At 69.0% G+C, this 56,469-nt stretch carries 50 protein-coding genes (2 of these 50 only partly in view); 28 read left to right on the top strand and 22 right to left on the bottom strand.

The genetic code is table 11. From position 1 onward, the window contains the following. Together EV647_RS20965 and EV647_RS20960 are read left to right on the top strand one after the other, a co-directional pair. Positions 1-2,920, top strand: partial view of an error-prone DNA polymerase gene (locus EV647_RS20965; RefSeq protein WP_134005372.1) — the 3' portion only. Its footprint begins 512 nt before the window's first position; only the last 2,920 of its 3,432 coding nucleotides appear in the window; its start codon lies beyond the left edge, outside the window; its stop codon occupies positions 2,918-2,920. A 93-nt stretch (positions 2,921-3,013) separates the two neighbouring features. Continuing rightward, on the top strand, positions 3,014-3,592 hold the full coding sequence (locus EV647_RS20960; RefSeq protein ID WP_134005370.1) for a dihydrofolate reductase family protein: 579 nt from the start codon (positions 3,014-3,016) through the stop codon (positions 3,590-3,592). A 121-nt stretch (positions 3,593-3,713) separates the two neighbouring features. On the opposite strand, the gene EV647_RS20955 is transcribed toward EV647_RS20960, so the two are convergent. The 3 genes from EV647_RS20955 to EV647_RS20945 are packed head-to-tail and all read right to left on the bottom strand — an operon-like array spanning position 3,714 to position 8,690. Next, positions 3,714-4,862 carry an NAD(P)/FAD-dependent oxidoreductase gene (locus EV647_RS20955; RefSeq protein WP_134005368.1) on the bottom strand — a complete coding sequence of 383 codons (1,149 nt, stop codon included), beginning with the start codon at positions 4,860-4,862 and terminating at the stop codon, positions 3,714-3,716. After that, positions 4,838-8,128, bottom strand: a complete 3,291-nt coding sequence (locus EV647_RS20950) for a LodA/GoxA family CTQ-dependent oxidase (RefSeq protein ID WP_134005366.1) — start codon at positions 8,126-8,128, stop codon at positions 4,838-4,840. The genes EV647_RS20955 and EV647_RS20950 overlap by 25 nt, the downstream gene beginning before the upstream one ends. Positions 8,129-8,153: 25 nt before the next feature. Then, positions 8,154-8,690 (bottom strand): hypothetical protein, encoded by a 537-nt coding sequence (locus EV647_RS20945; RefSeq protein ID WP_134005364.1) that lies wholly within the window; start codon positions 8,688-8,690, stop codon positions 8,154-8,156. 70 nt (positions 8,691-8,760) lie between these two features. Between EV647_RS20945 and EV647_RS20940 the strand changes: the two genes are divergently transcribed. Next, positions 8,761-9,201 carry an SRPBCC family protein gene (locus EV647_RS20940; protein WP_134005362.1) on the top strand — a complete coding sequence of 147 codons (441 nt, stop codon included), beginning with the start codon at positions 8,761-8,763 and terminating at the stop codon, positions 9,199-9,201. 42 nt (positions 9,202-9,243) lie between these two features. Here EV647_RS20940 and EV647_RS20935 read toward each other — a convergent pair whose 3' ends face one another. Continuing rightward, on the bottom strand, positions 9,244-9,726 hold the full coding sequence (locus EV647_RS20935; RefSeq protein WP_202876252.1) for a MarR family winged helix-turn-helix transcriptional regulator: 483 nt from the start codon (positions 9,724-9,726) through the stop codon (positions 9,244-9,246). 84 nt (positions 9,727-9,810) lie between these two features. Here EV647_RS20935 and EV647_RS20930 point away from each other — a divergent pair, with 84 nt between their 5' ends. Continuing rightward, positions 9,811-10,383, top strand: a complete 573-nt coding sequence (locus EV647_RS20930) for an NADPH-dependent F420 reductase (RefSeq protein WP_134005360.1) — start codon at positions 9,811-9,813, stop codon at positions 10,381-10,383. On the opposite strand, the gene EV647_RS20925 is transcribed toward EV647_RS20930, so the two are convergent. Then, positions 10,380-11,012: a LysE family translocator gene (locus tag EV647_RS20925; RefSeq protein ID WP_134005358.1), complete on the bottom strand. Its 633-nt coding sequence runs from the start codon at positions 11,010-11,012 to the stop codon at positions 10,380-10,382. The genes EV647_RS20930 and EV647_RS20925 overlap by 4 nt on opposite strands. Before the next feature lie 106 nt (positions 11,013-11,118). Between EV647_RS20925 and EV647_RS20920 the strand changes: the two genes are divergently transcribed. Next, on the top strand, positions 11,119-12,414 hold the full coding sequence (locus EV647_RS20920; protein WP_134005356.1) for a BNR-4 repeat-containing protein: 1,296 nt from the start codon (positions 11,119-11,121) through the stop codon (positions 12,412-12,414). Between the two features lie 130 nt (positions 12,415-12,544). Here EV647_RS20920 and EV647_RS20915 read toward each other — a convergent pair whose 3' ends face one another. Next, positions 12,545-13,984 carry an alkaline phosphatase PhoX gene (locus tag EV647_RS20915; RefSeq protein WP_134005354.1) on the bottom strand — a complete coding sequence of 480 codons (1,440 nt, stop codon included), beginning with the start codon at positions 13,982-13,984 and terminating at the stop codon, positions 12,545-12,547. Between the two features lie 276 nt (positions 13,985-14,260). On the opposite strand from EV647_RS20915, the gene EV647_RS20910 reads away from it, so the two are divergent. Then, complete coding sequence (locus EV647_RS20910; protein ID WP_134005352.1) at positions 14,261-14,515, top strand: hypothetical protein; 255 nt, start codon at positions 14,261-14,263, stop codon at positions 14,513-14,515. 175 nt (positions 14,516-14,690) lie between these two features. On the opposite strand, the gene EV647_RS20905 is transcribed toward EV647_RS20910, so the two are convergent. Next, positions 14,691-15,965 (bottom strand): S8 family serine peptidase, encoded by a 1,275-nt coding sequence (locus EV647_RS20905; RefSeq protein WP_134005350.1) that lies wholly within the window; start codon positions 15,963-15,965, stop codon positions 14,691-14,693. Positions 15,966-16,013: 48 nt separating this feature from the next. Here EV647_RS20905 and EV647_RS20900 point away from each other — a divergent pair, with 48 nt between their 5' ends. From EV647_RS20900 to EV647_RS20890, 3 genes are all read left to right on the top strand, one after another. Next, on the top strand, positions 16,014-18,710 hold the full coding sequence (locus EV647_RS20900; RefSeq protein ID WP_134005348.1) for a CHAT domain-containing protein: 2,697 nt from the start codon (positions 16,014-16,016) through the stop codon (positions 18,708-18,710). A gap of 78 nt (positions 18,711-18,788) precedes the next feature. Next, positions 18,789-19,373: an RNA polymerase sigma factor gene (locus EV647_RS20895; RefSeq protein ID WP_134005346.1), complete on the top strand. Its 585-nt coding sequence runs from the start codon at positions 18,789-18,791 to the stop codon at positions 19,371-19,373. Further along, positions 19,354-19,842, top strand: a complete 489-nt coding sequence (locus tag EV647_RS20890) for a hypothetical protein (RefSeq protein ID WP_134005344.1) — start codon at positions 19,354-19,356, stop codon at positions 19,840-19,842. The genes EV647_RS20895 and EV647_RS20890 overlap by 20 nt, the downstream gene beginning before the upstream one ends. A gap of 9 nt (positions 19,843-19,851) precedes the next feature. On the opposite strand, the gene EV647_RS20885 is transcribed toward EV647_RS20890, so the two are convergent. From EV647_RS20885 to EV647_RS20875, 3 genes are read right to left on the bottom strand one after another with little or no spacing between them, the layout of a single operon-like run. After that, entirely contained in the window at positions 19,852-20,283 is a 432-nt protein-coding gene (locus EV647_RS20885) for a VOC family protein (protein WP_134005342.1), read from the bottom strand. 8 nt (positions 20,284-20,291) lie between these two features. Further along, the gene (locus tag EV647_RS20880; protein ID WP_134005340.1) at positions 20,292-21,113 is read right to left on the bottom strand and encodes an IclR family transcriptional regulator C-terminal domain-containing protein; all 822 of its coding nucleotides are present in this window, start codon (positions 21,111-21,113) and stop codon (positions 20,292-20,294) included. Between the two features lie 23 nt (positions 21,114-21,136). After that, a complete protein-coding gene (locus EV647_RS20875) occupies positions 21,137-22,585 on the bottom strand; it encodes an amidohydrolase family protein (RefSeq protein WP_134005338.1) in 1,449 nt (482 codons plus the stop codon). A gap of 138 nt (positions 22,586-22,723) precedes the next feature. Between EV647_RS20875 and EV647_RS20870 the strand changes: the two genes are divergently transcribed. The 5 genes from EV647_RS20870 to EV647_RS20850 are packed head-to-tail and all read left to right on the top strand — an operon-like array spanning position 22,724 to position 26,864. After that, the gene (locus tag EV647_RS20870) at positions 22,724-23,875 is read left to right on the top strand and encodes a CaiB/BaiF CoA-transferase family protein (RefSeq protein WP_134005336.1); all 1,152 of its coding nucleotides are present in this window, start codon (positions 22,724-22,726) and stop codon (positions 23,873-23,875) included. Further along, positions 23,872-24,645, top strand: coding sequence for a citryl-CoA lyase (locus EV647_RS20865; protein ID WP_134005335.1), 774 nt, complete (start codon positions 23,872-23,874; stop codon positions 24,643-24,645). Before EV647_RS20870 ends, EV647_RS20865 begins: the two co-directional genes overlap by 4 nt. A gap of 21 nt (positions 24,646-24,666) precedes the next feature. Then, on the top strand, positions 24,667-25,530 hold the full coding sequence (locus tag EV647_RS20860) for an extradiol ring-cleavage dioxygenase (protein WP_134005333.1): 864 nt from the start codon (positions 24,667-24,669) through the stop codon (positions 25,528-25,530). After that, positions 25,527-25,889: a hypothetical protein gene (locus EV647_RS20855; RefSeq protein WP_134005331.1), complete on the top strand. Its 363-nt coding sequence runs from the start codon at positions 25,527-25,529 to the stop codon at positions 25,887-25,889. Before EV647_RS20860 ends, EV647_RS20855 begins: the two co-directional genes overlap by 4 nt. Before the next feature lie 9 nt (positions 25,890-25,898). Next, positions 25,899-26,864: a zinc-binding alcohol dehydrogenase family protein gene (locus EV647_RS20850; protein ID WP_134005329.1), complete on the top strand. Its 966-nt coding sequence runs from the start codon at positions 25,899-25,901 to the stop codon at positions 26,862-26,864. A gap of 70 nt (positions 26,865-26,934) precedes the next feature. On the opposite strand, the gene EV647_RS20845 is transcribed toward EV647_RS20850, so the two are convergent. After that, complete coding sequence (locus EV647_RS20845; protein WP_134005327.1) at positions 26,935-27,621, bottom strand: ClpP family protease; 687 nt, start codon at positions 27,619-27,621, stop codon at positions 26,935-26,937. A gap of 65 nt (positions 27,622-27,686) precedes the next feature. Beyond that, a complete protein-coding gene (locus EV647_RS20840; protein ID WP_134005325.1) occupies positions 27,687-28,622 on the bottom strand; it encodes a nucleoside hydrolase in 936 nt (311 codons plus the stop codon). A 66-nt stretch (positions 28,623-28,688) separates the two neighbouring features. Here EV647_RS20840 and ftsH point away from each other — a divergent pair, with 66 nt between their 5' ends. Continuing rightward, entirely contained in the window at positions 28,689-30,734 is a 2,046-nt protein-coding gene (gene ftsH / locus EV647_RS20835; RefSeq protein ID WP_134005323.1) for an ATP-dependent zinc metalloprotease FtsH, read from the top strand. A 67-nt stretch (positions 30,735-30,801) separates the two neighbouring features. Here ftsH and EV647_RS20830 read toward each other — a convergent pair whose 3' ends face one another. The 3 genes from EV647_RS20830 to EV647_RS20820 form a co-directional block, all read right to left on the bottom strand. After that, the gene (locus EV647_RS20830) at positions 30,802-32,211 is read right to left on the bottom strand and encodes a DUF4832 domain-containing protein (protein WP_134005321.1); all 1,410 of its coding nucleotides are present in this window, start codon (positions 32,209-32,211) and stop codon (positions 30,802-30,804) included. A gap of 9 nt (positions 32,212-32,220) precedes the next feature. After that, positions 32,221-33,963, bottom strand: coding sequence for a DUF4832 domain-containing protein (locus tag EV647_RS20825; RefSeq protein ID WP_134005319.1), 1,743 nt, complete (start codon positions 33,961-33,963; stop codon positions 32,221-32,223). A gap of 62 nt (positions 33,964-34,025) precedes the next feature. Further along, entirely contained in the window at positions 34,026-35,159 is a 1,134-nt protein-coding gene (locus EV647_RS20820) for an ROK family transcriptional regulator (protein ID WP_134005317.1), read from the bottom strand. Between the two features lie 180 nt (positions 35,160-35,339). Here EV647_RS20820 and EV647_RS20815 point away from each other — a divergent pair, with 180 nt between their 5' ends. Together EV647_RS20815 and EV647_RS20810 are read left to right on the top strand one after the other, a co-directional pair. Next, positions 35,340-36,320 (top strand): Gfo/Idh/MocA family protein, encoded by a 981-nt coding sequence (locus EV647_RS20815; protein WP_134005315.1) that lies wholly within the window; start codon positions 35,340-35,342, stop codon positions 36,318-36,320. A 12-nt stretch (positions 36,321-36,332) separates the two neighbouring features. After that, positions 36,333-37,334, top strand: a complete 1,002-nt coding sequence (locus EV647_RS20810) for a Gfo/Idh/MocA family protein (protein ID WP_134005313.1) — start codon at positions 36,333-36,335, stop codon at positions 37,332-37,334. 14 nt (positions 37,335-37,348) lie between these two features. Here EV647_RS20810 and EV647_RS20805 read toward each other — a convergent pair whose 3' ends face one another. After that, entirely contained in the window at positions 37,349-38,251 is a 903-nt protein-coding gene (locus tag EV647_RS20805) for an SDR family oxidoreductase (protein WP_134005311.1), read from the bottom strand. Between the two features lie 99 nt (positions 38,252-38,350). Between EV647_RS20805 and EV647_RS20800 the strand changes: the two genes are divergently transcribed. Further along, on the top strand, positions 38,351-38,914 hold the full coding sequence (locus tag EV647_RS20800; RefSeq protein ID WP_134005309.1) for a TetR/AcrR family transcriptional regulator: 564 nt from the start codon (positions 38,351-38,353) through the stop codon (positions 38,912-38,914). Here the strand turns inward: EV647_RS20800 and EV647_RS20795 are convergent. After that, a complete protein-coding gene (locus EV647_RS20795; protein ID WP_202876251.1) occupies positions 38,904-40,085 on the bottom strand; it encodes a low temperature requirement protein A in 1,182 nt (393 codons plus the stop codon). The two genes, EV647_RS20800 and EV647_RS20795, sit on opposite strands and share 11 nt — an antisense overlap. A 127-nt stretch (positions 40,086-40,212) precedes the next feature. On the opposite strand from EV647_RS20795, the gene EV647_RS20790 reads away from it, so the two are divergent. The 6 genes from EV647_RS20790 to EV647_RS20765 are packed head-to-tail and all read left to right on the top strand — an operon-like array spanning position 40,213 to position 44,194. Then, positions 40,213-40,968 (top strand): SDR family oxidoreductase, encoded by a 756-nt coding sequence (locus EV647_RS20790; RefSeq protein ID WP_134005307.1) that lies wholly within the window; start codon positions 40,213-40,215, stop codon positions 40,966-40,968. 2 nt (positions 40,969-40,970) lie between these two features. Further along, positions 40,971-41,180, top strand: coding sequence for a hypothetical protein (locus tag EV647_RS20785; RefSeq protein ID WP_134005305.1), 210 nt, complete (start codon positions 40,971-40,973; stop codon positions 41,178-41,180). After that, positions 41,173-42,042 (top strand): RNA polymerase sigma-70 factor, encoded by an 870-nt coding sequence (locus tag EV647_RS20780; RefSeq protein ID WP_134005303.1) that lies wholly within the window; start codon positions 41,173-41,175, stop codon positions 42,040-42,042. The genes EV647_RS20785 and EV647_RS20780 overlap by 8 nt, the downstream gene beginning before the upstream one ends. A 12-nt stretch (positions 42,043-42,054) precedes the next feature. Continuing rightward, on the top strand, positions 42,055-42,420 hold the full coding sequence (locus EV647_RS20775) for a siderophore-interacting protein (RefSeq protein ID WP_134005301.1): 366 nt from the start codon (positions 42,055-42,057) through the stop codon (positions 42,418-42,420). Between the two features lie 44 nt (positions 42,421-42,464). Then, entirely contained in the window at positions 42,465-43,526 is a 1,062-nt protein-coding gene (locus EV647_RS20770; protein ID WP_238177312.1) for an LLM class flavin-dependent oxidoreductase, read from the top strand. Continuing rightward, positions 43,523-44,194: an NADPH-dependent F420 reductase gene (locus EV647_RS20765; protein ID WP_134005299.1), complete on the top strand. Its 672-nt coding sequence runs from the start codon at positions 43,523-43,525 to the stop codon at positions 44,192-44,194. The genes EV647_RS20770 and EV647_RS20765 overlap by 4 nt, the downstream gene beginning before the upstream one ends. A gap of 381 nt (positions 44,195-44,575) precedes the next feature. On the opposite strand, the gene EV647_RS20755 is transcribed toward EV647_RS20765, so the two are convergent. Continuing rightward, the gene (locus tag EV647_RS20755) at positions 44,576-45,466 is read right to left on the bottom strand and encodes a DMT family transporter (protein WP_202876248.1); all 891 of its coding nucleotides are present in this window, start codon (positions 45,464-45,466) and stop codon (positions 44,576-44,578) included. Between the two features lie 72 nt (positions 45,467-45,538). Here EV647_RS20755 and EV647_RS20750 point away from each other — a divergent pair, with 72 nt between their 5' ends. Further along, the gene (locus EV647_RS20750) at positions 45,539-46,426 is read left to right on the top strand and encodes a LysR family transcriptional regulator (protein ID WP_134005297.1); all 888 of its coding nucleotides are present in this window, start codon (positions 45,539-45,541) and stop codon (positions 46,424-46,426) included. A 4-nt stretch (positions 46,427-46,430) separates the two neighbouring features. Here EV647_RS20750 and EV647_RS20745 read toward each other — a convergent pair whose 3' ends face one another. Continuing rightward, positions 46,431-48,161, bottom strand: coding sequence for an L-aspartate oxidase (locus tag EV647_RS20745; protein WP_134005295.1), 1,731 nt, complete (start codon positions 48,159-48,161; stop codon positions 46,431-46,433). A gap of 132 nt (positions 48,162-48,293) precedes the next feature. Here EV647_RS20745 and EV647_RS20740 point away from each other — a divergent pair, with 132 nt between their 5' ends. Next, entirely contained in the window at positions 48,294-49,007 is a 714-nt protein-coding gene (locus EV647_RS20740) for an alpha/beta fold hydrolase (RefSeq protein WP_134005293.1), read from the top strand. Positions 49,008-49,070: 63 nt separating this feature from the next. Next, positions 49,071-50,411, top strand: a complete 1,341-nt coding sequence (locus EV647_RS20735; RefSeq protein WP_134005291.1) for an NAD(P)/FAD-dependent oxidoreductase — start codon at positions 49,071-49,073, stop codon at positions 50,409-50,411. Here EV647_RS20735 and EV647_RS20730 read toward each other — a convergent pair. The 3 genes from EV647_RS20730 to EV647_RS20720 form a co-directional block, all read right to left on the bottom strand. Then, on the bottom strand, positions 50,389-51,738 hold the full coding sequence (locus tag EV647_RS20730) for a peroxidase family protein (protein ID WP_134005289.1): 1,350 nt from the start codon (positions 51,736-51,738) through the stop codon (positions 50,389-50,391). The two genes, EV647_RS20735 and EV647_RS20730, sit on opposite strands and share 23 nt — an antisense overlap. Before the next feature lie 84 nt (positions 51,739-51,822). Continuing rightward, a complete protein-coding gene (locus EV647_RS20725) occupies positions 51,823-53,829 on the bottom strand; it encodes a heparinase II/III family protein (RefSeq protein ID WP_238177311.1) in 2,007 nt (668 codons plus the stop codon). Positions 53,830-53,916: 87 nt separating this feature from the next. Beyond that, the gene (locus EV647_RS20720; protein WP_134005287.1) at positions 53,917-55,290 is read right to left on the bottom strand and encodes an MFS transporter; all 1,374 of its coding nucleotides are present in this window, start codon (positions 55,288-55,290) and stop codon (positions 53,917-53,919) included. A 160-nt stretch (positions 55,291-55,450) separates the two neighbouring features. On the opposite strand from EV647_RS20720, the gene EV647_RS20715 reads away from it, so the two are divergent. Beyond that, on the top strand, positions 55,451-56,469 hold the beginning of the coding sequence (locus EV647_RS20715) for a GH116 family glycosyl hydrolase (protein WP_134005285.1). 2,602 nt of this gene lie beyond the right edge of the window; only the first 1,019 of its 3,621 coding nucleotides appear in the window; its start codon is at positions 55,451-55,453; the stop codon falls past the right edge of the window.

Raw genomic sequence — 56,469 nt, 5'->3', positions numbered from 1 at the left:
TGGGGAGAAGGGGAAGCCGGTCTACTCGTTGGAGCGGTTGGCTGCCAAGGGTCGTGACCACTGGGTCATCCTGACCGGATGCCGTAAGGGACTGGTCCGGCAGGCGCTGGAGCTCGGCGGGCATGCCGACGGCCCGGCGGCGGCCGGACGCGAGCTGGACCGGCTGACCGCACTGTTCGGCAAGGACCGGGTGGTTGTCGAGCTGATCGACCATCACGTCCCCGCCGACACCACGCGGAACCGGGTCCTGGCCGACCTGGCCGCCGACCGCGGCCTCCCGGTAGTTGCCACGAACAACGTTCATTACGCGACCCCGGCCCAGCACAAGCTGGCTGCCGCGCTGGCCGCCGTACGGGCCCGTCGCGACCTGGACGCGATGGACGGCTGGCTGCCGTCGAGCGGGATGGCGTTCGTGCGCTCCGGCGCGGAGATGACCGCCCGCTTCCAGCGGTACGACGGGGCGGTGGCGCGCTCGGTGACGCTGGCGGACCAGCTCGCGTTCGACCTCGCCCGGGCGAAACCGAAGCTGCCGCTGCGCGACGTGCCCGACGGTCACACCCCGATGTCGTGGTTGCGGCACCTGACCTTCGATGGCGCCGCCCGGCGGTACGGGACGCGCGCGGCGCGCCCGGATGCGTACGAGCGGCTGGAGCGGGAGCTCGACGTCATCGAGGAGAAGGGCTTCCCGGGGTACTTCCTGATCGTGCACGACATCGTGAAGTTCGCGCACGACAACGGGATCCTCTGTCAGGGCAGGGGATCGGCGGCGAACTCCGCGGTCTGCTACGCGCTCGGGATCACCGCGGTGGACAGCATCCTCTACAACCTTCCGTTCGAGCGGTTCCTGGCCACCACGCGCGCCGAGGAGCCGGACATCGACGTCGACTTCGACTCCGGACGCCGCGAGGAGGTGATCCAGCACGTCTACGAGAAATACGGCCGGCACAACGCGGCCCAGGTGGCGAACGTGATCTCCTACCGCCCGAAGTCCGCCGTCCGGGACATGGCCAAGGCCCTCGGGTACTCCGTCGGTCAGCAGGATGCGTGGTCGAAACAGGTGGACGGCTGGAGCCCGGAGATCACCTCGACCGAGCACGACATCCCGCCGCAGGTGGTGGGGATGGCGACCGAGCTGCTGAAGTTCCCGCGGCACCTGGGGATCCACTCCGGCGGGATGGTGCTGACCGAGCGTCCGGTCGGCGAGGTGGTGCCGATCGAGCACGCCCGGATGGACAAGCGCACGGTCCTGCAGTGGGACAAGGACGACTGCGCGTGGATGGGGCTGGTGAAGTTCGACCTGCTCGGGCTCGGCATGCTGGCCGCGCTGCAGTACTGCCTGGACATGGTCCGCGAGCAGCTCGGGGAGTCGTGGGAGCTGCACACGATCCCGCGGGAGGAGGCCGGGGTCTACGACCAGCTCTGCCACGCGGACTCGGTGGGCGTGTTCCAGGTGGAGTCCCGGGCGCAGATGGCGACTCTGCCGCGGCTGAAACCGCGGCGGTTCTACGACCTGGTCACCGAGATCGCGCTGATCCGGCCCGGCCCGATCCAGGGCGGCGCCGTGCATCCGTACATCCGCCGCCGGACCGGCGAGGAGCCGATCACCTACCTGCATCCCAAGCTGGAACCGGTGCTGGAGCGGACCATGGGCGTGCCGTTGTTCCAGGAGCAGCTGATGCAGATGGCGATGGCGGTCGGCGAGATCGACGGCGACGAGGCCGATCTGCTGCGCCGCGCGATGGGCTCCAAACGCGGGATCGAGAAGATCTCGTCGCTGAAGGACAAGCTGTACGCCGGGATGGCGGGCAACGGGATCACCGGGGAACTGGCCGACGAGATCTACGCCAAGATCGAGGCGTTCGCGAACTTCGGATTCGCCGAGTCGCACTCGATCAGCTTCGCGCTGCTCGTCTACTCCAGCACGTGGCTGCGGCTGCACTACCCGGCCGCGTTCCTGGCCGCCCTGCTCCGGGCGCAGCCGATGGGGTTCTACTCACCGCAGTCCCTGGTCGCCGACGCCCGCCGGCACGGCGTCGAGGTACGGCGTCCGCACCTGCATCTCTCCGGGGTGGACGCGGGGCTCGAACTGCTGGTCGAAGGGCAGGAGCGGACCGGGCCGACCGGGATGGACGAGTGTTTGGCGGACCCGCAGCCGTTGGTGGGTCCGTTCGATCCGAAGGCGCCGTTCGACACCACGGTGCATCGGCGGGACGGTGCGTTCGCGGTCCGGCTCGGGTTGTCCGAAGTACGCACCGTGGGGGAGAAGGGCGCGAAGCTGATCGTCGAGGAGCGGGAGCGGGGCGGGCCGTTCACCGAGATGGCCGACCTGGTCCGGCGTACCGGGATCACCGCAGCACAGGTCGAGGCGCTGGCGACCGCCGGGGCGTTCGACTGCTTCGGGCTCGACCGGCGGCAGGCCTTGTGGGAAGCGGGCCGGGCGGCCGAGGAGCGTCCGGGGCAGCTGGCCGGGATCACCGCGGCGGGTCCGCCGCCGACGTTGCCCGGGATGAGCGACATCGAGGCCGATATGGCGGACCTGTGGTCCACCTCGATCACCACCGAGAGCCATCCGATGCAACGGGTCCGCGACCGGCTCCGCGCCGACGGCATCCTGTCGGCGGCCGAGTTGAAGGCGGCCCCGAACGGCGCCCGCGTCCGGGTCGCCGGCGTGGTCACCCACCGCCAACGCCCCGCGACCGCCTCCGGCGTCACGTTCATGAACCTCGAGGACGAGACCGGCATGGCGAACATCGTCATCACCGTCGGCTGCTGGCACCGCCACGCCGCCGTGGCCCGCAACGCCGCCGCCATGATCATCCGCGGCCGCGTAGAACGCGCCGGCGAAGTAACCAACCTCTCCGCCGACCACCTCCAACGCCTCCCCCTGGCCGCCCGCACCAAATCCCGCGACTTCCGCTGACCGAGCGCATCGGTGTCGGATCGGGTGTGGGGAGTTCGTGGTAGGGGTGAGCGGCTGCTGCCGAGAGCGGCCGGCGTACCTGAGGAGAGCGTGATGACTGCTACCTATACGTTCGATGTCTTTTCCAGTCTTGACGGGTTCGGGGCGCACAACGGGGACTGGGGTGGGTATTGGGGGAAGCAGGGGCCGGAGTTTCTCGAGCGGCGGCTGGCTTTGTACGGCGGAGATGCGCGGATGGTGTTCGGCGCCACCACGTATCGGGCGCATGCGGAGATGCTGGCGGCGAGCGCCGAGGGTGACGAGGTTCGGGATGCGTGGGTCATGCGGATGCGAGAGTTGCCGGCGACGGTGGTGTCGAGCACGTTGCGGGAGCCGCTCGACTGGCCGGACGCGACGGTGGTGAGCGGTGACGTGGTCGAGATCGTTGCCCGGCTGAAGGAAGAGTCCGACGTACCGTTGCGGTCGCACGGCAGCTTGTCGTTGAACCGGGCGCTGCTGGCCGCCGGCCTGGTCGATCGCGTGCAGGTGACGGTGTTCCCGGTGATCACCGGACAGACCGGGGCGGATCCGATCTTCGGAGGAGCGGCCGACTTCGACCTCGACCTGCTCGAGACCCGCACCCTCGACGGCAACACCCAGGAACTCATCTACCACCCCACGCTGCACGTTTGACGCCCATGTGCGTCGAGTCGTGGCGTTTGGTTCATGTCCGAAACCGCGAGTCGTGGATCCTGGTCCGCGCGGGCGGCGTGTTCACAACCGTATTCCACGACTCGGTGAACAGGGCCGGGGCTCAGGCTGGGGTGGGGAGTTGTCGGCGGGTCCAGAAGGGGGTTGGGTGGGGGAGGGCTATGGCGTAGTAGTCGGCTCGGGTGGAGAGGTAGGTGGTGCACTCGGTGTTTCGGGTGGACTCGTAGGTGGTGAGGGGGATCGCGTCGGCGGGGTGGGTCAGTAGGCGGGCGGCTGTTGTTGCGGCGGCTTCGGCGGTGCGGAGGGCTCGGGGTACGCCGCTGCCTGAGATGGGGTCGACGGCGAGGGCGGCGTCACCGACTGCGAGCCAGGGGCGGATGTCACCGGGCCGGACGAGCCGATGACTGGCAGCCGAGTACACCCGCGGCGTGGTCGGCAAGCATGTTGCGGTGTCGACGCGGAGTGCGGTTGCTGTGGTGGATTCGAGGTGGTTGCGCCAGGGCGCTGAAGCGGCGAGGTTGTGGTGGCGGCAGATGTCGGCGTCGGTCATGAGCATGCCGACCATCACGTGCCCGGGAAGCGGCGCCGTGTACCACCAGCCGTCGGGGACCGACTCGATCAGCAGGTACTGCTCGGCTGAGACATCCACGCCGCTCCATTGAGCGGTGATCCCGACCAGGCGGTCGAAGGCGATCCGCCGCGCGCCGAGCGACCGCCCGATGGTGGCCGAGCGGCCGGTCGCGTCGATCAGGACTCGCGCAGTCAGGCGGTGGCCGTTGGAGCAGGTGAGTTGCCACCTGCCGTCGTACCGGGAGTCGATGAGGGACGTGCCGAGGGACACAGATGTTCCGGCTGCGGCTGCCGCGTCGCACAGCATCCGGTCGAACAACCGGCGATCAACATGCCAGCCGCTGCCGTAACCAGTTTCGAGATGCGAATGCGCAGCAGGTGCCGTGCTGCTCCAGATGCTCCGCGTGCCCCACGACGGCAAGGGGCCCAAGGCAACAAACCGCTCCCAGACCCCGAGGCCCTGCAACAGCGGCTGGATGCTCGGGGCAAGCGTTTCGCCGACGCGCGGCCGGTCGAAGCGACTGCGTTCCAGCAACGCGACGGAGAACCCAGAACCAGCCAGCCGCAGGGCGGTCGCTGCGCCGGCGGGACCTCCGCCGGCGACAACGACGTCGTACGCCGTGACCATGTCGACCATGTCGACCACGTCGAGCATGGTCAGCAGCCGCAACCGCGCAGGCACTTGCGGAGTGCGTCGAGGTCGAACCCGAGCCGCCGCAGCCGCTCGATCAGCTTCTCGTCGATGACCCCGTCCTTGAACAGGCACGACAACCACTCGCAGAACGCATCACCGCCAGGAGTAGTCGGTGGGGTGTCGCCGCCCCGCCACACCGCCGTCGTGAGCGTACGTTCCCGGGTGAACGGCCGTCCCACGCGAGTACGTCCGCGAGCGCGCACGCGGATCCGGTAGACACCAGGCAATGCCGTACCGAAGCTTGCCGCGAACTCACCGGCCGCAACCTGATCCAGAACGAGCGTTGCCGGCGATCCGTCAGGGCGCGTCACGTCGGCCCACACAGAAGGCTCGCCGTCGACCGGTACGCCGGACTGTGTGAGCGTCGCGTTGATCGTCACCAAGGCGCCGGGCTCGAAGGATCGCTGGTCGGCCGTGGCGCGCAGCGACACGTTCGAGTAGGAGTGCACCACCAGGCTGTACGGAAGACCACGCCGCCCGGGCTGCTCACCCTCGATCGGCTCGTTCGCGACGGCGAAGGCGCGCTCGAACTCGAACGGGCGCCGCGCGGGTGGGGCCGATCGCACCGGCTGGTTGGCGCGGCCGCGGAGGATCGACAGGTCGACGCCATCGGAGTCATCAGGGGTCCTCCCGGTATGCGGTCGCCCGATCGTCAGTAACGCGTGCCAGGTCCCGGCCTGGTCGAAACGGCCCGGCCGGAGCTGGACGGGCAGCGTGATCCGGTAGTACGCGACGCCGTCGCCGGTCACGTACCGCATCGCCGGCTCCGCCTGCGCCCGCCACGGTTCGATCAGCAGACCGTTCGGCGTCTGGAGCCGGAAGTCGACGGCCTCCGGACGTGGTGTCAGCAGTACGACGTCCACACCCGAGTCCCCGTCGGAGAGCTGGAACGGGATGCGGTGCACCGCACCGGCACTCAGCTCGCCGTCCGGGTCGAGCACCACCTCGGCGTTGCTGATCCCCGCCAGCACCTGCAGGAAGTACTTCTGCAACAGGAACCTGTTGTCGGTGGTGATCGCGCCGGTCACCAGCAGGTACCCGCCGTTGTTGCCGGAGATCGTCTGCAAGGCGGGCACGCTGATGTTCTGCGGCTGCCCGAGCCCGACGGCGTACGTGCGCTCGTTGATCTGCGCGGCGACGTCGGAGATCAGGCGTGGACTGTTCTCGATGCCGTCGGTGAGCACGACCAGCGATTTCACGTCGTACGGCGGTGCCGCGTCGAGCAGCGCGCGGCCCTCGAAGATGCCGTCGCCGATGGAGGTCGCGCCCTGCGGATCGAGGCCGGTGCCGTTGATCGTGTCGTGGGTCGCGTTGCGGTTCAGATCGGACAGCCCGCCCGCGCCGAGCTCGAGAACGGACTGCAACGGCTGCGCGTCCTCGTTGTAGCGGACGATGCCGACGCCGTCGCCTTCGAGCATCAGGTCGACGAAGATGTTCGCGGCCTGCTTTAGTGCCACGTGTTTGCTCTGGCCGTCGCCGCGGTCCTCACTCATGCTGCCCGAGCGGTCGAGTACCAGTGCGGTGGCCGCCGTCTTGCGCGCAACGGTGTTGCCGGTGACAGTCACGTCCCAGGTCTGACCGGACGCGGCTTCGCGGACCGTGAGTACCTGCGGCGGGATGGAGGACGGCGCCACGCCGGTCCTGTACACGACCCACAGCCGAGCGGTCGCCACACCGTTGGGCGCGGTCGGTCCGACCGCGACCGAAGTAGTGGCGGCGACCAACTGGGGATGCGCCGGCGTACCTCCGGGCGCGTAGTCGAGGGTGACGGCGGATCCGGGCGACAGCACCTCGAAGCTGATCGCCAGCGCGGCCTCGCGCACCATGCCCATCGGCCCCTGCGGTACGTCGATGAAACGTAACTCCGGCGTGAGCAGCGTGATGGACGACTCGTCGCAGTGCTCGACCTCGACGTGCTCGGCCCCTTGCTCGACGACGAACCCGAGGGTGTGCCACAGCGTCACCATGTCGTCCATGCTCGTGACGTCACGATCCCAGCGGGCCTGGCTGCCGGTGTCCTGCGCGATCACGTCGTTCGGTCGCGGCACCGGCCACCAGTTGTCACCGCACGCCTTGAAGTCGGCGTGCCACGGCAGCGCCATCGCCTGGCTGATCGTGCCGGCGGTGGACGAGATCCGGAACGCCGCGGCGTACGACGTCTCGATGATCGGCCGGTCGCCCGCGGACAGCCCGCCGGCCTCGATACCGGGGAAGAACGCGCCGCCGACACAGGCCTCGAGGGCCGCGCGATCCATACCGTCCGGGGTCAGGTCGGTCTGCGGCGCCGGTACGCCGGTCCAGTCCGCGGCGTAATTGCCGGCCTGCCACCGCTGCATGTGTGCGTACTGGGTCGGCGTCAGCGCGGAGTCGCCGCCGTTGAGCCTGGGCATGTCGCCGGGCGGTCGCAGCCGCGCGAAGATCGCGTCGACGAGCGGCTGCGACGTCACCGGATCCGGCCAGCTGTGCGCGCCGAAGATCCCTTCCACCCAGCGCATGTCGCGGGCGCGCTGCAGGATCGGATAGACGTCGTTCGTGTACGACGTCGTGGTCGGCGCCGGCACGAGTCCGAGGTCGATCATGTGCTGCAGGACCCGGTCGTAGAGCGTGGTCACACTGTCCTGGTGCGGGGCGAACTTCGGCGGCGCGACGATTGCCCAGGCGCTCTCGACCGGTGGCGTCGAGTTGTCCGAGCGCAAGGTGATCGTCGCGGTCACCGGTCCGTCCGACACGTCGTCGTACCAGCCGGCGTTTCCCCAGAAGCTGCCGATCACGTTGCCGGCCGGTGACGCGGCGGCGCCGTGCCCGCCGAGGACGAGCAGGTGGTTGTCGTCGTCGCTGCGGATCTCGCCGAGCGGTACGGTCACCGACGGCTGTCCGGAGAAGTCGATCGTGCCGGTGTCGAAGAGCTCCCGCTGGTCGGGCCCGGTCAGGGTTCGTGGGCCCGGGTCGATCGCTAGCTGACCGATCGGCTCGCTGTTGCCGCGGTTCGGGTGCGCGGCCTTGGCGTTCACCAGGTGAACGGTCCACGAGATCTCGGCGGAGGCGTCGTCGATCTCGTCCACGCTGCCGTCGTCGTGGTGCGCGAAGATCCGGAAGCGTGCCGCCTGCCGTTTGACGCGGCACTGGGCGTCCTTGAATCCGCCCGGTGGTTCCGGTCGCTCGCCGAGGTGCTCCGGTCCGACGAAGAACTCGTCCGGACTGTTGCCGACCCGGGCGATGCCGATCGCCGGATGGATCTTGTACGTCGTGGCCATTCGTTTCTCCCCCTGAGTCAGTGCGCTAGCTGGTTCTGGTCCGGGCGCCGCGGTCGAGCATGCCGCGGAGGCGGCGCAGGACCTGATCGGTGAACAGGCCGGCCAGGCAGCCGGTCAGCACGAGTACGGCGATCGCGGCGCTGGATGTGCTGTCGTCGCCGATGCTGAGCAGACCGGTGTTGACGGCGATGACCGACACCGAGCCGAGCAGGGCCGACCAGAGCGGCCGCATGACGTACCACGCGGCCGGATGATCCGGCGCGGCGTTGCGAGCGAACGCCATACTCTGCTGGATCACGCTGCCGACCGCCCCGGCGGCGGCGCCGACGATCAGCAGACTCATGTTCAGCGTGATCGCGAGGTGCGCGACCGACTGGCTCGCGACGTGGTGCGGTCCGGCGGTCTCCTGGACCGCGACGAGTCGCTCGGCAAGGCCGTATGCCGCGACAAGACACGGCAGGGCGACGACGGCCTCGGTGATGTTGATGGTGACGATCGCGCGCCGTGTGTTCCGCCGTACGGCGGTGGTCCGCTTCCGCTGTGGCCCGAGTGTGTTGCTCATGACAGTTCCTCCCCTTACTCGGACGGAGTCGTCCGCGGCCGCGGCGATACATTCGAATCCAGGAGGAGCCATGACAGTCGACGTACTGACCGAGATCGTGATCGAGCGGCCGGTGGAGGCGGTGGCGGAGTACGTCGGGGATCCGTCCAACGCGCCGCAGTGGTACGCGAACATCGAGTCGGTGGTGTGGCAGACGGACCCACCCGTCGAGGTGGGATCGCGGATGGACTTCGTCGCGCATTTCCTGGGGCGGCGGTTGGCCTACACCTATGACGTGGTCGAACTGGTCCCGGGCCGGCGGCTGGTGATGCGGACGGCGCAGGGACCGTTCCCGATGGAGACCAGCTACGAGTGGTCGCCGGTGGGGGAGGCGGCGACCCGGATGACGCTGCGGAACCGCGGTGAGCCGAGCGGGTTCGCCGGAGTCGCGGGGCCGTTGATGGCGGCGGCGATGCGGCGGGCGAACAACAAGGACCTCGCCCGCTTGAAGGACCTTCTCGAGGCGACGTGATTGTGACCGACCGCGCGGTCGCGTCGAAGGTGCTGCTCGGCCTCAGCGGCGATACACAGCGCTGAGGTTGCCCTCGGGGTCGACCGACTCGAGGATCGCGCCGGTGATGTCGGCGAGCTGGGCGATCTGCTCGGGCGTCAGTACGTCGACCACATGCTGCCGGACCGTCTCGACATGGCCGGGTGCGGTCGCGCGGATCTTCTTCCAGCCGGCCGCGGTCAGTCGCGCGTTGGTGGCGCGGGCGTCCTCCGGGCAGGGGAACCGCTCGACGATGCCGCGGTCCTCGAGGCGCTTCACAACATGCGACAGCCGGGGGAGCGTGGCATTCGTCCGCTGCGCCAGCGCGGTCATCCGCAGCGTCCGCTTCGGCGCCTCGGACAGCATCGCCATCACGTAGTACTCGTAGTGCGTCAGCTCGGCGTCCCGTCGCAGCTGCGAGTCGAGGACACCGGGCAGGAGCTCGAGTACGGCGGCCAGCCGCACCCAGGCCGTCATCTCCGCGTCGTCCAGCCACCGTGTGCTCACGGAAAACATTCTGCCACACATGGTTGTAGCTACAACTATTCTGCGCTATCGTGATGGTTGAAGGTACAACCAAAAGGAGCGAGTATGGCGCACGTCAGCATCATCGGCAGCGGGAACATGGGACAGGCGATCGCGGCCGTCGTCGCCAAGGGCGGCAACACCGTCGAGCTGTTCAACTCCACCGACAAGGACAAGCCGGTCACCGGCGACGTCGTGATCCTCGCGACGCCGTACCCGGCGTACGACCAGGTGCTCGCCGACCGCGCCGACCAGCTGGCCGGCAAGGTTGTCGTCGACATCAGCAACCCGCTGAACTTCGAGACCTTCGACTCGCTGGTGGTCCCCGCGGACGGCTCCGCGGCCGCCGAGCTCGCCACGCGGCTCCCGTACTCCACGGTGCTGAAGGCGTTCAACACCAACTTCGCAGCGACCGTCGCGACCGGGAAGGCCGGCGAGGCGCCGACGACCGTTCTGATCGCGGGTGACGACGCGGACGCCAAGGCGCAGCTGGCCGGGATCGTCTCCGCCGGTGGCCTGAAGGCGGTCGACGCCGGTGCCCTGAAGCGCGCCCGTGAGCTCGAAGCGGCCGGCTTCCTTCAGCTCACCCTCGCCGTCGGCGAGAAGGCATCCTGGACCGGCGGTTTCAACCTCGTTTAGCGCAGGAGGGCGAGGCGGACGCCGAGTCCGATGAAGATGCCGCCGGTGGCGGTGTCGATCCGGCGCCGGGCGGTACGGCGGGTGCGCAGCCAGTTCCCGATCCGCCCGGACAGCAGGCCGACCGTCCCGTCGACCAGGAACTCCAGCACGATCAGGATCGCGCCGAGCACCGCGAACTGCAGCCACACCTGCCCGTGGGACGGCACCACGAACTGCGGCAGGAACGCGATCGTGAACGTGACCATCTTCGGGTTCAGCAGGTTTGTGGTCAGCCCGGTCAGATACGCCTTCCGTCCGGACATCGCGGCGTCGCCGGCCGGCCCGTCGTCGACGGCGTCGTTGCGGTGCCGGATCATCTGTACGCCGAGATAGACCAGGTACGCCGCACCGACGATCCGCACCGCGGTGAACGCGACCGGCACCGCCGCGAACAACGCGGCCAACCCGGCCGCGGCCACCGCGACGTGCACGGCCTCACTCGTCGCCACCCCGGCGGTCGCGAGCAGACCGGCCCGCGGACCACTGCGCATCCCGCAGCCGAGGATGAACAGCATGTCCGGTCCGGGCGTGATCATCGCGATGGTCGTGGTCAGCAGAAACGCGAGCAGAAGGTGCTGGTCGATCGGCATACCCCGATCCTCGCACCGCTGGCGATGCGAGGAGCCGTCGTCTCATCTGACCACATGCTGGCAAGCGCTTACCCATAGCGTCGGTTCCCTGCCACACTGGGTGGCCATGGATGCGGCTCGGGTGATCAACGACAACGGTGCGTGGTGCTGGTTCCAGGACGAGCGGGCGGTGGTGGATCCGGACGGCGGAGTGCTCGTCGTCGGGTCGATCGCGGCTCCGGAGGGGCCTGGGGGAGACGCGCGGGCAGGCAATGTCGAGCTGACCGTCGTGGAGTTGGACACCGGTTCGGCGGACGTCGTCGTACTGCATGAGCGGTTCGAGGCCGACGATCATGATGTGCCGGCGTTGTGGCGACGCAGGGACGGGCGCTGGCTGGCCGTGTACACGAAGCACAAGACCGACGACCTGACGCGGTGGCGGGTCAGCGAGCCGGGCGATCCGCGGAAGTGGGGTCCGGAGCAGACGTTCGACTGGAGCGAGTTCACCGGCGGCCGCGGCGTCACGTACTCGAACCTGCACGAACTCGACGGCCGGTTGTACTGCTTCGCGAGAGCGGTCAACGACGACCCGTGCGCACTGGTGTCCGACGACGACGGCGATACCTGGACGTACGCCGGGAAGCTCTTCACCCGCCCGAAGGTCGGCTACGTCAACGGCTACACCCGCTACGTGTCGACGCCGACGCGCGTGGATCTCATCACGACGGATCACCATCCGCGCGACTACAACAACTCGATCTACCACGGGTACCTGGAGGCCGGCGCGCTGCACCGGACCGACGGGACCGTGGTGGACGAGGTCGCGCTGGACGCCGACGCACCGTCGCAGGTGGAACTCACCACGGTCCTCGCGGCGGACTCGGTCTGGGACGGCGAGCCGATGACGCATTGCTGGACCGTCGACATCCGCCGCGCCGACGACGGCACCCTCGCGGCGATCCTGCTGGCCCGGCACGACACTCCCGCGCAGCCGGAGGACGCCTTCGCGCGGCAGCATCCGGTGCCGGATCACCGCTTCTTCTATGCGCGCCTCGCTCCGGGCGGGACCTGGCAGGTACATCAACTGGCCAAGGCCGGGCACGGTCTCCTGCCGCACGAGAACGACTACACCGGCCTGGTCGCGATCGACCCGTACGACCTCGACTCGCTCTTCGTCTCCACCCCGATCGACCCACGCGACGGCGCCGCACTGAAGCACCACGAGATCTTCCACGCCCGTACGGCGGACGCCGGGACGACGTGGACGTGGACACCGGTAACGGAGAACTCGACCGCCGACAACCTCCGCCCGATCGTGGCTCCCGGCGACCCGAACCGCGTACCGCTCCTCTGGTTCCGCGGCCACATGACCGCCTCCCAGCACTACGACTGCGAGATCGTCCTCCTCAACCAACCCCGGTAACGCCCGCGGAGTGGCGCGACCTTGGGCTCCGGCCAACCACGGAGCGGCGACCTTGAGCACCGATCAACCAAATGATGGTGATGAAAATGGTTGGTGGGTGCTCAAGGTCGCGTTCGAAGAGGGGCAGGGCTCAGCCGAGGTAGTCGCGCCACGGGCCGGTGATGGCCAGCGTGATGCCCGGCGTCTGGATGTTGACGAAGAGCACCTTGCCGTCCGCGGAGAACGTCGGGCCGGTGAACTCGGAGTCGTTCAGCATGTTCCGGGCGACGGCGTACGTCGGGCCGCCCGGCGTCGCGCTCAGCACGTGGCTGCTGGCCTGGCCGTCCTCGGCGAGGATCAGCGAACCCCAAGGCGTCACGGTGACGTTGTCCGGGCCGTCGAAGTTGAGGTCCTGGAACTTCGACTCGAGGGAGTTCGCGGCGGCGTTCTCCGGGAAGTAGGTGACCAGCTGGATGGTCTTCGCGTCGTAGTTGTAGAACCAGACCATGCCGTCGTGCGGGACCGCGTCGGTGGGCAGGTCGGCGGTGCCGGACTCGGCGTACGAGTTCACGACGTACACGCCCTGCTTGGTGCCGTAGACGCCCTCGAACTTCTTGCCGCGGGTGATCTGGCCGTCGGTGAACTGCTTGCGCACCGACGTCGTGGTGCCGTCGCGGTCCGGTACCGGAACCCAGGCGACCCGGAACGGGCGGAGCAGCTGGGCCGACGTCAGGTACGCGACGTCGGGGATCGGCTTGCCGTCGTCACCGAGGATGGCCAGCGCCTCGAGGGTGCCGAAGTCCTTGTTCTGCAGGTCCTGCCAGCTGCGCGGGCCGAGCTTGTAGCCGCGCGGCGCCGACCAGCGGTAGAAGGTGCCGTTCGGGCCGGAGGCGTCCTCGGACAGGTAGATGTGGGTCCGGTCCTCGTCGATCGCCAGCGCCTCGTGGGCGTAGCGGCCGAGCGCCTTCAGCGGCACCGGGTGCGCGGTCTTACCGTCGCCCCAGACCTCGAAGACGTACCCGTGGTCCTTCAGCCGGGTGGTGCCGTTGGCCTTGTTCTCGGTCTCCTCGCAGGTCATCCACGTGCCCCACGGCGTCGGGCCGCCGGCACAGTTCGTCAGCGTGCCGGAGATACCGACCCACTCGCCGAGGTTGGTGCCGTCCTTGTCGACGTCGATGACGGTGCAGCCGCCGGCCGCGCCGACGCCGGTGTCGTACACGGTGCCTTCGATCTGCGGTACGCCGAGCTCGCCGGCGCTGCTGATCTCGTGGTTCTGGATCAGCCGGTAGTGGTTCCCGGTGCTGAACACGGCGGTTCCGTCGTGGGCGTTCGGCGTCGCCTGGCCGCTCTTCAGCTTGGTCTCACCGGCCTTGGTGACGACCTTGTACTTGAAGCCGGCGGGCAGTGCCAGGAGACCCTTCGGGTCGTCCAGCAGCGGCGGGAAGGGCTTGTGCTGCGGGAACGGCGAACGGTCGCCGTGCGAGGCCGGCGCGGCCTCGGCGAGCGTCGGCACGGCGCCGACGGTGGTGAAGCCGACCCCGGCGGCGCCGACGGCGGCACCTCGGAGGACGGAACGACGATCGACAGACATGGCTTGACTCCTGCTGACTACGTGGACGGGACGTTGCCCGCGATCCTCCACGCCGACGGCTGCCGGACGGCAAACAGAACTTGAACAAAAGGTCTGCAACGAATCGGCTGGGGGAGACGTCTACTGTGGGAGGTGATCATGATGCGCAGTGTGACGATCGTGCTGGCGGCAGCCGTACTTTTGGTTGCGTGTGGCAATGAATCCGTGACTGGAGGACAACCGTCGATGACGCCGAGCAGCAGTAGCAGTAGCAATAGTTCCGAGCCGGGTGGAAGTGTGGTCGATCAAGCCAAGGCTGATCTCACCAAGCGGCTGGGCGTGGATGCGGCAGAGGTGTCAGTCGTCAGCTCCGAGGACGTCACCTGGCCGGACGGCAGCCTCGGCTGCCCGGAGCCGGGGATGCGCTACACCCAGGCGCTGGTGCCGGGGAACCGGACAGTCCTCGAGGCCGGTGGCAAGCAGTACAGCTACCACTCCGGCGGTCACCGGGCACCGTTCCTTTGTGAGCACCCGCAGCCGCCCAGCCGTTGAAAACTTTCCGGACAACCGGATGTATCAACCCGCACCGAGGGTGACTCCGCAGAAGTGGGGGGAGGCCTTCGGGCCGCTGCAGGGGGGAGGGCGGCGCGGGGGCACGCAAGAGGGGGAGCTGACGCGGTGCGAGAGTCCGGGCGGCCAGGCCGGAAATCCGCACCGCGTCGGCGCGTTAGTTCTGGCCGAGTGACCCGAGCGCGTCGCCGGCCCGCAGGACCGGCCCGGTGCCCGGCTCGGGTTGCGTGAGCGCGAAGGCCAGCAGGGCGTCGGCCGCCTGCTTGGCGCTCTCACCGGTGACCGACATGCGGCCGGCGATCAGACCGGCCACGAGCGGCGTCGCGAACGACGTACCGCTCCACCGGGCCATGCTCTGGAACGAGCGAAGCTGGCCGGTGTTCGGCGGTTCGGTGCACTCGTAGTCGCCGGTCAGGAACGCGTTCACCAGGTGCTCGCCCGGTGCATAGACGTCGACCCAGCCACCGAAGTTGCTGAACGACGCCCGGTCCCGCCCGTTGTCCGCCAGCGCCCCGACGCCGATGGCCTCCGGGAACGCGGCCGGCCAGAAGTAGTCCCTCGACGACTCGTTACCCGCTGCCGCGACCAGCGTGAGGCCGTTGACCCGGTTCAGCCGGGTCTGGATAAACACGTCCAGACCGAGCGGCGCCAGGTCGAATCGCGTCCTGGTGCCCGCCGACAGGCTGATGATGTCGGGCGCCAGGTCGAGAATCTCGTCCAGTGCCTGCGCGAGATCGAACTCCCACATCGCGCCGGCCGTGGTGAAGTAACTCTTCACCACGATCTCCACGTTGCGCGCGATCGCCCGCATCACACCGGCGATGAAGGTCCCGTGACCGGCGTACGGCTTGATGTGCCCGGACCCGTCGAACGCGTTCTCCGGATCGCCGGTCACCCCGTTCAGCCAGTACGCCGCGGGCGCGTCGGACCAGCCCACATCGAGTACGACGACCTTCACCCCGCGACCGTCCGCGGCGCCCGCGGACAGGAACGGCGTGGGCAGCACCGGGTCCGGCGGAGTACCTGGCATGACCTCCTCGGGCTCGGTCGCGGGGCACGGGCTGACGCTCGGCGTCACGTAGAACAGGTGCTCCGGCGTGACGACACCGCGCCCGAGCCGCAGGTCGGCGTACTTGAGGAATCGTTGGGTGAGCGAGCGATCTTCCGGCGCTTCGGGTGGCACGCGGTCCGGCAGCAGCAACCGGGTGACGCCGCCGATCCCGCCGTCGTCCGGACGGCCGCCCTGGAAAAGCTCGATCACTCGCGGGACGTCCTTGTCGCGGACCAGGACCGCTCCGGTGCGGTACAGGTAGTCGGCCCCCTCCGGCCGCTTCTCCCAGTCCTCCGGGAAAACCTCGACCTGACGCTCGAATGCTCTGAGAATCAGCTCGATCTGCGCAATGTACTTTCGTTCGGTCGTTTGATTTTCCATTTCCCTACATCCCCCCTGGACAGTCGAAATGCCCGATACTATTCCAGAATGCCGACGGCAGGGGGGAGTGCCGAGGCGGCAGAAAATCTGCTGCCTCTCGCGTTGTCACGTCCGCACGACGCGATCGCGTCGGCGCGGTCGCTGCTGGCCGGTGCGCCGGCGGCGGTCGAGGCGTCGATCGCGCACCAGGCCTGGGGTATCAGTCTGCGGCAGCTCGGCGACGTGACCACGGCGGTCCGCGAGTTGCGCACCGCGCTGCGGCTGGCGGAGCATTCCGGGCGGTCGGAGCGGCAGGCGGATGTCCTTGCCACGTTGGGCGCAACGCTGGGGCGCGCGGGCCGGAGCCGGGAGGGTCTGGCGCGGCTCGATCGTGCGGTCGACCTCAGCCGCGGTGCGCTGACCGGGCGGGTGCTGCTACGGCGCGCCGACGTACTGCTGGTGCTCGGGCGGCATCGCGAGGCGCTCGACGATCTGCGGGCCGCGATCACGCGGTTGCGGCGTTCGGGCGATCAGGTCTGGGAGGCGCGGTCGCGGAACTATCGCGGATTCATCCAACTCGCTTTGGGCGCCACGTTGCGCGCGGATGCGGATTTCGCGGTTGCGGAGAAGTTGTATGCCGCGACCGGTCAGGAGTTCGAGTACGCCGAGGCCCGGCAGAATCGGGGATTGGTCGCGTACTCGCGAGGCGATCTGCCCGCAGCGCTGCGGTACCTGGACGAAGCGGGCCGGCGGTTCGCGGCAGTCGGTGTGGTGTGGCCGGATCTGGCGATCGATCGGTGCGGCGTACTGCTCGCGGCCGGGCTCAGTACAGAGGCGCTGGCGGAGATGGATCAGGCCGTCGCGGCCGAGGGCGGTACGGCGACCAAACGCGGGGAACTGTTGTTCGCGGCCGCGACCGCCGCGTTGGCGGCGGGGGATCCGGCGGCGGCACAGGAGCGGGCGGATCGGGCGCGGCGGTTGTTCTCGGCGCAGCGCCGGGGATGGTGGTCGGTGCGTTCGTCGATGGTGCTGCTGGAGGCGCGGTATCAGTCGGGAGAACGCGGAGAGCGGCTCCTTCGACGCGTCAGCGCGGTGGCTGGTCGGCTGGATACGTTGGGTGCGTCGGAGGCGTCGGCCGCGCATCTGCTGGCGGGGCGGTTGGCGTTGGCCGAGGGGCGGGCTCGGGCCGCGGATCGTCAGCTGGAGTTGGCGGGGCGGCACAGCAAGGACGCGCCGCCGATCGCCCGGAGTGCGGCGTGGTTGGGGAAGGCGTTGCGGGCCGAGGCGCGGAGTGACGTGCGAGGGATGTTGTCGGCGTGCGGTCGTGGGCTGGATGCGTTGGACGAGCATCGGCTGGCGATGGGCGCGACCGAGTTGCGGGCGTTGGCGACGGGGCATGGTGCCGAGTTGGCGGAGCTGGCGCTGCGGGACGCGTTGCGGCGCGACGATCCGCGGCGGTTGCTGAGTTGGGGTGAGCGGTGGCGGGCGACGGCGCTCGGGGTGCCGCCGGTGCGTCCACCGGACGACGAGCAACTCGTCGGCGAGCTCGCGGCCTTGCGGGACGTCGTACGACGGCTGGACGGGTCACCCGATCCGTCCCTGGAGAAGGAACGCCGCCGCCTGGAGAAAGCAGTCCGAGACCGAGTCCTACGAGCCCAGGGCAGCGGACTGCGCGGGGCAGCGGATGGGATGAAGGGTGGGGCGGCGAGCAGGCTCGGAGGCGCAGGCGCGCTCGGGGCGAAGGGCACGGCTGCGGGCGGGATGATGGCGACGGGCGGGTTGCTTCGGTTCGACGTTGATGAGTTGGTGGGGGCGCTCGGCGAGACCCTGCTTGTCGAGCTGGTTGAGGTTGGTGGTGTGCTGCACGCGGTGGTGGTGCGGGACGGGCGGATCACCCGGCACGAGGTCGGCCCGCTGTCCGCCGCAGCACTCGAGGTGGAACGCTCCCGGTTCCGCCTGCGCCGGCTGGCCCACACCCGAGCACACGGTCGACCGCAAGGTGGACCGTCACTCGAGGTGCTGGGTGCGCGGTTGGGGGACGCGATTCTTGGGTCTGCTCAGGAGCTGTTCGGGGATCGGCCCGTGGTGATGGTGCCGCCGGGCAGGTTGCACGCGTTGCCGTGGGGGCTCGTGCCGGCGCTGGCTGATCGAGCCGTGAACGTGGTGCCGTCGGCGGCGACCTGGTTGCGCGCGCGGCAGGTGCGGCCGCCGTCGGATCGTCGTGTCGTGCTGGTGCTCGGGCCGGGTCTGTCCGCGGGCCGCGCCGAGGTCATGCAGCTGGCGAAGCAGTACCCGGACGCCACAGTGCTGGCGGACGGCGACGCGACCGCGGAGAAGGTACTGCGAGAGCTCGACGGCGCCTGGATCGCGCACATCGCGGCGCACGGCACGTTCCGCGCGGACAGTCCGCTGTTCTCGTCGTTGCGGCTCGACGACGGGCCGCTGACCGTGTACGACTTCGAGCGGCTGCGCAGAGCGCCGTACCGAATGGTCTTGTCCAGTTGCGATTCCGGGCTGGCGAAGCCGGTCGGCGCGGACGAGTTGCTCGGCTTGAGCAGCAGCCTGATCCCGTTGGGCGCGGCCGGCATTCTGGCGAGCGTCGTACCGGTGAACGACCCCGCAACCGCTCCCTTGATGCTCGCCGTGCACGAGAACCTGCAGGCCGGTCAGTCGCTGGCGGCAGCATTCGCCGCGGCTCGTCTGGAGACGCGAGGTGATCCGGTGGCCGATGCCGCTGGTCGTTCGTTCGTTGCACTCGGGGCTTGATGTATCAGCGGTCATCCGAATCGCTCTGTACCAGTAAGAGAGGTATAGCTGAGCGGTCCGGTGAAGAGAGGGGGCGGCATGCGGGATGACCCGACAGTCGTCGACCTGGTCACCAGGGCCAGGGACGGCGATAAGAATGCGTGGGACGAACTGGTGGAGCGGTATGCGCCGCTCGTCTATTCGGTGTGCCGGCGATGCCGCCTGGCGCAGCCGGATATCGACGACGTCGGACAGAGCGTGTGGCTGCGGCTGGTCGAGCACCTGCCGGGTCTGCGCGAGCCGGCTGCGTTGCCGGGCTGGATCGCGACCACGACCCAACGCGAGTGCTTCCGGCTGATCCGCGCGACCAGCCGGGTCGAGCCGGTGGACTTCGAGCAGGCGCCCGACGTCCCCGAGCAGGCGATCGCCGAGGAAGAAGTACTGCGGCACGAACGCAAGATGATCCTGCGGACCGCGTTCGCGGAACTCTCACGGCGCTGCCAGATGCTGCTCGGGCTGCTGATGCAGGACCCACCGGCGCCGTACGACGAGATCAGCCGGCGGCTCCAGGTGCCGATCGGCAGCATCGGCCCGAACCGGTCGCGCTGCCTGACCCGGCTACGGCAGACTCCCGCGCTGGCACGGCTGGCGGCGGACGGACCCGATGACAGGACAAGGGGGTGAGAGCACCGTGATGGATCCGGAATGGCACGACGACGAGAAGCTGATCGAAGCCCTGCGGGACGCGCTGGCGTCCACGGACGACGTTCCGCCCGCCTTCGTCGAAGCCGGCAAGGCAGCCTTCGCATGGCGGACCATCGACGCCGAACTGGCGGCGCTCACCTACGACTCCGCACAGGATCCGCTGGACGCGCTCGCGATCCGCTCGGAGAGCGCGATCTTGCGGTCGCTCACGTTCGCCTCGGACGGCTGGACGGTCGAGCTCGAGCTGACGCCGAACGCCGTCCTGGGCCAGCTCGACCCGCCCGAGGTCGGCACGGTCACGGCCCGCGGTGACGGTGGCAAGCTGGCCGAAGCGGAGATCGACGAACTCGGGTTCTTCGTGCTCGGCCCGCCGCCGAACATTCCCTACCGCCTGGTCTGCACGACGCAGTCCGGTACGACGATCCTGACCGGCTGGATCACTCCCTAGTCTCTCTGCTCAGGCAGCGAACACCTGGGAGTCGTCCGCGAACGCCTTGAACTCCAGGGCGTTCCCGGCCGGGTCGAGGAAGAACATCGTCCACTGCTCACCGGTCTGGCCCTGGAACCGCACGTACGGCTCGATGACGAACTCGGTGCCGGCTGCCTTCAGCCGTTCGGCGAAGGTCCGGAACTCGCCGACGGTCAGGATCAGCCCGAAGTGCGGCACCGGTACGTCGTGGCCGTCGACCGGGTTGTGGATGCGCTTCGTCTTCTCAGGCGCGACGTGGGTGACGAACTGGTGGCCGCGCAGGTTCCAGTCGATCCAGGTGTCGGAGCTGCGGCCCTGTTCGAGGCCGAGCACCTCGCCGTAGAAGCGCCGCGCCGCGTCCAGGTCGTCGACCGGCATCGCGAGATGGAACCGGGGAATGGGCGAGTCGAGAACAGTCATACCACCATTCAAGCAGTCGTTTCGTCCCGTTGCTCGACCTCGACGTGCGGGCGCGACTGCCACAGGGCCCACTCCGCGCTGACGTCACCCGCCGTACGCAGCAACAACGGCAGATGGTCGTGCAGCAGCGTGTCGACCGACGTCTCGGCAGCGTGCACGGTGACGTTCATCGCGGCCCGCACGGTGCCCGTGCCGTCGCGCACCGGTGCCGCGACGGAGCGGACGCCCGGCGCGAGCTCCTCGTCGGCCAGCGCCCAGCCGCGCGCCCGGATCTCGGTCAACTCGTCACGCAGTTGTTCCGCGGTCCGGCCGATGTACGGCGGCAGTCCGGCGCGGCTCGGCTGCGCGAGAACGTCGGCGAGCGCATCGGGGGAGAGCGCTGCGAGCAGCACCTTGCCCTGCGACGTCTGCGCAGCCGGGAACCTGGTCCCGATGTCGACCCGCAACGCGATCAGTTTCGGCACCGACACGCGGGCGACGTACACGATGTCCGAGCCGTCGAGCTGTGCCATCGACGAGGACTCGCCGGTGCGTGCGACCAGCGTCTCGAGATGCGGCCTCGCGATGTCCCACAGGCCGAGCGAACCGACGTACGCCATGCCGAGCGTCAGCACCTTGGGCGTGAGCTGGAACGAGCCGTCGGTGGTGCGGACGAAGCCGAGTTCCTCCAGCGTCAGCAGCAGCCGGCGCGCGGTCGGCCGGGCCAGACCGGCCGCGGCCGCTACCTCGGTGAGCGACATGGTGCGGTGGTCGACGTCGAAGCAGGCGAGCACGTCCAGCCCACGAGCCAGCGACTCGACGAAGTCCGGACCTGCGCCACGGCCTGCCATTTTGTCGTCCTCCTGTTGCTCGACTAGTGCTCACCGAAGATGGTGCCACGCGCCTCGCGGGTCGAGTCGGACTTGTACGCCGTGTACTGGTACGGATTGTCGAGCACCTCGCCCTCCGGCAGCTCCGGGTTCATCCCCTTCTGCCAGGCCTCCTCACCGAGCGCCGACCGCAAGTGGGCGACGGTCGCCTCGACCTCCCGTCGTACGGCGGTCAGGTCGCAACCCACCAACTTGTGGTTGTGCTTGACCACCTGGCCGTCGACGATCACCGTGTGCACGTCGCCGCGCTGGGCCTGGAACGCCACCTGGCCGTAGGGATTGATGAGCGGGAACGACACCGGTGACGCGTCGTTCTTGATCAGGATCACATCGGCCTTCATGCCCGGTTCGAGGCTGCCGAGGTCTTCGCGGCCGAGCGCCCGGGCACCGCCGCGGGTCGCCCAGTCGACGACGTGTTCGGCCCGCAGATGGCTGTGGGTCACCGTGTCGCCCTTCATGTGCGCCTCCAGGTGCTCGCGGGCCCGGTCCGCGCCGAGCGTGGTCCGCATTGCGCTGAACAAGTCGCCGCTCCACCACACGCTGGTATCCATCGACAGCGATACCGGAATGTTGTGGCGGCGTACCTGCCAGGTCGGAGGGTAGCCCTGGCCGGCGCTCTGCTCGGACTCGGTGGAGACCGAGATCGAGCCGCCGGTCGCGGCGATCCGCTGGTACGAGTCCGTGGTGAGGGTGGCCGCGTGGACGTAGATGTTCTGCGGCGTCATGAAGCCGTTCTCGTGCATCAGCCTGATGCCGTTGTCGTTGGTCGCACCCCAGACGCCCGCATGGGTGGTGACGCCGAGCCCGAGCTCGCGCGCGACCTCGAACGCGGCCCGCTCCGGGAAGGCCGGGTCACCGGTCACATCGAAGGCCAGCTGCAGACCGAGCTGCGCGTCGTCGCGCAGCCGTTCCAGGAAAGCGCGCACAGACGGATCCGCGGTCCACTCCCACGGGCCGGCCTGGATGTTGCCGTAGGCAAGGACGAATCGGCCGGGTACGTCGCGCAACGCGTCCACGGCAGCCTCGGCGTGCTCGACGCTCTGCAGCCCGTGCGACCAGTCGACCGTGGTCGTGACGCCGGCCTCGAGCGACTCCCACGCCGACGTCAGGTTGCCCGCGTGGATGTCCTCCGGGCGGAAGATCTTGCCGTGCTCGAGGTAGTACCAGACGAAGTACTGCGTGAGCGTCCAGTCGGCGCCGTACGCGCGCATCGCGGTCTGCCACATGTGCCGGTGCGTGTCGATCATGCCCGGCATCACGATGCCGCCGGACGCGTCGACGACCTGGGTTCCCTCGGGTACGTCGAGCCGTTGGCCGGGCTGTCCGACGGCCGCGATCCGGTCGCCGTCGATCAGTACGTCGCCGTCCCCGACGACCGTGTGCTGGTCGTCCATGGTCAGCACGGTCCCGCCCCGCAACAGCACTGTGGTCATCGATGCCTCCAAGGAGTTGCCCGGACACACGTCCGTATGACGGTCAACGGGGCGGTCAGCCTCACTATCTGAGCGCTGCCCGATGGTGTCAAGGGCCTGTTGACAGGTCGTGCGAGGAGATCGAGACTGTGCGGACAGATGTCCGTAGATCCGGGAGGTCAGGTGAAAGGTCCGCTGTCCGGGCTGCTGGTGGCCGACTTCTCGCGGATCCTTGCCGGTCCGTACGCGACCATGCTGCTCGCCGACCTCGGGGCCGACGTGGTGAAGGTCGAGTCGCCCGGCGGTGACGACACCCGGTCCTGGCAGCCGCCGGTCCGCGACGGCATCTCGACGTACTACCTCGCCGTGAACCGGAACAAGCGGTCGCTCGCGCTCGATCTGAAGGATCCGTCGGACCTCGCCGCGGCGCAGGAACTGGCGCGGCGCGCGGACGTGCTGGTGGAGAACTTCCGGCCGGGCGGGCTGGCGCGCTTCGGACTCGACTACGAGACCGTTGCCGCGGGCAACCCCGAGCTGATCTACGCCTCGATCAGCGGCTTCGGGTCGGGGCCGGGCGGCGCCGAGCTGCCTGGATACGACCTGATCGTGCAGGCGATCTCCGGGTTGATGAGCCTGACCGGCGCTCCGGACGGCGAGCCCTTCCGCGCCGGCATCTCGGTCTTCGACGTGATGGCCGGACTCCACGCCACAATCGGGGTGCTGTCCGCCCTCAACCTGCGGCACGAGACCGGTCGCGGTCAGCACGTCGAGGTCAATCTGTTGTCGTCGGCGCTGTCCGGGTTGGTGAACCAGTCGAGCGCGTACGTCGCGGGCGGCGTCGTACCCCTGCGGATGGGGAACAGCCATCCGAGCCTGTTTCCGTACGAGCCCCTGCCGTGCGCCGACGGGGACCTGATCATCACGGCCGGGAACAACGGGCAGTTCCGCAAGCTGGTGGAGGTTCTCGGCGTACCGGAGTTGGCCGACGATCCGCGGTTCGACCGGAACGAGAAGCGGACCGAGCATCGTGACGAGTTGCGGCCGTTGCTCGTGGCACGGCTGATGACTCGGACGAAGCTGGAGTGGTTCCGGGACATCATCGCGGCCGGGGTGCCGTGCGGGCCGATCAACACCGTCGACGGCGGGGTGGCGTTCGCCGAGGACATCGGGCTGGACCCGGTGGTGACAGTCGGCGAGATCCCGACGGTCCGCAACCCGATCACGTTCTCCGACAGCGCAGCGTCGTACCGGCTCCCACCGCCGTCGCTGGACGAGCACGGCGCCGAACTACGGAAGTGGCTGATGGAATGACGACTTTCCCGACGTCCCTGGGTACGTCCACCGCCGACGAGATCCGCCTGCTGGGACAGGACCTCACCGCCGACCTGATGGGCAAGGTGGGCTTCGGCGAGCTCGCGTTCTGGCTGGTCGCGTTGCGCAGGCCGACGCCGTCGGAGACCCGGGTGTTCGAGGCGGTGCTGGTCGCGCTGGCCGATCACGGCTTCACGCCGACGGCGATCGCCGCCCGGCTGACCTATCTTTCCGCGCCGGACTCGCTCCAGGGTGCGCTCGCCGCCGGTCTGCTGGGCGGGGGATCGCGCTTTCTCGGTGTGACCGAGGACTGCGGCCAGTTCCTGCACGAGGCTCTCGAAGGACGCGACCTGCCGACTGACGAGGCCGGATGGGACTCGTTCGCGCTCGAGGTGGTGCGCGGGGCTCAGGGGAAGTACCTCCCGGGGCTCGGGCATCCGGTCCACAAGGTGCAGGATCCTCGGACGCCGGTCCTCATCGGCATCGCCCGGGAGGAAGGTCTGGAAGGCTCGCATCTCGAGCTCTTCCAGGCGATCGGCCGGGTGCACGAGCAGGTGCTGGGTCGCAAACTCCCGTTGAACGGCGCTGGCGTGTGCGGAGCGGCGCTTGCCGATCTCGGGTTGCCGGTCGAGCTGCTGCGTGGATTCGCCTTGCTGGCAAGGGCTGCCGGGCTGCTCGGCCAGCTCGCTGAGGAACGCCGCCGGCCGATCGGCATGGACGCCTACCTGACCGTCGACCGCAACGCCGTGTACGTCGATCCGGACCGCTGAGTTACACCGAAGGAGCACCACATGGCCACAGTCGCCGCGGTGATCGCCTCCACGCATCATCCCTTCTACTACCGGGCCAGCACCGCGACAGGCGCCGATCGCCCGCCGTTCGCCGACGAGTGGGTGGCGAAGATCGAGGCCTTCCGGGAGACCCTGACGAAGGCACGGCCGGACATCCTGGTGATGGTCGGCAGCGACCACTTCCACCAGTTGTGGCTGGACAACATGCCGCAGTTCCTGGTCGGCAAGGCGCCGTACTTCGACGCGAACTGGTACAACGAGGAACGTGAGTTCGGGTTGCCGCGGATGCGACTGGCCGGGGACGAGCAACTCGCCGGGCACATCCTGCGCAACGGGCTGGACGCCGGATTCGACCTTGCCTTCAGCAACGAGCTGCGGATCGACCACAGCATCACCTGCCCGATCATCACACTCCGCCCGGACGCGGACCTGCCGATCGTGCCGATCTACACCAACATCTTCGCGCCTCCGTTGCCGCGACCGGGACGGTTCGTCGAGCTCGGCCGGACGATCCGGCAACTGGTCGAGTCGTGGCCGATCGACAAGCGGGTCGCGATCATCGGCACCGGGCACCTGTCGCTCGAGCTCGGCGGGCCGCGGCAGTTCGGTGCGCACGGGCCGGACCCGGAGTTCGACCGCAAGGCGGTGGACTGGATCGCGAGCGGCGACCTCGACGGGTGCCTGGCGGAGGTGACGCTCGACAGCCTGCATCTCCCGGGCAATGCAACACACGGGTTCATGGACTTCATGTTGATGATGGGCGTCGCGGGGGCCGGCGCGAAGGCGGATCACGTGGACTCGCTCGACCTGTTCCACACGATGGAGGCGTACTTCACCTGGTACCCGAACGGAGTGCCGGCATGAGCAAGTACCTGCTGAACAAGTTCCTCTACACGATCGACCGGGATCCGGAGCTCGTCGAGCGGTACCGCGAAGATCCCGCCGGCACGGTGGCGTGGTGGGAGCAGGAGATGGCGAACGAGATCCTGAACTGTGCGGTCGCGGAGAAGTCGACGTGGCTCGCCTTCACCGACGACGAGCGGAAGGCGTTGCGCGAACAGGACCACGTCGCCCTGTTCGGATTGGGGGCGCACCCGTTTCTCACCCTGACCCTGTTCATCGCGATGTTCGAGCGCGACCACGATCCGCTCGAGTACCAGAAGGCGTACGGCCGGGTCCTGCAGCAGCACTACACGTTGCCCTACCCCGATATCGCTACCTGAGGAGTCCGCGTGCGAGCCGCAGTCCTGCACACCCACGGCCAACCACCGTCACATGCCGAGCATCCCGACCCGGTGGCAGGCGAAGGGTTTTCGGTCGTCCGCGTCACCGCGGCCCCGATCGTGCCACTCGACCTGCTGTGCGCTTCCGGTACGTCGTACTTCGGCCCGCCGGCGCTCCCGTACGTACCGGGTGTGCAAGGCGTCGGCGTGGTGGAGGAATCCGCGACAGTCGCCCCCGGCACACGAGTGTTCTTCGCAACCTCGGCCGGGATGGCCGCGGGGGATGGGAGTCTCGCGGAGCGGGCCGCCGTACCGGATGGCGACCTGATCGTCCTGGACGCACCAGTGCGGGATGCGGCGGTGGCCGCGATCGGGCTGTCCGGGGTTGCCGGATGGATGATGTTGACTTGGCGAGCGCGCCTACAAGTGGGCGAGCGTGTGCTGGTGCTGGGCGGTGGTGGCGCGGTCGGGCAGGTCGCGATCGGGGCTGCCCGGGTGCTCGGGGCTTCGCGCGTGGTGGCCGTCGTACGGTCGGATGCGTCGCGGGAGCGGGCACTGGCGGCGGGTGCTGACGAGGCGGTTGCTCTGAGCACCGACGTCGACGAGTTGACGGCCCGGCTGGGCGAGCCGACGTACGACGTGGTGATCGACTCGGTGTTCGGCGTCGCGGCAACTGCTGCCTCGCGGGCGCTCGCTCCCGGAGGTCGGCTGGTGAACCTCGGCGGGTCGTCGAGTGATGAGGCGGTCTTCTCGTCGGCCGTCCTGCGGAGCAAATCGGCCAGCATCCTCGGCTACACGAACAACGCGCTCACCGAGGACCAACGCCGCGACGCGCTCACCGCCGTACTCCAACACGCCGCCACCGGCGAGATCACCGTCGCCTACGAAACGGCCACCCTCGCCGACGTGGAGAGCGCCTGGAAGCGCCAGACGACCGGCAACACCCCGGGCCGCCTGGTCCTCACCATTCCCTGATGTGGGAATAGCCCCTGGCGACTGGAGACAGGCTATTGCCTATCTCCAGTCACCGGTGGGTATGCCGTGTTCAGCGGAGCCGGGTGATCAGACCGTAGGCCTGCGCGTCTTCCGCGGTGAGGACTCGGCCGGTTTCGAGGTCGGCGGCTACTTCGTCGGCGGGGCGGTCTGTGGCGTGGGCGATGAGGTCTCGGAGGCGGGCCGCCTGGTGATCGTGTTCTTCGGAGAAGGTGGCGAGTTCGTCGGCGGTGCCCTCGGCGGTGAAGCGGGGCGCGGAGAGGACGAATGTCGTGTGGCGGTGGGCCTCGCGTTCCTCGGCGGCGGCGAGTACGGCGATCGCGGGGCCGCGGACCGTGCCGCGGGCGACGACGTTCACGGGGGCGGTGATCAGGTCGATCGCAGCGGCGACGGAGAGCGCCGCCTCCAGGTCGGACTCCGTCGACGACAGGTGGAGCGTGACCGGGTCGTTGCCCTGGGCATTCAGTAGCAGCAGCTGCGACGCGATGTGGTTCGCCAGCAGGTCGTCGAGGCGGCCGCCGATCAGGATCACCCGCTCCGCCAGCAGCCGATCGGCCAGCTCCCGCTCGAGCGTGATCGACGTCGGCTCGTACCACGACGGCAGAATTGGCTGCGGCGCCGGCCGCTCGGGCGTTCCCGGAACCCCCGGCCGCGGCACCCCGGGAATCTCCGGCCAGGGCCGCCCCGGAATCCCTGGCTGACCCGGGACGGTCGCGTCCGACTGCTGTTCGACGTACATGTGTGTCCTCCTTCGACACCTCCACCCTGAGGCAGCAGGCGGCCGGGGAGAAGGCTGTTCCGCTGTCAGCAGACGGAAAGCTCAGCGATCGCGGCAATGACCTTGTCCCAGAAGGCGTCCCGGTCGAGGTCGACGGCGATCCGGGCGTTAGCGGGGCGGCCGGTGTAGCCGTCCAGGTCCACGACCGTGGCGCCGGCGGTCCACTCACCGGCTGTTTCGATCACCAGATTCGCCTCGACGCAGCGCACGATCGCAGGATCGATCACCCGTGCGACCGCGACCGGATCGTGGAGCGGCGGCGCCTCGAACCCGAACAGCTCCCGGTACGTCGACGCGAAGAACGTCATCCACTCGCTGCAGACCCGCGCCAATGGCGTCCCGATCCGCTCGAGCCGCGCGAGTACGTCGTCCGTCACGAGCGCCTGATGCGTCACGTTCAGCCCACACATCGTGAACGGGACACCCGACCGGACCACCACGTCGGCCGCCTCCGGATCGACGTACGCGTTGGCCTCGGCGAGCGGTGCGATGTTGCCGCGCTCGGTGGATCCGCCCATCCAGACGATCTCGGTGATGTTCGCGGCCAGACCAGGCTCTTCGACGAGCAGCCGCGCGACGTTCGTCAACGCCCCGGTCGCGACGATCGTCGCCGGTTTCGAGCGCAGTACGTCGACCAGCAGCTCATGCGCGGAGTACGGGGACTCCGGGGCAGACGGCTCGTCCGTGAAGTGCGGACCGTCGAGCCCGGTGCTGCCGTGGACGTCGTCGGCGATGCGCAACCGGCGTACCAACGGCCGGTCGGCGCCCCGCGCGACGGGGATGTCGGAGGCACCCGCGAGGGACAGCACGCGGCGGGCGTTCGCGGTGCATTTGTCGACGGTCTGGTTACCCGCCACGGTCGTCACGGCGAGCAGCTCGACGGCCGGATCGGCGACCGCGAGCAGGATCGCCAGCGCGTCGTCGTGGCCGGGATCGCAGTCGAGGATCAGGGGCGTGGCCATGCGTCAGGGTATGACGGACGAGTTTCTGCTGTGTCCGAAGTGGGTTCAGGTCCTATGTTTGGCTTCATGAGCGAGAAGGAGCCGCCGGCGAAGGACGAATCCAGCGCCGACCGGGGCCAGGGTGCCGACCAGGGTGACCGGAAGAACGACGGACCGCAGCGGCCGCACAAACCGTGGCGGACCGAGGGACTGCCGGCCGGCCACGACGGGAACGGTGACAAGCCGCGCCGGCCGGGGTGGTGGAAGTGGGCCGCGTGGATCGTCGGCGGGTACCTCGTGCTCTTCCTGCTCACCACGATGCAGGACCAGATGTCCGGCGGCGAGCAGACCATCGCCTACACCGACTTCACCGCGCAGGTGCAGAAGCAGAATGTCGCCGAGATCTTCTCCCGCGGCGACACCATCGAGGGGCGGCTGAAGCAGGCCGCGGAGGTGCCGGGCAAGAGCGGGTCGACGTACACGAAGTTCACCACCGAGCGGCCGACGTTCGCCAACGACAACCTGTACGGCGACCTGCAGAAGGGCGGCGCCACAGTCCGGGCGACGCCGGTGGTCGCACAGCGCGGCGTGCTGCTGAACCTGCTGATCTCGCTCGGCCCGTTCATCCTGATCGCCGCGTTCTACTTCTGGCTGTTCCGGCGCAGCCGCGCCGGTGGCGGCCTGGGTGGTGGTCTGGGCGGTCTGCTCGGGGGCGGCGGCCAGCAGAAGAAGCCGGTCGACCCGAACACCGTGCGGGTGACGTTCGCGGACGTCGCGGGGATCGACGAGGTCGAGTCCGAGATCGAGGAGGTCGTCGACTACCTGAAGGACCCGGAGAAGTACCGGCGGCTCGGGGCGCGGGCACCGAAGGGCGTGCTGCTGGCCGGCGCGCCTGGCACCGGGAAGACGCTGCTCGCGCGGGCGACCGCGGGGGAGGCCGGCGTCCCGTTCTTCTCCGCGAGTGCCTCGGAGTTCATCGAGATGATCGTGGGCGTCGGTGCGAGCCGGGTGCGGGAGCTGTTCGGCGAGGCGCGGAAGGTGGCGCCGGCGATCATCTTCATCGACGAGATCGACACCATCGGACGCGCCCGCGGCGGCGCCCGGTCGGTCGGCGGGCACGACGAGGGTGAGCAGACCCTGAACCAGATCCTCACCGAGATGGACGGATTCTCCGGTACCGAGGGCGTCGTGGTACTCGCCGCCACGAACCGTGCCGACGTACTCGACCCGGCGCTGCTCCGGCCCGGGCGCTTCGACCGGACGATCACGGTGCACGCGCCGGACCAGCCGGGCCGCGAGGCGATCCTCAAGGTGCACGCGCGCGGGAAGCCACTCGCGCCGGATGCCGACCTGGCTGCATTGTCCCGGTCCACGCCCGGCATGACGGGTGCCGACCTCGCCAACCTTTTGAACGAGGCCGCGCTCGCGGCGGCGCGGCAGGGCGAGTCGCAGATCACCCATCGCGACCTGACCGACGCGCTCGAGAAGGTCCAGCTCGGGACCGCGCGGAACGTGGTGATGCCGGAGGAGGAGCGCCGGCGGACGGCGTACCACGAAGGCGGGCACGCGTTGCTCGGCATGATCCAGAAGGGTGCGGACCCGGTCCGGAAGGTGTCGATCATTCCGCGCGGGCGGGCGCTCGGGGTGACCCTGTCGACGCCGGAGTCCGACCGGTACGGGTACGACGTGGACTACCTGCGCGGCCGGATCATCGGGGCGCTCGGCGGCATGGCGGCCGAGCAGGAGGTCCTCGGTGTCGTCACCACGGGCGCCGAGAGCGACCTGGAGACGGCGACGCGGATCGCCCGCTCGATGGTGGGCCGATGGGGTATGTCGGACGCGATCGGCCCCGTGTCCATCCTGCCGTCCGAGGGCGACGCCCGTACGGCGGGAGTCTCCGACGAACTGCTCAACACGGTCGACGAGGAGGTACGCCGCCTGATCGAGCAGTGCTACGCCGATGCCCGCCGCCTGCTGCGCGAGAACCGCTCGAAGCTCGACTCGATCGCCGCCGAGCTCCTCGAACACGAAACCCTCGACGAGGCCGACGCCTACGCCGCGGCCGGCATCACCCACGGCCCCCGCGCCACCGCAGCACCCGAGCCGCAACCCGCACCCCGCGACAGCGCCTAGCGCGCAAGCCTGGAGCGGGGAACCCTGCCCACCTGTACCGGCCAGCAGAGTTCCCCGCGGATGGCGCTTATCCGACAGTCACGGTCTGGGCTAGGTCGTTGTAGCCGGTGGTTGGTTGCCAGGTGTTGTTGTTGGCGAGCTGGATCGAGTACTCGGGGCGAGTCGACAGGAGCGGGTCCGGCAGGTTGATCAGCAGGCGGTACTTGCCGGGGACGGGCGGTGCGGCGACCTTCCAGTCGAGGTTGGTCGTCGTACCGCTTCCCCAGCGACGGGGATCGGCCGGAACGTTGACCTTGAACGTGTGCTCGTCGTTCTGGAAGATCAGCTGCACCTGGTGCGGGTTGTACGGCGCGGCCCACCCGTCGTTCCGGATCTGTACGCCGACGTTGACCTGGCCGCGCGGCTTCGCCTTGGTCGTGACCGTGCTCTGGGTGAGCGCGAACCGGTAGCCGAGTTTCTGCTTTGCGGTCTCGATGTTGTCGCCCCACGTGTTCAGCACGTCGTGGTTGTAGTCGGTGTTGAGGAACGAGAAGTGCAGCCGGGCCATCTCGGCGGAGGCAGACTCCCAGTCCGACCGCGGGGAGTTGACTGCGCAGGTCTCGCCGCCCTCAGGGACGTAGTTGGTGTCCTGGGCAACGAAGTCCTTGTCCAGCTCGATCGGGTCGCTGAGGTACGTCCCGAAGTCGTCCGGGCTGGCCAGGAAGCAGTCGTTGTGATGCCCGATCCTGGCCAGCGGCGAACCGTCGTACGCCTGCTCGGGGGTCAGCGCGCCTTCGGTGCCGGTCGGTACGCCGTACATCCGCTGCTTCATGTACGGCGTGCGCACCTGGATCATCCGGTCCTTCGGGAGAGCCGTCAGGAGGGCGTCGGTCACGGCCTTGCGGTCGGCCCAGTTCTGGTCCGAGACCTGGCTCGGGTCCTGCGGGTTGCTGAAGTAGTCGGTGTAGTAGCCCTCGCCCCACAGACCGACGAAGCCGGACTGGACAAGTTCGATCACGTCGGCGTTCTGACGCAGTACCGGCGTGAGTTGCTGGATGTGCTTGAGCACACGGGCGACCGGAGCGTCGCCGTACGGCGTCGGCGGCGGCCAGCCGGCACCTGGCAGCGCGTACGCGAACCGGACGATCACCTTGACGCCGGCCGCGCGGGCGGTGCGGAAGTCGGCGCGGACCAGGTCGAGGTACGGCTTGTCGATCACGTCCCGGCCGGCGAACTTCTCCAGGTAGAACACGCGGAGGATCTGCGTGATGTGTTCCTCGGTGCGGAACTTCCGCAGCGTGGTGACGTCGAGCGGGACGTAGCCGGTGTTGTCGGCCTTGTAGTGCGTTTCCGTGTGGTGGTAGAACCCGCGCTCCGGGTTCGCGATCACCTCGTTGCTGGTCGTGTAGGTACGGGTCGTCGTCGGCGGCGCGGCGATCGCCTGCTGCGCAGGGAGCAGCAGTCCGATCGAACAGACCGCTGCAGCAAGCCTTCTCATTGTCGTCTCCTAGCTGATGTTGACGGTGTGCAGGAGCGAGTTCATCCCGGTCGCCGCGTCCCAGGTGTTTTGGTTCGCGAGGCGGATCGAGTACTCGGGGCGAGTGGACAGGAGCGGATCCGGCAGGTTGAGCAGCAGGGCGTACGAACCCGCCGGAAGAGTGGTGGGCACGGTGAGGGTCTGCGACACCGTGGTCGACGTACCCGCGGTCCAGCGGCGTGCGTCGGAGGCGATCGCAAGCTTGTAGGTGGCGCCGGTCGAGGTGTTCCGCAGTACCAGTTCGAGGCCGCGCGGGTTGAACGGCGTCGCGTAGCCGTCGTTGTGGACGGTGAAGGAGATCGGCAGGCTGCCGCCGGGGGAGGCGGTCGCCGGGTAGGTGCCGGATTCCAGGCGGAAGCGGTAGCCGAGGTTCGTGCTGACGGTGCCCAGGCAGCCGCCGTTGTTCCACGAGTTGAGGACGTTGGGCTCGTAGTCGGTGTTGATGAACGACCAGTGGAACTGCGCGAGTTCAGCGGTCGCGGTCGGGCACGCCGAGCGCGGTGCGTTCACACCGCAGGTCTCGCCGCCCATCGCGACGTACGTCGTGTCGGCCTGCAGGTACGGATACTCGACGGACGGGTTCTCGTACGTGCCGAAGTCGTCGGCGCCGGCGAGGAAGCAGTCGTTGTGGTGGCCGATCCGGGACAGGCTCGATCCGTTGTAGGCGTTACCGGGCTGGACCGGGGTGGTCGAGTACATGGTCCGCTTGAACTTCGGCGTACGGAGCTGGATCATCCGCGTCGACGGCATGACACTGAGCAGCTTGTCGGTGACTGCCTTGCGGTTCGCCCAGTCGGTGGCGGAGACGACGCCGGCGTTCCCGAAGTTCTGCGTGTAATACCACTCACCCCAGGCGCCGATCAGACCGGTCTGAACGACGGCGATCACGTCTTTGCCGGCGTTGAGGTACGGCGCCAACTGGTCGAGATGCGCCAGTACGCGGTCCTTCGTGGCGTCGTCGCCGGTGGTGGATGTGGTGTAGGCGAGGCGGAGCACCATTTTGAGACCGGCTGCGCGGACCGTGGCGAGCTGCTGCTGCAACTGGTCGAGAGCGGCCTGGGCGATCGGGCCGTTCTTGTACTCGGCCAGGTAGAAGACGCACATCACCAGGGAGATGCCCTGACTGGTGCGGTAACTCTGCAGGGTGGACTGGGAGAAGTCGGCTTTGTCGCAGTCGCCGGTGTGGTGGTAGAAGCCGCGCTCGGGGTTCGCGAAGTTCTCGGTCGAGGGCGTGTAGGTCACGCCTCCGCTGCTGCCGCCGGTGTAGGTCTGCGTGTACTTCGCGGACGTCTCGAGCGGCGCCTCCGCCTGGAAGATCAGGTCGGCGTCGTTCGGGGTGGCGGTTTCGCCGAGATCCGCTCGGTCGACCGTCCACTGGGCTACGCCGCCGGTGTTGGTGAACGTGACCGAGCGGACGAGCGTCCAGCTCCAGCCGGTGCCGGTGTGCCGGTAGAGGCTGCCGTTCTCGAGCAGGTAGTCGGCGCCGGTGCCGGCTTGCGCGAATCCGGTGGACGGGTTGCGGTCGGTGTCGACGTACACGCGGAGGAACTGCGGGGTGCCGGTGTAGGAGAAGCGGTAGGTGACGGTCGTGGCGGTGTTGGTCGCGGTCGCGCCGCTGATCGTCGCGATGGCGGGGGAGACCAGCAGCGTGGCGAGCAGGGCGGTACTGGCAACTGCGGTGGCAAGTGTGGTCAACAGTCGGTACGGACGCATCACGATGCTTCCTCTCGCTGGGCGGGGCGATGGGGATAATCATGGAGTCCAGGAAAATTATGTCAAGGTCTGAGGCCGGTCGTGATGGTCGACTCGACCTCGTCGAGCGCCAGCCGGACGGCGCCGAGCGCGACTCCTTCGTCGGCGAACGCCGACACCCGGATCTCCGGCGTCCGCAGGCACCACCGGTCCAGCTCCCGCCGCAGCGGCTCCACCATCACGTCCGCCGACCGCGAGAACCCGCCCCCGATCACCACCAACTGCGGATCCAACGTCAACACCAACGCCGAAGCCCCCACCGCGAGGTCCTGCACGTACGCCCGAACCGCAGCCAGCGCCTCCCGATCACCCGCCCGAGCCGCCACAAACACCCGCTCGAAACCGTCCGCTCCAGGCGGAGCGGTCTCGAGCCAGGTGTGCAAGTGGTGCGGGGCCTGTTGCCAGCCGGCCGCTGGTAGCGCGCCGATCTCGCCGGACCAGTTGGCGAAGCCGCGGTGGAGTTTGCCGTCGATGATGAGGCCGGCGCCGGTGCGCAGGCCGGCGAGCAGGAACACGACGTCCTTCGCGTAGCGCGCGACCCCGCGCCAGGTTTCCGCCAGCGCCGCCAGCTTGCAGTCGTTCTCGACGCGGACAGGGCCCGGCACGAGCCGCCGTACGTGAGCACCCAGATCGACGCCGGTCCACTCCGGCAGCGAGTCGGACAGCATCACCTTCCCCGTGCCGTCGACGAGCCCGGTCGTCGCCACCCCCGTCGACCAGATCTGACCCGCCTCGACGCCCGCACCCGCCAGCGCCTTGCGCACGCACCGATCCAGCACCGCTAGCCGCTCGCGCCGGCCGAGCTCCGGGTCGACCTCGATCCGGCTCTGGTTCAGCACGTCGCCGTCCAGGTCGGTGACCAGCGCGAGCGCCTTGTGCCCGCCGATATCGATCCCGAGCAGCCGCCCAGCGCCGGCGTTGAACCGGTACCTCCGTGCCGGCCGCCCGACCGACCCGGACGCCGGCGCCACCTCGGTCAGCCAACCGCGCCCGAGCAGGTCCCGCGCCACGTCCTCGGTCGAAGCGCGCGACAGCCGTGTCCGCTTCGACAGCTCGGTGAGCGTCAGCGGCTGATCGCCGCGCAACTCCCGCAGTACGGCGGCCGCGTTGAGCTGGCGCAACCGGGACAGATCCCCGCCGGCCGGCTGTTCACTCATCGCGACACCTCACCTATTTCCTGGACTCCTGCATAACTATAAGCATCCCGATTGCGCGCGGGTCTCACCGTGTGAACGGGCGCGCCGGAAGTCTGTTGCGCACTCCTGACAACGTTGTACCGTGATCTGCCGACGGTCGAACAGAAACGTTTCCGAAGGTTTCCACTGAGGAGGACCCGCGTGTCCAACCCGTTGAAGATCGCGACGCTCAGCTTCTGGCACGTCCATGCCGGCGACTACTCCAGGCAGGCCCAGGCGCATCCCGGGACGGACCTGGTGGCCGTCTGGGACGACGATGCCGAGCGCGGCCGGGCCGGTGCCGAACAGTTCGGTGTGGAGTTCACCGGCGACCTTGACGCACTGCTCGCGCGGGACGACCTGGACGGCGTCGTGATCACGACTCCGACCGACGTCCATCGCGACATCATGGTCAAGGCCGCAGAGGCCGGAAAGCACATCTACACAGAGAAAGTGCTCGCTCCGACGGTCGCCGAGGCCGAGGAGATCGTGTCCGCGACGGACGCGGCCGGCGTGAAGCTGACGGTCTCGCTGCCGCGGCTCGCACACGGCTACACGACCGCGATCCGGGAGGTGCTGGACAAGGGTTCGCTCGGGCAGTTGACGTACGGCCGGGTCCGGCTCTCGCACGACGGCGCGATCCCGCGGGACGGCAAGGAAGGCTGGTTGCCGCAGCGGTTCTTCGAGCCGAAAGCCGCGATCGGCGGGGCGCTCACCGACCTCGGCTGCCACCCGGTGTACCTGATCCAGCTCTTCCTCGGCGCGACGCCGGAGACCGTGAGTGCGACGTACCGCTCGGTGGCGAACCGGGGGCTGGAAGACAACGCTGTCGTGGTGGCCGGGTACGGCGACCAGAAGATCGGGGTGATCGAGGCGGGGTTCGCGAGCAGCAACCCGTTCACGATCGAGCTGTTCGGGACCGAGGGCACGCTCACGTACACCGACGCGGGCAACGTGCTGACCGTGAACGGCGAGCAGGTACCGGTGCCCGAGCACTCGCCGGATCCGTTCGCGCAGTGGGTCGATCACATCGTCAACGGCACGCGCGCGGACGAGAACATCGAGCGCGCGATCGAGCTGACCCGCCTCGTGGTCGCGGCGAACGCGGCGGCCGAGTCCAACCGAGTGATCTCCTACAGCTGAGAGGACGTCCCGATGATCAAGGTCGGTCTGATCGGCGCCGGAGGAATCGCTTCGGCGCACATCAAGGGTTATCAGCAGCACGCGGACCGGATCGGTGTCACGGCGGTCGCGGACGCGGTGGCGGAGACGGCGAAGAAGCGCGGCGAGGAGCTGCGTGCCACGGCGTACACAGGCAGCATGGCGTTTCGCGAGATGCTCGCGAACGAGGAGCTCGATGCGGTCGACATCTGCCTGCCGCATCATCTGCACCGGGACGCGATCGTCGCGGCCGCCGAGGCGGGTAAGCACATCCTGTGCGAGAAGCCGCTGTGCCTGTCCGCCGAGGAGGCGGCGGATGTTCGCAAGGCGGTGACCGAGAACGGCGTGACGCTGATGTGCGCGCACAACCAGTTGTTCATGCCGGCCGTCGCGAAGGCCCGGGAGCTGCTGCAGGCCGGGACGATCGGCACGGTGTACGAGGTGCGGACGACGGACAGCTTCTACAACGACTTCGACCCGAGCTCGATGGGCTGGCGGGCGAGTAGCAAGACAAGTGGGGGTGGCGAGCTCATCGACACCGGGTACCACCCCACTTATCTGATGCTGCACCTCGCAGGCGGGCTGCCGGTCGAGGCGACCGCGATGCTCTCCACGCACCGGTTGAAGTTCATGGAGGGCGAGGACTCCGCACAGGTCCTGATCAGGTTCGACAACGGAGTCGTCGGCCAGCTGGTGACCAGCTGGGCGTACCAGCCGGCCGCCGGCACCGAGCGGTTCTCGGCCGTCGGCGAGCTCGGCTCACTGACCAGCGACGGTACGACGCTGTCCTACCGCCTCCGGTCGGGCGAGACCGAGACCTTCGAGTTCGAACCCGTCGACACGTTCGTCGCCGAGATCGGCCACTTCGCCGACTCGCTGCTCGGCAAGCAGCGTCCGCTGCACACCGAAGAGGAAGGCATCGCCGTCCTCGGCATCCTGCTCGCCGCGTACGAAGGCTCGAAGTCCAAGGTCATCGCGCCGGTCCTGAAGGTCTAGAAGGTCTTGAAGGTCTAGAAGTAGAACCCCTCGGCGAGGTCGGCCAGGAGGTCCGGGTGGGTGGGCTGCCAGTTGAGCAGCTCACTCGTCCGGGCCGCGGAGGTCGGGATGTCCATGGCCGCGAACCGCGCGAGGAAGCCCAGGTACTGCGGCGCCTCGTCGGCCGTGACGGAGCGCGTCGGGAGGTCGAGACCGCGACCGATCGCCTCGGCGATCGTGCGGAACTCGATGCCCTCGTCCTGGATCGCGTGCAGACGAGTGCCCGCCGGGGAAGACTCGAGGGCCAGGCGATAGAGCCGGGCAGCGTCGAGAGTGTGCACCGACGACCAGCGGTTCGTCCCGTCGCCGATGTACGCCGCGAAGCCGTTCCGCCGCGCGAAGGCGATCAGCGACGGCGCGAAACCCTGGTGGTCGAGCCGGCTGTGAGTGATCGGCGGGAGCCGGAGGACTGACGAGCGGACGCCCTTGGCGGCCAGGTCGACGACGTAGTTCTCGGCATCGATGCGGTAGCCGCCGTTCGGGTCGTAGTCGTCCTCGGTCGCCACCCGCCCTTGGACCACGCCGGCGAGCATGCCGGTCCCCGACGTACTCACGAGCGGCTTGTCCGTGCCGGCCAGAGCGTCGCCGATCGCCTGCAGCGCGGCGAGATCGGACTCCGCCGCACCGGCCAGATCGCCCGCCTGCATGGCGTCGTGCCGGAAGGCGAGGTGTACGACGCCGTCCGCGGCGGCCGCTGCCGCCCGGAGCCGGTCGAGATCGTGCAGGTCGCCGCGGACGGCCTCGGCACCCCAGTCCGTCAGTCGCTTCGCCGACTCGTCGGAGCGGGCCAGGCCGAGGACCTGGTGTCCGTTGTGCAGGAGCTCCGGGACGAGGGCCGAGCCGACGTGTCCGGACGCTCCGGTGATGAAGACGCGCATGAAAAGTCCCTTTCAAGTGATGTCCCAGTGATGTCACTGACTGACATCGCCGATGCTACACCCTGATGTCACTCGATGACATCGGCTAGGATCGACCGCATGGGACGGTGGGAGCCGGACGCGGCCGGGCGGCTGCGGGAGGCGGCGATGGCGCTGTACGCCGAGCGCGGGTACGACGGCACGACCGTCGCCGAGATCGCCGACCGGGCCGGGGTCACCGCGCGGACCTTCTTCCGGCACTTCGCGGACAAGCGTGAGGTGCTGTTCGCCGGGTCCGAGCAGCTCGAGCAGCACATGGTCGAGGCGCTCGCCGCGGCGCCGGCGGACGCGACCCCGATGGAGGCCGTCACCGCGGCTGTCCTTGCCACGGCCCAGTTCTTCGACGACATCCGCCGGGACTACTCGCGCCGGCGCGCCGCCGTCATCATGTCGACGCCCGAGCTGCGCGAGCGCGAGCTGATCAAGATGGCCACGCTGACGACATCGCTCACCGACGGCCTGCTCGAGCGCGGAGTCGCCCCGGACGTCGCCGCACTCGCGGCCGAGACCGGGGTCGCGGTGTTCAGGGTGTCCTTCGAGCGCTGGATCGCCGCACCCGACGACGTACCGATCGGAGACGTCATCCAGGCGACCCTGAAGACGCTCGCGGGTCTCACCGCCTAGCGTTCCACGAGGCGACGGCGACCACTCCCACGCAGGTCGCGGCCGTCAGTGCGAGGTCCGCGACCGCTCCGACGGCCGGTGTCGCCAGCGGCAGCGCGAGCAGGATCACGATGCCCGCGAGCGCCGTACCCAGATGGGGTTTGGGCGCATCGGCGATGGATCGGTGCACGCCCCAGAGCAGGGCGATGAAGGACGCGGCCGGTACGGCGACCGCGTAGCTTGCGCCGGTGGGGGACAGGTGCAGTTCGTGGCTGGTCTGTTCGACCGCGACCTCGAGTCCGGCGCCGAGCGCGGCGAGCGCCGCGAACAGGCCGTAGTGGCCGTAGCCCCAGCGGTACGAACGGTCCCGTCGGTCCTCGAGTCGTGGGCCGGCCGGGTGCAGGAAATACAGCCACCACAACGCGAACAGGATCACCAGGCCGCAGCCCGCAACGGCGATCAGCTCGGCGTTGACGTCGGTCTCCTCGACAGCTCGCCGTACGGCGTTGGACGCGGCCAGAACCGCTTCGCCGAGCAGGATGATCGTGAACAGTCCGTACCGTTCCGCGATGTGGTGCGGATGCCAGTTCGTGGCCCGTGGACGCTCGGCCCACAGCGGCACGGACAGCTCCAGGATCGCCAGGACGATGAAGGCGACGAGCAGTACGCCGTCGGACGCGCCGGAGTCGGCGAGGTACAGCCGGCCGAACCAGCCGAGCTGCAACGCCCCGATCCCGATCGCGTAGCGGAACGCCGTACGCCGGGATGCCGGGTCCTCGATGCCCGCGCGCAACCACAACGAGATGAGGCCGAGCCGCATGACCAGATAGCCCGAGGTGACCATCAGGTAGTCGCCGTGATCCGCCGCGGCCGGGACGCCCGCGGCGAGCAGCAGGACGCCGGCCATCTGCACCATGGTCAGGATCCGGTACGTGACGTCGTCGGTGTCGTACGACGACGCGAACCAGGTGAAGTTCATCCACGCCCACCAGATCGCGAAGAACACCTGGAGGAACGGCAGCACGGCGGCGTGACCGTCGGCGATCGTGTGCGCGAACTGCTCGGTGACGGCGGCGACCGCGACCACGAACGTCAGGTCGAACAGCAACTCGAGGTTGCTGGACGCCCGGTGCGGCTCGTCGATCGGGCGCGCGGTCATCCGCACCCGGATGCGGACCGTGGCTTCGGGCACGGGCGGCTCCTCTCGATCGGGGGTCACCGGTAGAGACAGGGCAGGTGCTCTGGATGTGACTGTCACAGGATCGGTGGGTGCCCTGTCTTACCCGGTGACAGCTGAAGACAATCGAAAGGGTTCTGCGATGAAGATCGTCGTGATCGGCGGCACTGGCCTGATCGGCACGAAGTTGGCGGCGAAGCTCACTGAGCACGGCCACGAGGCGGTGCCGGCCGCGCCGAGCACCGGTGTCAACACGATCACCGGCGAGGGCCTGGCGGACGTGCTGAAGGGCGCCGACGTCGTCGTCGACGTGGCCAACTCGCCGTCGTTCGAGGCCGGACCGGTGATGGAGTTCTTCAAGACGTCGACCGGGAACCTGCTGCAGGCCGAGGACGAGGCCGGTGTCCGGCACCACGTCGGCATCTCGATCGTCGGCACCGAGCGGATGCCGGACAACCACTACTTCGCGGCGAAGATCGCCCAGGAGGAGCTGATCAAGTCTTCCGGCATCCCGTACTCGCTGGTGCACGCGACGCAGTTCTTCGAGTTCGTCGCCGCGATCGCCGACGAGGGCACCTGGGACGACGGGAAGGTGCACATCGCGCCGGTCGCCTGGCAGCCGATCGCCGCCGAGGACGTCGCCAAGATCCTCGGCCGGACCGCGGTCGCCGAGCCGCTGAACGCGCGGATCGACATCGCCGGGCCGGACGAGTTCCGGATGGACGAGTTCTTCCGCAAGGCGCTGGCCGCGCGCGGGGACGCCCGTGAGGTGGTCGCCGACGAGCACGCGCGGTACTTCGGCTCCGAGCTCACCGAGCGCAGCCTGGTCCCGATCGGCGAGGCCACCCTGGGCGAGCTGCACTACGACGAGTGGTACGCCGCGCAGGGCGGGCGATGATCATGGGCAAGGACGACTTCCTGCACGAGTTGGCCGTGGAGGTCGAGGCCGACATCGAGCTGGACAGGGCGGGCACACCACCTGACGATGAGGCCGAGGGGGTGCTCGACCCGTACGAGGCGCAGGTGGAAGCAGCGGACCTGAACAGCTTGCACAGCGCGATCGAGGCACTGGAAACGGATGCGAGGTCGTATCCTCCAGCTCATGACTGAAGAGCTCGATGACGCGGTTGCGGTCTTCGACGCGGTGCGGCCGCGGCTGATGGGGATCGCGTACCGGATGCTGGGCAGCCACGCCGAGGCCGAGGACCTCGTCCAGGAGGTGTGGCTGCGCTGGCAGGCCGCGGACCGCAGTGCGGTCCAGAGCCCGGTCGCGTACCTGTCGACGGCGGTGACCAGGCTCGCGATCAACGCGAGCCAGTCCGCGCGTGCCCGCCGGGAGACGTACATCGGGCCGTGGCTGCCCGAGCCGGTCGACACCAGCGCTGATCCGTATCTCGGCGCCGAGCGCGGGGAGGCACTGAGTTTCGCGGTCCTCCTCGTGCTCGAACGGCTGTCGCCCACCGAGCGGGCGGCGTACATCCTGCGGGAGGCCTTCGACTACCCGTACGACGAGTTGGCCGCGATGCTGCAGTCGACCGAGCCGGCGGTGCGCCAGCTCGTCAGCCGGGCGCGCAAGAGGATCCGTGCGGAACGCCGTACCGAGGTGTCCGGAGCGCAGCAGAAGACGTTGCTGACGGCATTCATCGCGGCGGCGCGGGCGGGTGACGTCTCCGTTCTCGAGGAGTTGCTGGCGAAGGACGCGATCAGCTATTCCGACGGCGGCGGCGCGGCGCGGGCGTCGAAGTTCCCGGTGGTCGGGCGGCTGCGCGTGGCGAAGTACCACCGGGCGTTCCACCAGCACTTCTGGATCGGTGTCGAGGTCGAGTTCGGTACGGCGAACGGCCGCGCGGTCGCCATGCTGCGGCGCGACGGCGGCGACGTGTTCGCGGTCTGCACCGTGACCGCGTCGGACGAAGGAATCGACGAGGTGCTGTGGCAGATGAACCCGGCGAAGCTCACCACGGTCGCTTGAGCAGGAGGCGGAGTGTTCAGGCGTGGCGATCATGCCGTCGTGCACCGGTTCGCGACGGCCTGCCGGGCGGGCAGTGTCGGGGCGCTGCGGAGTGTGCTCGCGCCCGAGGTGGTGGCGGTCAGCGACGGCGGCGGCCGGGTGGCTGCCGCGTTGAGCCCGGTCCGGGGCGCCGATCAGGTCGCGCGCTGCGTGACGGAGCTCGTGGGTCCGGAGACCGTGCTGAGTGTGGAGGCGGTCAACGGGGAACCGGGCGTCGTACTGCGGGTCGTCGGTGGCGTTGTCGCAGTACTGAGTCTGAAGGTGACAAGGTCGAAGGTGTCCACCGTCTGGATTGTCCTGAACCCGGACAAGCTCCGGCACTGGAGCTCCCGGGAATGAACCCCGCTCGGTCTGGTGTTGACGTGTCAACCTAGACTTGTTGTGTGAGCGGACAGGAGAGTGCGGATATGGCCGAGGTGGCCTTCGGGTTGGACACGTTCGGTGACATCCCGGTGGACGACAGTGGTGCGCCGGTGACGGCTGCGGCGGCGATCCGGCAGGTGGTGGACGAAGCCGTCCTGGCCGACCAGAACGGCGTGGACGCGATCGCGCTCGGCGAGCACCACCGGCCGGAGTTCTCGATCTCGTCCCCGGAGACGGTGCTGGCCGGGATCGCGACCCAGACGTCGAACATCAAGCTCGGGTCGGGCGTGACGGTGCTGAGCTCGGACGACCCGGTGCGGGTGTTCCAGCGGTTCTCGACCGTGGACGCGCTGTCGAACGGGCGCGCCGAGGTGATCCTCGGGCGCGGATCGTTCACCGAGTCCTTCCCGCTGTTCGGGTACGACCTGGCCGACTACGACGTACTGTTCGAGGAGAAGCTGCAGCTGTTCGTGCAGTTGCTCGACGAGAAGCCGGTGACCTGGGAAGGCACCGTGCGGGCGGCGCTGGACAACGTCGAGGTCTATCCGAAGACCGAGTCCGGCCGGTTGCAGACGTGGGTCGGGGTCGGCGGGTCGCCGCAGTCCGTGGTGCGTACGGCGTACTACGGGTTGCCGCTGATGCTCGCGATCATCGGCGGGTCGCCCGAGCGGTTCTCGCCGTACATCGATCTGTACAAGCGGGCGGCGCAGCAGTTCGGGACCGTGGCGCATCCGGTCGGGATGCATTCGCCGGGGTTCGTCGCGGAGACCGACGAGCAGGCGAAGGAGATCTACTTCGCGCCGTACAAGGTGATGCGCGACCGGATCGGGGCGTTGCGCGGCTGGCCGCCGCTGAAGCGCGAGGAGTTCGAGTCCGAGGTGCTGCACGGGTCCATGTACGTCGGGTCGCCGGAGACGGTCGCCCGGCGGATCGCCGACGCGGTGAAGGTCCTCGGCGTGGAGCGGTTCGACCTGATCTACTCGGGTGGCCCGCTGCCGGTGAGCGCGCGGCTGAAGGCGGTCGAGTTGTACGGGACCAAGGTGATCCCGCTGGTCCGCGAGATCCTGGCGGAGAGCAAGTGACCACGATCGCGATCCTCGGCGCCGGGAAGGTCGGGACGGTGCTGGCTCGGCTGGCGGTCGCGGCCGGGTACCGCGTGCTGATCGCGGGCTCTGGTAACGTCTCGAAGATCGCGCTGATCGTCGAGGTCGTCACGCCCGGCGCCGTGGCCGCGACCGCTGCCGAAGCCGTCGCCGAGGCCGATGTGGTGATCCTCGCGCTGCCGCTGGGCAAGCACCGGACCGTTCCGGTCGAGGCCTTGCGCGGCAAGCTGGTGATCGACGCGATGAACTACTGGTGGGAGGTCGACGGCATCCGCGACGACCTCACCGATCCGCGCACGTCGTCCTCGGAGATCGTGCAGCGGTTTCTCCCGGAGTCCCGCGTCGTCAAGGCCTTCAACCACATGGGCTACCACGACCTCGACGAAGGCGCGCGTCCCGCGGGAGCTCCCGGCCGCAAGGCGATAGCGATCGCCGGCGACGAGACCGACGCGGAGCAGGTGGCCCGGATCGTCGACGCGCTCGGCTTCGACCCGGTCCTCGCCGGACCGCTTGCCGAGGGCAAGCGTCTCGAACCGGGCACCGAGCCCTTCGGCGCCAACGTGGACGCGGACGAGCTGCGGGCGATGCTCGCGCGGTTCCCGGACACCGTGCGCGGCCAGGAGATCCGGCAAGCCCGCGCTTCCTAGGGACGGTTCACCCGCTGGAGGGAGTTCAGCGGGCGGCCGAAGTTCTACTGTCGGCGTATGAAGAAGTTTCCCGCGTACGGGGTCGCCGTTCTGATGCTGGGGTACGCCGTCGGCAAGGCGGTGTTCGCGGTCGAAGGGCGGCTGGGGTTTCCTTCGGGGCCGGTTGTTTCGGCGTCCGAGCAGGAGGCGTACTTCCTGAATCCCGCTGTGGCGCAAGCGTTTGCGGCGGTGTCCGGTGTCCTGGGGGCCGCCTTGGCGCTGGCCACCGTGAGCCGGTTCGGTCGCCGGGTGCCGCGGAAGCTCCTGCTGGCGGGCGTTGCGATGCTCGTTCTCGGCGTCGGCGCAGGAGCCGTGGTGATGGTGCTCGACGGGTTCGTCGGGCTAGGCATCGGCTGGCAGTGGTACCACGGAGTCGTCGGGCTGGTCATGCTCGTTCTGCTGGGCGCGACGGCTCGTGGCTTTCTCCGCGCCGATGCCGGCAGCGATCACGCCGGCGATGCCGAACGCCTGGAGCAGCGTGGGGGACTGGCCGAGCAGGAGCCAGCCGATCATCAGCGCCAGCGCCGGCTCGAGACTCATCAACGTGCCGAAGACACTGGCGTCCAGGCGGCGCAGCGCCAGGTACTCGAGGCTGAACGGGATCACCGGTAGCAGAAGCGCCAGACCGAAGCCGATGACCACCAACTCCCAGGTCATCACCGGGATCGTGGCGGGGCCGGCGACGGCGGTGGCCACGACCGCGGCGACCGGAAGCGAGACACCCATGCCCTGCAGCCCGGTGACGTTGCTGCCCACATGCTGAGTGAGGACGATGTACGCCGCCCAGCACGCGGCGGCACCGAGCGCGAACAGTACGCCGGGACCGTCCACCGACCCGTGCCACGGCTGAGTCAGGAGCAGTACGCCGCCGAACGCCAGCGCCGGCCAGATCAGCCGCCCGCGGCTCCGCAGTACGGCGACCGACAGCGGACCGAGGAACTCGAGCGCGCTCGCCGTACCGAGTGGCAGGCGCGCCGCGGCCGCCATGAACAGCAACGTCACGCCCGCGGTCGCGACGCCGAGACCGACCGCCGCCAGGAACGCGTTGCGATCGAACGAGCTCGGCCGCGGCCGGAACAGCACCAGCACGATCAGACCCGCGCACACCAGCCGCAGCCAGGCAGCACCCTCAGGACCGACCCGATCGAACAGCCCGACCGAAGCGGCAAGTCCCAGCTGGACCATCGTCATCGACAGGACCGCGAAGGCGATCCCGGTCTGCCGTGTGCGCATACGGTCGAGTGAAGCCCGCGATTCCGTTCGCGTCCACGTGAGAATCTTGGACAGATCGTTCATGATCGATGAATGGATGTACGCCGCCTCGAACTCCTGCTCGCCCTGTCCCGGCTCGGCTCGATGCATGCCGTGTCGGAGGTTCTCGGCGTCACCACCTCCACCGTCTCGCAGCAGATCGCCGCACTCGCCAAGGAAGTGGGCACGCCGCTACTGGAGCCCGACGGCCGCGGCGTCCGGCTCACCCCGGCCGGCCGCCGGCTCGCGGGTCACGCCGTACACATCCTGGCTGCGCACGAAGCGGCGCGCGCCGACCTCGACCCGTCGGCCGAACCGTCCGGGACCGTCCGCGTCGCCGGCTTCCACACCGCGATCCGCGACACGCTCCTGCCCGTCGTCCACCGGCTCCGGCAGGAGTACCCCGCGGTCCGGCTGGAGATCCAGGAACAGGAACCCCCCGACGCCCTGGCGATGCTCGAGCGCGACCAGGTCGACCTCGCACTCATCTACGACTACAACCTCGCCCCCGCGGCCCTCGACCCGTCCCTCGAAGCCGCCCCGCTCTGGGAGTCCAGCTGGAGCCTGGCCGTCCCGTCCCGCTCCCGCCGCATCCGCGGTACGGCGGTCGACGTCGTCGCAGCCTTCGCCGCCAGCGACTGGATCGTCAACTCCCGCCACGTCGCCGACGAACAGGTCGTCCGCACCCTGGCCGCCCTCGCCGGCTTCGAACCCCGCATCACCCAACGCGCCGACACCCTCCAACTCGTCCAGGAAATGATCACCGCCGGACTCGGCGTCGGCCTGATGCCCGCCACCTACCCGAAGACCACCGGCATCTCCCTACGCCGCCTCCGCGCCCCCGAACCCCGCATGCGGGCCCTCGTCCTGACCCGCAAGGACCGCACCAGCTGGCCGCCCCTGTCCCTCCTCCGGAGCTTCCTGTCAGCACACAGACGGTGAGCCCTCACTCGACCAACTTGCCGTCGGTTGCGACGTGTCGCATCAGGTGCCGCAGGTCGTCGGGGATCGCCGGGATCGGTTCCTTCTCGATCGTGTCCGGGCCTGACCAGACGAGGTTGACCTGCAGCGATTCGTCGAGTTCCGGGTAGTCCGAGCGGTTGTGGCAGCCACGGGTCTCCCGTCGTACCAGGGCCGCATCGAGGGTCGCACGTGCGGCCAGTGCCGACGCCTTCAGGTCGAACGCGTGGGCCAGGTCCTGGAAGCCGGCGATGTCCGGATGGACGCCGACCTGCGTGATCCGCTCCTCGACCTCGGCCAGCTCCGCGATCCCGGCCCGCAGACCGTCCTCGTCGCGGACGACACCCGCCCGTGCCGTCATCGTGTCGCGCAGCGCGCGCTGCAGAGCGCGGACGTTCTCCGGCCCGTCGTTCGTCAGCAGGTGGTCGATCTCGGCGCGCGCCTCGGCGACGGCGTCGGCCGAACGCACCTGGGCCTGCCGGCCGATCGAGTACTTCGCGGCTTCCTCGGCGACGATCCGCCCGAAGACCAGCAGCTCGATCAGTGAGTTGCCGCCGAGCCGGTTCGCGCCGTGCAGTCCGCTCGCGGCCTCGCCGATCGCCCACAGCCCGTCGACGCCGGTGCCGTGGTCCTCGGGACGGACCCACACGCCACCCATCGAGTAGTGCGCGGTCGGCGCGATCTCGATCGGCTGCTTGGTGATGTCGAGCATCTGCAGCTCGAGCAACGTCTGGTACACCCGCGGAAGCCGCCGCATGATCGTCTCGCGGGGGAGATGTGACACGTCCAGCCAGACCCCGCCGTTCTGGGTCCCGCGGCCTTCCTTGATCTCCGTGTACTCCGCGAGAGCGACCCGGTCCCGCGTGGACAGTTCCATCCGCTCCGCGTCGTACCGCGCCATGAACCGCTCGCCGAGGGCATTGCGTAGCTGGCCGCCCTCGCCGCGGGCCGCCTCGGAGACGAGTGTGCCCGCCGCGTTCTCGGGCTCGATCAGTCCGGACGGGTGGAACTGGACGAGTTCGGGATCGCGGAGCCTGCCGCCCGCGAGGACGGCGAGCCGGAACGCGTCGCCGGTGTTCTCGTCACGGCGAGACGACGTACGGCGCCAGATCCGGGTGTGACCGCCCGCGGCCAGGATCACCGCGTCGGCATGGATGACGTACCGCCGGCCGGTCGTGACGTCGAAACCGTAGGCGCCGAAGACCGTGTTGTCCTTCACCAGGATCCGGGTCACGTAGACGGTGTCCAGGATCGGTACGCCGAGCTGGACCGCGCGGTTGATCAACGTGCGCTGGATCTCCAGCCCGGTGTAGTCGCCGGCGAACGCGGTCCGGCGGTAGGTGTGCGCGCCGAAGAACCGCTGCGAGATCCGGCCGTCGGCCTCGCGCGCGAACGGCATACCCCAGCGTTCGAGGTCCTCGATCCCGCGCGCCGCGCCCTGGGCGACGATCTGCACGGTGACCGGGTTCGCGAGCAGGTAACTCTCCTGGAGCGTGTCGGCTGCGTGCTGCTGCCAGGTGTCCTGGGCGTCCATGGTGCCGAGCGCCGCGTTGATGCCGCCGGCCGCGAGCGAGGTGTGCGCGTCGGAGCGCGGGCGTTTGCCGAGCGCAAGAACCTCGACACCCTGCTCGGCCAGCTCGATCGCCGCCCGGAGCCCGGCACCACCGGTCCCGATCACCAGGACCGACGTGGCGATCTGCTGTTCGGCGATGCTCATCTGTTCTCCTTAGGGGCATTGGCTGTACCTACACACCAGGACAACCCGGAGTGGCGTTCTGTGACTGTCTCGCCGGTCACAACCTGGCTGTCTGTCTGGTCTCATCAAGTAGTCCGAGAAAAGGAGAGCCCCATGAGTGAGAATCCGGTCGTCGTCCTGGTGCACGGCGCGTTCGCCGAGTCGGCCAGCTGGAACGGCGTCGTCGAGCGGCTGCGGGCGCGGTCGATCGAGACGGTCGCGGTGGCCAACCCGCTGCGCAGCCTCGAAGGCGACGCGCAGTACGTCCGCGACGTCATCGCCGGTATCGGGAAGCCAGTGGTCCTGGTCGGGCATTCGTACGGCGGCATGGTGATCACGCAGGCCGCGGCGGACAACGATGCGGTCAAGGCGCTCGTCTATGTCTGCGCGTTCGCCCCCGACCACGGCGAGACCGCCTTCCAGCTGTCGTCGCAGTTCCCGGGCAGCACGCTCGGCGACGCACTGACCGCGTACCCGGTCAGCACCGGCGGCAACGAGCTCGCGATCCGGCAGGACGTGTTCCGTCAGCAGTTCTGCGCCGACGTACCCGCCGACCAGGCCGCGCTGATGGCCGCGACCCAGCGTCCGGTGACCGAGGCGGCGCTGACCACCGGTCTGCCCACCTCCACGCCGGCGTGGAAGACGATCCCGTCCTGGTTCGTGTTCAGCGACCAGGACCTGAACATCCCGGTGGCCCTGCATCGCTTCCTCGCCGAACGCGCGGGCGCGAAGGACACCCGCGAGATCGCCGGTGGCTCGCATGCGCTGAGCGTCTCGCAGCCGGAGGCGGTAACCGCCACGGTCCTGGACGCCCTGGGCGCCCCCTAGCGATGTCACATCCGGACGGGCCAAGGTGTCTTACCTGTGACAAGTCGACGGACGGAGAGTGTGGTGCGCAGGATCTTGGTGGTGGGCGGCGGGTACGCCGGGTTCTACACGGCATGGCGGTTGGAGAAGAAGCTGCGGCGCGGTGAGGCCGAGGTGGTCGTCGTCGACCCGCGGCCGTACATGACGTACCAGCCGTTCCTGCCCGAGGTGGTCGCCGGTTCCGTGGAGGCCCGGCACGCGGCGGTGTCGCTGCGCCGGAACCTGAAGCACACGAAGGTCGTGGCCGGCATGGTCACGAACATCTCGCACGCGGACAAGACGGTGACGGTCCACCCGGCGGACGGGCCGGATTACCAGCTGACGTACGACGTGATCGCGGTGACCGCCGGTGCGGTGACCCGGACGTTCGACGTACCGGGAGTGGCCGATCGGGCGATCGGGATGAAGCACGTCGAGGAAGCCGTGGCGATCCGGGACCGGCTGTTCACCGCGTTCGACGAGGCGGCCGGACTGGAGCCGGGGCCGGAGCGGCGCAAGCTCCTGACGGTCACGTTCGTAGGCGGCGGGTTCTCCGGTGTCGAAGGGTTCGCCGAGCTGCTGTCGCTGGCGCGGTGGTTGCTGAAGAAGTACCCCGAGCTGTCCGAGAGCGATCTCGCGTTCCACCTGGTCGAGGCGACCGGGCGGATCCTGCCGGAGGTGAGCGACCGCCCCGGCGAGTGGGTGGTGAAGATGCTCGAGAAGCGCGGCGCGGTCGTGCACCTGAACACCTTCATGCAGTCGGCCGACGACGGGCACGTGGTGCTGTCCGACGGGACGGAGTTCGACTCTGAGCTGATCGTGTGGACGGCGGGCAATGCGGCGACCCGGCTGCTCCGCAACCACACCGACCTGCCGCACAACGAGCGTGGACTGGTCCAGGTGCGGGCGGATCTACGGATCGGCACCGAGACCGATGTCATCCCGGACGCCTGGGCGGCCGGCGACGACGCGGCCGTGCCTGATCTGGCGGCGCCTACCAAGGACGCGTACACGGTGCCGAACGCGCAGAACGCCGTACGGCAAGGGAAGCTGCTGGCGAAGAACCTGCTGCGGTCGCTGCGGGGACGGGAGCCGAAGAACTACGTGCACAGCAGCCTCGGGGTGATCGCGACACTCGGCCTCGGCAACGGGATCTTCCAGTACAAGCGGATCGTCATCAAGGGCCTGCCGGCCTGGTTGATGCACCGCGGGTACCACGTCCTCGCGGTCCCGACGTGGGACCGGAAGATGCGGGTGCTGTCGATCTGGCTGGTGTCGTTCTTCTACAGCCGCGACATCGTGTCGCTGGCCTCGGTCCAGAGTCCGCGCGATGCGTTCCAGACCGAGGCCAAGGCGCCGTCGCTCAGTGCGAGCCGGCCGGGATGAGCAGGTCGGTCAGGCCGAACGTCTCGCCGGCGGCCGGCAGGTTCGGCTGCCAGTCCGGTTCGAGGCTGAGGTAGCTGGCCGGGTCGGCCCGGAGCAGCCCGATCAGTACTTCGGCGACGATCCGCCCGCCGACCGGTCCGAGGCGGTCGCCCGCACCGAGGTACTCGGACTCCTTCAGGATGTAGAACCACAGCGGCGTACCGCCCGGCCAGGTGCCTTCGGGGAGCGGCGGTACGCCGAGCAGCTTGGCGACCTCCTCGCCACTCGGCAGACCGGTCGTGTCGCCGCGCAGCAGATCGCGGACCGCCAGGGACTTGTACGCGGTCTCGTCCACAGCGCCGGTGACCTGCTCCGGCAGGCCGATCAGGCTTGCGGCGAGCCGGCCGTCGAGCCGCTTGGCCCGCTGCGCCGGCGGATGTCCTGGTACGTCGAACACCTGCGTGAGATCGAGCCGCTGCCGCACCGGCCCGAACCCGACCAGATCGGGGAACAACGGCAACTCGGGACCGCCCTCGACCAGTCGGTACGCGTGCCGGATCTGGCCGTGCCCGTAGCGGTACGCCGCATCCGCGAACTCCAGCGGGATGAACGCCTGCAGGGGCTCCGGCGCGAACCACTTCCCGCCGTCCTCGAGCACCTCGTCCACCAACGGCCGCCCGACCAGTCGCGGCAGGAAGTCGTGGACGACGATCCACTGGTAATGCCACGTGAGCGTGACCCGCGCCTGCTCGAACACGTCCTCCTCAGGTACGCCGCTCGCCCGCAGACTGTCGACGATCCGGTTGTGCGCCCGCAGAAGCGCGACGTGGAGACTCAGCGAGAACAGGTGGACGTCGTTGCGCGGGTCACCGATCAGCGCCACACCCTGGGGATTCCGCGGTACGTCGTACCCGCCGGCGCCGAGCAGGAACTTGGCGGGGTCGTCCCGATCGAACAGGTACGGCGCACCGATCGGCCCGTCGGCGTACAGCATCTCGAGGTTGAGCCGCGGCGAGCGGGCGTTCCGCAACGCGTCGGTGTCGACTCCGCCCGCGATCGGCGACCGGTCCGCGGTGGTGTCGTGCGCCAGCAACTGCCCGAAGAACGGCCAGCCGGCCGCCTGCTCAGCGTCGCCCCCTGCCTCAGGATCCAGCGCGGCCCCGGGATCGAGCGCCGCCGCGGCGTCACAGATCCCGCCGTCGGCGCCGGCCCGCATCAGCACGTGCGGATCCGTCCCCAAGGGCTCCAGGTCCGGGAACATCCGCCCGTACCGTGCACCACCTGTCGGCCGATCCACGCTGCGCACCAAACTCAAGCAGTGGTCCCGCGTCGCCGGATGCCTACTCATCCACAACCTCCCGAAGAATCGATTCAACAGGAGAGACAAGGCAGGTACGACGGTTGTGACCGGGTGGCAGCTGCCGAACAGTGATCAGCTGATGCGGGTGAGGCGGCCGTCCTGCTGGACCCGGACGGTCGTCTTGCGGGTGCCGACGGTCAGGTCGACGAACAACATGCCGCTGACGGTTCGGGTCTTGTAGGTGACGGTTTCGGTCGAGCCTGCCGGGACGATCGCGCTCAGGATGGTCGCGCTCGTCCCGTTGCGGTTGAACTTGACCACCGGAGCCGACTGGCGGTGGAAGATGTCGGGGTAGTACCAGCCTTGGACCGGGTCCTGCTGACCCTGGACGACGGTGATGCCGTCGGCGGCCGGTTGTTGCTGGTACGGGATCTGCAGCAGGTACGTCTTCGCCTTGTCGCCTGGTTTCGTTGCGACAGCAGTAGTGGGGGATCGGACCGTCACCTTCTGGTCCGGCGCGAGGTGCCAGAGGGTCTCGTACCGCTGGGTCTCGGTCGCCTGGCCGCGGTCGAGCGTGATGATCAGGTCGGGATCCTTGAGCACGAGTACGTCGCGCTTCCGGGTCACACCCGGCGCCGGTGAATCAGCGAGCGAGTACGACTCCCAGGTCGGTGTGATCGATGCGCGGACCAGTTGGGTCACCACGCTCGCGGTGTCCGCCGACGGGATGGTCATCACGTTGTGCGCGGCCTGGCTCTTCGACCACGCCTGCCACTTGTCGAGCTGGTACCCGGAGTGCCCCGGGTCGATCAGCACGTCGCTGCCGTGCGACGAGTAGGTGATCGACATGTGGTCGTCATGACCGTGCAGTGTCCGCGCTGCGCCGTACCGGATGCTGTACGTCGACTCCTGCGCGAACGGCCGCGTTTCGCCCCACCCGGTCCGGCCGAAGATGTAGCCGGCGTCGAAGACCGCGACCCGCTTGGACGGTCTCGTGCCCTTCTTCCCGAGCGAGGCGACGTAATCGAGCGCGGTCCCGGCCGCACCGGTCGGCTTTTGCCGTACGGCGTCACCGACCTGCTGCAGCTCACCTGTGGACTTGGTCGCGAGCGCCAGCCACTCCGACAGAGCGGCACGCCGCTGTGCGATCACCGGTCCGGGGTTCGATCCGCACCGCTGCAGCGCAGTCGTCGCGCGACCCCACAGCAGGTAGTTGAACATCGCGTACCCGACGGACTGCTCGTTCGTCGAGCCCTGCGTGTCGATCGCCTTCGTGATCGCCTGCGACAAGCGGTCCACGGCCAGCGTCTTCAGCTCCGGCCGCTTCAGCGTGCACCCGACGCCGAACAGGGCGATGCTCTCGTCCGTCCCGTGGTTCGACGGCCCGCTCCAGTTCACGATCATGAACTGCGCATGGTCGATGAGCGCCTTGTCGAGCCAGGCGTACTGCGTCGGCAGCGAGCTGACCTTCAACCCGGTGAGGACGGCCTGGCGGGCGCACAGCAGCACGTTGGTGCGGTGCATCGTGGCTTCCCACGCGCCGACATCGCCCTTCCACGTGTACGGGTTGTCCCGCACCCAGTCGTGGATGATCGCCATCACGTGCGTCAGCGCCTTGCGATCACCGCGTTGCCCGGCGGTGATGCCGTTGCCCAGCCAGCGCAGCGAGTGCAGCCACATGTACCAGCTCGGCTTCTTGTACGGGTCGGTGCGCCAGTTGATGTCACCGCTCCCGTTGCCGACCTTGTACGGCGGGTCGTCGCCCCAGGAGAACGTGTCGTTCATCAGCATCGACAGCGGGACGTTCGATTCGATACCGCTGAATCCGGGGCATTCGTACGTGCCGGTGTTCGCGACCGGGGTCGACGGCGGGGGAGTGGCCGGGGTGTCGACGCCCGGCAGCGGCTCCTCGCTCGAGGTCGAGTCCGGGACGCTCGGCCTCGGGGCAGGTCGCGGGCCGGGAGTCGACGGCGTCGCGGAACCGGCGGCGATGGGCGTCGTACTGCGGTCCCGAGCGCCTGGCATCAGGACGAAGACGGCACCGGCGAACGCGACGCCGCAGACCAGGACGCAGGCAAGCGTCAGCGCGACCGTCGTCCCCAGCCGTCTCTTCGACTGCCCGCTCGACTGTGCAGCCACCCGCCCCCCTCTCCACCCCACCCCTGCCCCAGGAAAGCTACCTGCCTGAGTGAAACACCCTTCAACCCGGCCGTGGTTGCAGGCGGATCACGAATCGCAGGCCGCCGAAGGTACGAGGACCGGCGTACGGCGGCCGAAGGCGGTCACGCACAGACCCGCGATGCTCGCGGCGGCGGCGACGATCGCGCAGGTGACGAAACCGCCGGCGAGGTTGTGCGCGGTGCCGAGCAGCGGGCCGAACGTCGCGACGCCGATCGCTCCGCCGATCTGGCGGGACGTGTTGAACGCGGCCGAGGCGGCGCCGTGCAGGTCGGGTTCGACCGCGGCGATGGACTGCGCGGTCATCGTCGGGACGAGCAGCCCGGAGCTGAATCCGATCGGAATCAGCGCGAGCACCATCGGCCAGACCGCGGACGACGTACTGGCCCAGGCGAGCGCCAGCAGCGCCAGCGTCAGGACCGCCTGGCCGATCGCGAGGACCGCCGGTCGGCCGAGGCGACGGGCGAGCGGCGCTGAGCCGAGGTTGGCGATCGAGATCAGGCCGGTCAACGGCAGGAAGAGCAATCCGGTGACGAGTGCGCTGAGGTGGCGTCCTTGCTGGAGCAGCAGGCTCATAGAGAACAGCACGCCGTAGAAGGCGAAATTGAGCAGCGTGCCCTGAACTGCGGCAGTCGCGAAGCCGCGTTCGGCGTACAGCTTGAGTGGGAGCAGCGGTGCCCGGACGGAACGCTCGATCACGATGAAGGCGACGAGGCCGGCCACGGTCAGTGCGACCGCGCCGAGCACCGCGGGATCACGCCAGCCGCGTGCCGGTGCCTCGATCAAGGCGAACACCAGCCCGCCGATGAACGCGGTCGCCGTTCCCATCCCGGCGAGATCAAGTCGTCGCATACGTCGAACCACGGCAGGCATCGAACGCAGTGCCCAGATCGCGGCGGGGATGCCGATCACCAGATTGACCGCGAAGACGGCTCGCCAGTTCGCGAGCGCGACGAGACCGCCGCCGAGCAGGGGACCGGCGGCCATCCCGGCGCCGCCGGCGGCGGCCCACCAGCTGACCAGGCGATGGCGAGCGTGTTCGTCGGTCGCGGACGCGGTCGCGAGGACGAGCGCGCTGGGCAGCAGGAGGGCGGAGCCCGCGCCCTGGACGAGCCGGGCGAGGTTCAGCATCAGCATCGAACCGGCGGTCGCGCAGACCGCCGACGAGACGGTGAAGACGAGCAGCCCGGTGAGGAACGCGCGCTTCGCGCCGAGGGTGTCGGCGATCGCCCCGGCGCCGAGCATCAGCGCGGCGAACGACAAGGTGTAGGCGTTCAGCGACCACTCGAGCTCGGCGCGGGACGCCTGCAGGTGGGTCGCGAGCTGGGCGAGGGTGACGTTCACGATCGTGCTGTCGACGAAGACCATGAACGAGGCGATCAGCGCGAGCGCGACGACCGACCGGCGGTGCTCGAGAGGCATGCCACCACCTTACGACGTTGTTCGATGTACGTCGAACAGTATCTCGGCCGGCGGGACCCGTTGACCTCGGGGCGGGTGCTGGCTACGGTGTCGGAAATCGATTTCTCCCGCACCGTCCTCGCTGAACTTCTCCCGCACCGCCCTCGCTTAGGAGAACCGAATGACGACGCATGAACTGCCGCCCGGTTGCGCGAACCGATCCTGTGCCGGCGACTGTCCCCGGGCGCACCTGAGCCGCCGTACCTTCATCTCCCTGAGCGCCGCCGCGGTCGGTGCCATGGCCGTCCCGGGCCAGGCGCTGGCAGCGCTAGCGGCACCGCCGCGGCGCGATCCCGCGGTGCTGTTCGATCGCGGTACGCCCACGACGTACACCGGTGCCGCACTGCCCAAGATCGGAATGCCGGTCGGCGGTGGTACGACGGGACAGGTGTACCTGGCCGGCGATGGGCGGCTGTGGGCCTGGGACATCTTCAACCCGACCTCGTTCCCGCTCGGCGGCGCCGACTTCTCCGGGCACAACTACGCCTTCCCGCTCTCCGCCGACCAGCCGGGCGCGTCGCAGTTCGGCCAGGGTTTCGCGCTCCGCACGACCGCTCACGGCCGGACCACCACGCGTTCCGTTGACGCGGCCGGCTTCAAGGACGTGCGGTTCACCGGTTCGTACCCGATCGGCCGGGTCGCGTACGCCGACCCGAACAGCCCGGTGTCGGTCCAGCTGGAGGCCTTCTCGCCGTTCGTCCCGCTCGCCACGCCGGACTCGACGCTGCCCACCACGATCATGGCGTTCACGCTGCGGAACACGTCGTCCGCGGCAGTTCGCGCGACACTGCTCGGGTACGCCGAGAACCCGGTCTGCATCAACAGCCGTCTCCAGCAACCCACAACGCTGCAGGCGCGGGCCTTCACCGGCGGGATCCAGTTCGGGGCGATCGACGACACCACCGCGGAGCAGGGCGACATCCTCTTCGAGGACTGGGAGAAGGACACGTACGACGGGTGGACCGTCACCGGTGACGCGTTCGGTGCGGGCCCCGTGCGGCCCCTCGACGTACCGAATCTGATGAAGCGATTCGGCGACCTGAATGTGTCGGGCACGCGGTTCGTCACGTCGTACGACTTCCGCGGCGGCACGAACGACGGGTCGACCGGGAAACTGACGAGCCGGGAGTTCACCGTCGA

Source organism: Kribbella sp. VKM Ac-2566, from assembly GCF_004366005.1.
Lineage (GTDB): Bacteria > Actinomycetota > Actinomycetes > Propionibacteriales > Kribbellaceae > Kribbella > Kribbella pratensis.
The sequence above is the reverse complement of the archived record's forward strand: the minus strand, read 5'-3'. Positions and strand labels throughout refer to the sequence as shown.

What these genes read in the sequence shown, in the direction of transcription:
- EV647_RS20890 (WP_134005344.1), top strand. Translation starts at nt 19,354, where the DNA reads ATGACAGGACAAGGGGGTGAGAGCACCGTGATGGATCCGGAATGGCAC.
- EV647_RS20755 (WP_202876248.1), bottom strand. Translation starts at nt 45,466, where the DNA reads ATGCGCACACGGCAGACCGGGATCGCCTTCGCGGTCCTGTCGATGACG.
- EV647_RS20860 (WP_134005333.1), top strand. Translation starts at nt 24,667, where the DNA reads ATGGCCACAGTCGCCGCGGTGATCGCCTCCACGCATCATCCCTTCTAC.
- EV647_RS20940 (WP_134005362.1), top strand. Translation starts at nt 8,761, where the DNA reads ATGACAGTCGACGTACTGACCGAGATCGTGATCGAGCGGCCGGTGGAG.
- EV647_RS20950 (WP_134005366.1), bottom strand. Translation starts at nt 8,128, where the DNA reads ATGGCCACGACGTACAAGATCCATCCGGCGATCGGCATCGCCCGGGTC.
- EV647_RS20745 (WP_134005295.1), bottom strand. Translation starts at nt 48,161, where the DNA reads ATGAGCATCGCCGAACAGCAGATCGCCACGTCGGTCCTGGTGATCGGG.
- EV647_RS20800 (WP_134005309.1), top strand. Translation starts at nt 38,351, where the DNA reads ATGGGACGGTGGGAGCCGGACGCGGCCGGGCGGCTGCGGGAGGCGGCG.
- EV647_RS20740 (WP_134005293.1), top strand. Translation starts at nt 48,294, where the DNA reads ATGAGTGAGAATCCGGTCGTCGTCCTGGTGCACGGCGCGTTCGCCGAG.
- EV647_RS20730 (WP_134005289.1), bottom strand. Translation starts at nt 51,738, where the DNA reads ATGAGTAGGCATCCGGCGACGCGGGACCACTGCTTGAGTTTGGTGCGC.
- EV647_RS20900 (WP_134005348.1), top strand. Translation starts at nt 16,014, where the DNA reads ATGCCGACGGCAGGGGGGAGTGCCGAGGCGGCAGAAAATCTGCTGCCT.
- EV647_RS20945 (WP_134005364.1), bottom strand. Translation starts at nt 8,690, where the DNA reads ATGAGCAACACACTCGGGCCACAGCGGAAGCGGACCACCGCCGTACGG.
- EV647_RS20920 (WP_134005356.1), top strand. Translation starts at nt 11,119, where the DNA reads ATGGATGCGGCTCGGGTGATCAACGACAACGGTGCGTGGTGCTGGTTC.
- EV647_RS20865 (WP_134005335.1), top strand. Translation starts at nt 23,872, where the DNA reads ATGACGACTTTCCCGACGTCCCTGGGTACGTCCACCGCCGACGAGATC.
- EV647_RS20825 (WP_134005319.1), bottom strand. Translation starts at nt 33,963, where the DNA reads ATGCGTCCGTACCGACTGTTGACCACACTTGCCACCGCAGTTGCCAGT.
- EV647_RS20870 (WP_134005336.1), top strand. Translation starts at nt 22,724, where the DNA reads ATGTCCGTAGATCCGGGAGGTCAGGTGAAAGGTCCGCTGTCCGGGCTG.
- EV647_RS20905 (WP_134005350.1), bottom strand. Translation starts at nt 15,965, where the DNA reads ATGGAAAATCAAACGACCGAACGAAAGTACATTGCGCAGATCGAGCTG.
- EV647_RS20720 (WP_134005287.1), bottom strand. Translation starts at nt 55,290, where the DNA reads ATGCCTCTCGAGCACCGCCGGTCGGTCGTCGCGCTCGCGCTGATCGCC.
- EV647_RS20805 (WP_134005311.1), bottom strand. Translation starts at nt 38,251, where the DNA reads ATGCGCGTCTTCATCACCGGAGCGTCCGGACACGTCGGCTCGGCCCTC.
- EV647_RS20895 (WP_134005346.1), top strand. Translation starts at nt 18,789, where the DNA reads ATGCGGGATGACCCGACAGTCGTCGACCTGGTCACCAGGGCCAGGGAC.
- EV647_RS20780 (WP_134005303.1), top strand. Translation starts at nt 41,173, where the DNA reads ATGACTGAAGAGCTCGATGACGCGGTTGCGGTCTTCGACGCGGTGCGG.
- EV647_RS20830 (WP_134005321.1), bottom strand. Translation starts at nt 32,211, where the DNA reads ATGAGAAGGCTTGCTGCAGCGGTCTGTTCGATCGGACTGCTGCTCCCT.
- EV647_RS20790 (WP_134005307.1), top strand. Translation starts at nt 40,213, where the DNA reads ATGAAGATCGTCGTGATCGGCGGCACTGGCCTGATCGGCACGAAGTTG.
- EV647_RS20785 (WP_134005305.1), top strand. Translation starts at nt 40,971, where the DNA reads ATGGGCAAGGACGACTTCCTGCACGAGTTGGCCGTGGAGGTCGAGGCC.
- EV647_RS20880 (WP_134005340.1), bottom strand. Translation starts at nt 21,113, where the DNA reads ATGGCAGGCCGTGGCGCAGGTCCGGACTTCGTCGAGTCGCTGGCTCGT.
- EV647_RS20875 (WP_134005338.1), bottom strand. Translation starts at nt 22,585, where the DNA reads ATGACCACAGTGCTGTTGCGGGGCGGGACCGTGCTGACCATGGACGAC.
- EV647_RS20750 (WP_134005297.1), top strand. Translation starts at nt 45,539, where the DNA reads ATGGATGTACGCCGCCTCGAACTCCTGCTCGCCCTGTCCCGGCTCGGC.
- EV647_RS20925 (WP_134005358.1), bottom strand. Translation starts at nt 11,012, where the DNA reads ATGCCGATCGACCAGCACCTTCTGCTCGCGTTTCTGCTGACCACGACC.
- EV647_RS20845 (WP_134005327.1), bottom strand. Translation starts at nt 27,621, where the DNA reads ATGTACGTCGAACAGCAGTCGGACGCGACCGTCCCGGGTCAGCCAGGG.
- EV647_RS20930 (WP_134005360.1), top strand. Translation starts at nt 9,811, where the DNA reads ATGGCGCACGTCAGCATCATCGGCAGCGGGAACATGGGACAGGCGATC.
- EV647_RS20840 (WP_134005325.1), bottom strand. Translation starts at nt 28,622, where the DNA reads ATGGCCACGCCCCTGATCCTCGACTGCGATCCCGGCCACGACGACGCG.
- EV647_RS20885 (WP_134005342.1), bottom strand. Translation starts at nt 20,283, where the DNA reads ATGACTGTTCTCGACTCGCCCATTCCCCGGTTCCATCTCGCGATGCCG.
- EV647_RS20855 (WP_134005331.1), top strand. Translation starts at nt 25,527, where the DNA reads ATGAGCAAGTACCTGCTGAACAAGTTCCTCTACACGATCGACCGGGAT.
- ftsH (WP_134005323.1), top strand. Translation starts at nt 28,689, where the DNA reads ATGAGCGAGAAGGAGCCGCCGGCGAAGGACGAATCCAGCGCCGACCGG.
- EV647_RS20960 (WP_134005370.1), top strand. Translation starts at nt 3,014, where the DNA reads ATGACTGCTACCTATACGTTCGATGTCTTTTCCAGTCTTGACGGGTTC.
- EV647_RS20810 (WP_134005313.1), top strand. Translation starts at nt 36,333, where the DNA reads ATGATCAAGGTCGGTCTGATCGGCGCCGGAGGAATCGCTTCGGCGCAC.
- EV647_RS20915 (WP_134005354.1), bottom strand. Translation starts at nt 13,984, where the DNA reads ATGTCTGTCGATCGTCGTTCCGTCCTCCGAGGTGCCGCCGTCGGCGCC.
- EV647_RS20820 (WP_134005317.1), bottom strand. Translation starts at nt 35,159, where the DNA reads ATGAGTGAACAGCCGGCCGGCGGGGATCTGTCCCGGTTGCGCCAGCTC.